At 69.0% G+C, this 54,140-nt stretch carries 57 protein-coding genes (2 of these 57 only partly in view); 20 read left to right on the forward strand and 37 right to left on the reverse strand.

What is annotated here, in order from left to right; translation table 11 throughout:
- From ASG30_RS08730 to ASG30_RS08755, 6 genes are all read right to left on the reverse strand, one after another.
- Positions 1-325 carry the 5' end (the start) of an MmgE/PrpD family protein gene (locus ASG30_RS08730; protein ID WP_055895008.1) on the reverse strand. Its footprint begins 1,058 nt before the window's first position, so the window shows 325 of its 1,383 coding nt (coding positions 1-325); the start codon lies at positions 323-325; its stop codon lies off the left edge, out of view.
- A gap of 26 nt (positions 326-351) precedes the next feature.
- A complete protein-coding gene (locus ASG30_RS08735; protein WP_055895010.1) occupies positions 352-1,755 on the reverse strand; it encodes an MmgE/PrpD family protein in 1,404 nt (467 codons plus the stop codon).
- 25 nt (positions 1,756-1,780) lie between these two features.
- Positions 1,781-2,770, reverse strand: coding sequence for a tripartite tricarboxylate transporter substrate binding protein (locus ASG30_RS08740; protein WP_055895012.1), 990 nt, complete (start codon positions 2,768-2,770; stop codon positions 1,781-1,783).
- 14 nt (positions 2,771-2,784) lie between these two features.
- Positions 2,785-3,750 carry a Bug family tripartite tricarboxylate transporter substrate binding protein gene (locus tag ASG30_RS08745; RefSeq protein ID WP_055895014.1) on the reverse strand — a complete coding sequence of 322 codons (966 nt, stop codon included), beginning with the start codon at positions 3,748-3,750 and terminating at the stop codon, positions 2,785-2,787.
- A 62-nt stretch (positions 3,751-3,812) separates the two neighbouring features.
- Positions 3,813-4,631, reverse strand: coding sequence for an N-acyl homoserine lactonase family protein (locus ASG30_RS08750; RefSeq protein WP_055895017.1), 819 nt, complete (start codon positions 4,629-4,631; stop codon positions 3,813-3,815).
- Positions 4,628-6,664, reverse strand: a complete 2,037-nt coding sequence (locus tag ASG30_RS08755) for an oxidoreductase (protein WP_055895019.1) — start codon at positions 6,662-6,664, stop codon at positions 4,628-4,630. Before ASG30_RS08755 ends, ASG30_RS08750 begins: the two co-directional genes overlap by 4 nt.
- 82 nt (positions 6,665-6,746) lie before the next feature.
- On the opposite strand from ASG30_RS08755, the gene ASG30_RS08760 reads away from it, so the two are divergent.
- On the forward strand, positions 6,747-7,664 hold the full coding sequence (locus ASG30_RS08760) for a LysR family transcriptional regulator (RefSeq protein ID WP_055895021.1): 918 nt from the start codon (positions 6,747-6,749) through the stop codon (positions 7,662-7,664).
- Between the two features lie 54 nt (positions 7,665-7,718).
- Here ASG30_RS08760 and ASG30_RS08765 read toward each other — a convergent pair whose 3' ends face one another.
- Genes ASG30_RS08765 through ASG30_RS08775 form a run of 3 tightly spaced genes read right to left on the reverse strand, consistent with a single transcriptional unit; the run spans position 7,719 to position 10,695 of the window.
- Positions 7,719-9,215: a tripartite tricarboxylate transporter permease gene (locus ASG30_RS08765; protein ID WP_055895022.1), complete on the reverse strand. Its 1,497-nt coding sequence runs from the start codon at positions 9,213-9,215 to the stop codon at positions 7,719-7,721.
- Positions 9,216-9,224: 9 nt separating this feature from the next.
- Positions 9,225-9,704: a tripartite tricarboxylate transporter TctB family protein gene (locus ASG30_RS08770; RefSeq protein WP_055895024.1), complete on the reverse strand. Its 480-nt coding sequence runs from the start codon at positions 9,702-9,704 to the stop codon at positions 9,225-9,227.
- A 7-nt stretch (positions 9,705-9,711) separates the two neighbouring features.
- The gene (locus ASG30_RS08775) at positions 9,712-10,695 is read right to left on the reverse strand and encodes a Bug family tripartite tricarboxylate transporter substrate binding protein (RefSeq protein ID WP_055895027.1); all 984 of its coding nucleotides are present in this window, start codon (positions 10,693-10,695) and stop codon (positions 9,712-9,714) included.
- A gap of 191 nt (positions 10,696-10,886) precedes the next feature.
- Between ASG30_RS08775 and ASG30_RS08780 the strand changes: the two genes are divergently transcribed.
- Positions 10,887-11,114 (forward strand): hypothetical protein, encoded by a 228-nt coding sequence (locus ASG30_RS08780; protein WP_055895029.1) that lies wholly within the window; start codon positions 10,887-10,889, stop codon positions 11,112-11,114.
- 46 nt (positions 11,115-11,160) lie between these two features.
- On the opposite strand, the gene ASG30_RS08785 is transcribed toward ASG30_RS08780, so the two are convergent.
- The 3 genes from ASG30_RS08785 to ASG30_RS08795 all read right to left on the reverse strand — a co-directional run bounded on the left by ASG30_RS08785 (position 11,161) and on the right by ASG30_RS08795 (position 14,252).
- Entirely contained in the window at positions 11,161-11,889 is a 729-nt protein-coding gene (locus tag ASG30_RS08785; protein ID WP_082521977.1) for an SCO family protein, read from the reverse strand.
- Positions 11,873-13,537, reverse strand: a complete 1,665-nt coding sequence (locus ASG30_RS08790; RefSeq protein ID WP_082521978.1) for a multicopper oxidase family protein — start codon at positions 13,535-13,537, stop codon at positions 11,873-11,875. Before ASG30_RS08790 ends, ASG30_RS08785 begins: the two co-directional genes overlap by 17 nt.
- 472 nt (positions 13,538-14,009) lie before the next feature.
- Positions 14,010-14,252 (reverse strand): hypothetical protein, encoded by a 243-nt coding sequence (locus ASG30_RS08795; protein WP_156385465.1) that lies wholly within the window; start codon positions 14,250-14,252, stop codon positions 14,010-14,012.
- A 125-nt stretch (positions 14,253-14,377) separates the two neighbouring features.
- On the opposite strand from ASG30_RS08795, the gene ASG30_RS08800 reads away from it, so the two are divergent.
- On the forward strand, positions 14,378-14,794 hold the full coding sequence (locus tag ASG30_RS08800; RefSeq protein ID WP_055895036.1) for a hypothetical protein: 417 nt from the start codon (positions 14,378-14,380) through the stop codon (positions 14,792-14,794).
- A 38-nt stretch (positions 14,795-14,832) separates the two neighbouring features.
- Here the strand turns inward: ASG30_RS08800 and ASG30_RS08805 are convergent, their stop codons facing one another.
- From ASG30_RS08805 to ASG30_RS08815, 3 genes are all read right to left on the reverse strand, one after another.
- Positions 14,833-15,543 (reverse strand): DnaJ domain-containing protein, encoded by a 711-nt coding sequence (locus tag ASG30_RS08805; protein ID WP_055895038.1) that lies wholly within the window; start codon positions 15,541-15,543, stop codon positions 14,833-14,835.
- Positions 15,540-16,175, reverse strand: a complete 636-nt coding sequence (locus ASG30_RS08810) for a hypothetical protein (RefSeq protein ID WP_055895040.1) — start codon at positions 16,173-16,175, stop codon at positions 15,540-15,542. Before ASG30_RS08810 ends, ASG30_RS08805 begins: the two co-directional genes overlap by 4 nt.
- A 128-nt stretch (positions 16,176-16,303) precedes the next feature.
- Positions 16,304-17,197, reverse strand: coding sequence for a YihY/virulence factor BrkB family protein (locus ASG30_RS08815; protein ID WP_055895042.1), 894 nt, complete (start codon positions 17,195-17,197; stop codon positions 16,304-16,306).
- Positions 17,198-17,277: 80 nt separating this feature from the next.
- Between ASG30_RS08815 and ASG30_RS08820 the strand changes: the two genes are divergently transcribed.
- From ASG30_RS08820 to ASG30_RS08830, 3 genes are all read left to right on the forward strand, one after another.
- Entirely contained in the window at positions 17,278-18,414 is a 1,137-nt protein-coding gene (locus ASG30_RS08820; protein ID WP_055895043.1) for a hypothetical protein, read from the forward strand.
- Positions 18,415-18,480: 66 nt separating this feature from the next.
- Positions 18,481-19,968: an ATPase domain-containing protein gene (locus ASG30_RS08825; RefSeq protein ID WP_055895045.1), complete on the forward strand. Its 1,488-nt coding sequence runs from the start codon at positions 18,481-18,483 to the stop codon at positions 19,966-19,968.
- A complete protein-coding gene (locus tag ASG30_RS08830) occupies positions 19,968-21,464 on the forward strand; it encodes a hybrid sensor histidine kinase/response regulator (RefSeq protein ID WP_082521981.1) in 1,497 nt (498 codons plus the stop codon). The genes ASG30_RS08825 and ASG30_RS08830 overlap by 1 nt, the downstream gene beginning before the upstream one ends.
- Positions 21,465-21,500: 36 nt before the next feature.
- On the opposite strand, the gene ASG30_RS08835 is transcribed toward ASG30_RS08830, so the two are convergent.
- From ASG30_RS08835 to ASG30_RS08845, 3 genes are all read right to left on the reverse strand, one after another.
- Positions 21,501-22,895, reverse strand: coding sequence for an NAD(P)-binding protein (locus ASG30_RS08835; protein WP_055895047.1), 1,395 nt, complete (start codon positions 22,893-22,895; stop codon positions 21,501-21,503).
- Positions 22,896-22,984: 89 nt separating this feature from the next.
- The gene (locus ASG30_RS08840) at positions 22,985-23,284 is read right to left on the reverse strand and encodes a hypothetical protein (RefSeq protein WP_055895049.1); all 300 of its coding nucleotides are present in this window, start codon (positions 23,282-23,284) and stop codon (positions 22,985-22,987) included.
- A gap of 107 nt (positions 23,285-23,391) precedes the next feature.
- Complete coding sequence (locus ASG30_RS08845; protein WP_055895051.1) at positions 23,392-24,135, reverse strand: substrate-binding domain-containing protein; 744 nt, start codon at positions 24,133-24,135, stop codon at positions 23,392-23,394.
- 129 nt (positions 24,136-24,264) lie between these two features.
- On the opposite strand from ASG30_RS08845, the gene ASG30_RS08850 reads away from it, so the two are divergent.
- Together ASG30_RS08850 and ASG30_RS08855 are read left to right on the forward strand one after the other, a co-directional pair.
- Positions 24,265-24,885: a DUF938 domain-containing protein gene (locus ASG30_RS08850; RefSeq protein ID WP_055895054.1), complete on the forward strand. Its 621-nt coding sequence runs from the start codon at positions 24,265-24,267 to the stop codon at positions 24,883-24,885.
- Between the two features lie 52 nt (positions 24,886-24,937).
- Positions 24,938-25,828, forward strand: coding sequence for an NAD(P)-dependent oxidoreductase (locus ASG30_RS08855; RefSeq protein WP_055895056.1), 891 nt, complete (start codon positions 24,938-24,940; stop codon positions 25,826-25,828).
- A 10-nt stretch (positions 25,829-25,838) separates the two neighbouring features.
- Here ASG30_RS08855 and ASG30_RS08860 read toward each other — a convergent pair whose 3' ends face one another.
- A complete protein-coding gene (locus ASG30_RS08860) occupies positions 25,839-26,822 on the reverse strand; it encodes a Bug family tripartite tricarboxylate transporter substrate binding protein (protein WP_055895057.1) in 984 nt (327 codons plus the stop codon).
- A 199-nt stretch (positions 26,823-27,021) separates the two neighbouring features.
- Between ASG30_RS08860 and ASG30_RS08865 the strand changes: the two genes are divergently transcribed.
- The gene (locus tag ASG30_RS08865; protein ID WP_082521983.1) at positions 27,022-28,269 is read left to right on the forward strand and encodes an amidohydrolase family protein; all 1,248 of its coding nucleotides are present in this window, start codon (positions 27,022-27,024) and stop codon (positions 28,267-28,269) included.
- Between the two features lie 39 nt (positions 28,270-28,308).
- Here the strand turns inward: ASG30_RS08865 and ASG30_RS08870 are convergent, their stop codons facing one another.
- Positions 28,309-28,947 (reverse strand): DUF502 domain-containing protein, encoded by a 639-nt coding sequence (locus ASG30_RS08870; RefSeq protein ID WP_055895058.1) that lies wholly within the window; start codon positions 28,945-28,947, stop codon positions 28,309-28,311.
- Positions 28,948-29,130: 183 nt separating this feature from the next.
- On the opposite strand from ASG30_RS08870, the gene ASG30_RS22090 reads away from it, so the two are divergent.
- Positions 29,131-29,646, forward strand: coding sequence for a hypothetical protein (locus tag ASG30_RS22090; RefSeq protein ID WP_082521984.1), 516 nt, complete (start codon positions 29,131-29,133; stop codon positions 29,644-29,646).
- Positions 29,647-29,678: 32 nt separating this feature from the next.
- Here the strand turns inward: ASG30_RS22090 and ASG30_RS08875 are convergent, their stop codons facing one another.
- From ASG30_RS08875 to ASG30_RS08920, 10 genes are all read right to left on the reverse strand, one after another.
- Entirely contained in the window at positions 29,679-31,196 is a 1,518-nt protein-coding gene (locus ASG30_RS08875) for a CoA-acylating methylmalonate-semialdehyde dehydrogenase (RefSeq protein WP_055895060.1), read from the reverse strand.
- 59 nt (positions 31,197-31,255) lie between these two features.
- On the reverse strand, positions 31,256-32,029 hold the full coding sequence (rutD, locus tag ASG30_RS08880; protein WP_055895062.1) for a pyrimidine utilization protein D: 774 nt from the start codon (positions 32,027-32,029) through the stop codon (positions 31,256-31,258).
- Positions 32,026-32,808 carry an ABC transporter ATP-binding protein gene (locus ASG30_RS08885; RefSeq protein ID WP_055895064.1) on the reverse strand — a complete coding sequence of 261 codons (783 nt, stop codon included), beginning with the start codon at positions 32,806-32,808 and terminating at the stop codon, positions 32,026-32,028. The genes rutD (ASG30_RS08880) and ASG30_RS08885 overlap by 4 nt, the downstream gene beginning before the upstream one ends.
- On the reverse strand, positions 32,805-33,617 hold the full coding sequence (gene rutD, locus ASG30_RS08890; RefSeq protein ID WP_055895066.1) for a pyrimidine utilization protein D: 813 nt from the start codon (positions 33,615-33,617) through the stop codon (positions 32,805-32,807). The genes ASG30_RS08885 and rutD (ASG30_RS08890) overlap by 4 nt, the downstream gene beginning before the upstream one ends.
- 10 nt (positions 33,618-33,627) lie before the next feature.
- Positions 33,628-34,488, reverse strand: a complete 861-nt coding sequence (locus ASG30_RS08895) for an ABC transporter permease (RefSeq protein WP_082521985.1) — start codon at positions 34,486-34,488, stop codon at positions 33,628-33,630.
- Positions 34,489-34,490: 2 nt separating this feature from the next.
- Entirely contained in the window at positions 34,491-34,880 is a 390-nt protein-coding gene (rutC, locus tag ASG30_RS08900; protein WP_055895068.1) for a pyrimidine utilization protein C, read from the reverse strand.
- A gap of 42 nt (positions 34,881-34,922) precedes the next feature.
- The gene (locus ASG30_RS08905; RefSeq protein ID WP_055895070.1) at positions 34,923-35,609 is read right to left on the reverse strand and encodes an isochorismatase family protein; all 687 of its coding nucleotides are present in this window, start codon (positions 35,607-35,609) and stop codon (positions 34,923-34,925) included.
- Positions 35,610-35,629: 20 nt separating this feature from the next.
- Positions 35,630-36,691 (reverse strand): ABC transporter substrate-binding protein, encoded by a 1,062-nt coding sequence (locus ASG30_RS08910; RefSeq protein ID WP_055895071.1) that lies wholly within the window; start codon positions 36,689-36,691, stop codon positions 35,630-35,632.
- Between the two features lie 155 nt (positions 36,692-36,846).
- On the reverse strand, positions 36,847-37,767 hold the full coding sequence (locus ASG30_RS08915) for a LysR family transcriptional regulator (RefSeq protein ID WP_055895072.1): 921 nt from the start codon (positions 37,765-37,767) through the stop codon (positions 36,847-36,849).
- Positions 37,768-37,855: 88 nt separating this feature from the next.
- A complete protein-coding gene (locus tag ASG30_RS08920; protein ID WP_200947281.1) occupies positions 37,856-38,749 on the reverse strand; it encodes a LysR family transcriptional regulator in 894 nt (297 codons plus the stop codon).
- Between the two features lie 77 nt (positions 38,750-38,826).
- Between ASG30_RS08920 and ASG30_RS08925 the strand changes: the two genes are divergently transcribed.
- The 3 genes from ASG30_RS08925 to ASG30_RS08935 all read left to right on the forward strand — a co-directional run bounded on the left by ASG30_RS08925 (position 38,827) and on the right by ASG30_RS08935 (position 42,157).
- Positions 38,827-39,924 carry an aldo/keto reductase gene (locus ASG30_RS08925; protein WP_082521986.1) on the forward strand — a complete coding sequence of 366 codons (1,098 nt, stop codon included), beginning with the start codon at positions 38,827-38,829 and terminating at the stop codon, positions 39,922-39,924.
- A gap of 138 nt (positions 39,925-40,062) precedes the next feature.
- Positions 40,063-41,253: an aldo/keto reductase gene (locus ASG30_RS08930; RefSeq protein ID WP_055895076.1), complete on the forward strand. Its 1,191-nt coding sequence runs from the start codon at positions 40,063-40,065 to the stop codon at positions 41,251-41,253.
- Between the two features lie 235 nt (positions 41,254-41,488).
- Entirely contained in the window at positions 41,489-42,157 is a 669-nt protein-coding gene (locus ASG30_RS08935; protein ID WP_055895078.1) for a hypothetical protein, read from the forward strand.
- A 13-nt stretch (positions 42,158-42,170) separates the two neighbouring features.
- Here the strand turns inward: ASG30_RS08935 and ASG30_RS08940 are convergent, their stop codons facing one another.
- Both ASG30_RS08940 and ASG30_RS08945 read right to left on the reverse strand, forming a co-directional pair.
- A complete protein-coding gene (locus tag ASG30_RS08940) occupies positions 42,171-42,695 on the reverse strand; it encodes an ABC transporter ATP-binding protein (protein WP_055895079.1) in 525 nt (174 codons plus the stop codon).
- Positions 42,692-43,321, reverse strand: coding sequence for a 3'-5' exonuclease (locus tag ASG30_RS08945; RefSeq protein ID WP_055895081.1), 630 nt, complete (start codon positions 43,319-43,321; stop codon positions 42,692-42,694). Before ASG30_RS08945 ends, ASG30_RS08940 begins: the two co-directional genes overlap by 4 nt.
- Positions 43,322-43,409: 88 nt before the next feature.
- Here ASG30_RS08945 and ASG30_RS08950 point away from each other — a divergent pair, with 88 nt between their 5' ends.
- A complete protein-coding gene (locus tag ASG30_RS08950) occupies positions 43,410-43,745 on the forward strand; it encodes a hypothetical protein (RefSeq protein WP_055895085.1) in 336 nt (111 codons plus the stop codon).
- Between the two features lie 12 nt (positions 43,746-43,757).
- On the opposite strand, the gene ASG30_RS08955 is transcribed toward ASG30_RS08950, so the two are convergent.
- The gene (locus ASG30_RS08955; RefSeq protein ID WP_162243722.1) at positions 43,758-44,219 is read right to left on the reverse strand and encodes a MarR family winged helix-turn-helix transcriptional regulator; all 462 of its coding nucleotides are present in this window, start codon (positions 44,217-44,219) and stop codon (positions 43,758-43,760) included.
- A 189-nt stretch (positions 44,220-44,408) separates the two neighbouring features.
- Between ASG30_RS08955 and ASG30_RS08960 the strand changes: the two genes are divergently transcribed.
- From ASG30_RS08960 to ASG30_RS08975, 4 genes are read left to right on the forward strand one after another with little or no spacing between them, the layout of a single operon-like run.
- Positions 44,409-45,626: a CaiB/BaiF CoA transferase family protein gene (locus ASG30_RS08960; RefSeq protein WP_055895088.1), complete on the forward strand. Its 1,218-nt coding sequence runs from the start codon at positions 44,409-44,411 to the stop codon at positions 45,624-45,626.
- Positions 45,617-46,459: an HpcH/HpaI aldolase/citrate lyase family protein gene (locus ASG30_RS08965; RefSeq protein WP_055895090.1), complete on the forward strand. Its 843-nt coding sequence runs from the start codon at positions 45,617-45,619 to the stop codon at positions 46,457-46,459. Before ASG30_RS08960 ends, ASG30_RS08965 begins: the two co-directional genes overlap by 10 nt.
- A 12-nt stretch (positions 46,460-46,471) precedes the next feature.
- Positions 46,472-47,506 (forward strand): phosphoglycerate dehydrogenase, encoded by a 1,035-nt coding sequence (locus tag ASG30_RS08970; RefSeq protein ID WP_055895092.1) that lies wholly within the window; start codon positions 46,472-46,474, stop codon positions 47,504-47,506.
- 57 nt (positions 47,507-47,563) lie between these two features.
- The gene (locus ASG30_RS08975; RefSeq protein WP_055895094.1) at positions 47,564-48,547 is read left to right on the forward strand and encodes a Bug family tripartite tricarboxylate transporter substrate binding protein; all 984 of its coding nucleotides are present in this window, start codon (positions 47,564-47,566) and stop codon (positions 48,545-48,547) included.
- A 63-nt stretch (positions 48,548-48,610) separates the two neighbouring features.
- Here the strand turns inward: ASG30_RS08975 and ASG30_RS08980 are convergent, their stop codons facing one another.
- Positions 48,611-50,050 (reverse strand): sulfite oxidase, encoded by a 1,440-nt coding sequence (locus tag ASG30_RS08980; RefSeq protein WP_082521988.1) that lies wholly within the window; start codon positions 50,048-50,050, stop codon positions 48,611-48,613.
- A 442-nt stretch (positions 50,051-50,492) separates the two neighbouring features.
- Between ASG30_RS08980 and ASG30_RS22475 the strand changes: the two genes are divergently transcribed.
- Positions 50,493-50,654, forward strand: a complete 162-nt coding sequence (locus tag ASG30_RS22475; RefSeq protein WP_156385466.1) for a hypothetical protein — start codon at positions 50,493-50,495, stop codon at positions 50,652-50,654.
- A gap of 27 nt (positions 50,655-50,681) precedes the next feature.
- On the opposite strand, the gene ASG30_RS08985 is transcribed toward ASG30_RS22475, so the two are convergent.
- From ASG30_RS08985 to ASG30_RS23090, 3 genes are all read right to left on the reverse strand, one after another.
- A complete protein-coding gene (locus tag ASG30_RS08985; RefSeq protein WP_055895096.1) occupies positions 50,682-51,047 on the reverse strand; it encodes a hypothetical protein in 366 nt (121 codons plus the stop codon).
- A gap of 156 nt (positions 51,048-51,203) precedes the next feature.
- Positions 51,204-52,499, reverse strand: coding sequence for an FAD-dependent oxidoreductase (locus ASG30_RS08990; protein WP_055895098.1), 1,296 nt, complete (start codon positions 52,497-52,499; stop codon positions 51,204-51,206).
- A gap of 215 nt (positions 52,500-52,714) precedes the next feature.
- A complete protein-coding gene (locus ASG30_RS23090; protein WP_200947283.1) occupies positions 52,715-53,719 on the reverse strand; it encodes a DUF1353 domain-containing protein in 1,005 nt (334 codons plus the stop codon).
- Positions 53,720-53,997: 278 nt separating this feature from the next.
- Here ASG30_RS23090 and ASG30_RS08995 point away from each other — a divergent pair, with 278 nt between their 5' ends.
- Positions 53,998-54,140: the 5' portion of a hypothetical protein gene (locus ASG30_RS08995; RefSeq protein WP_156385467.1), read on the forward strand. 1,156 nt of this gene lie beyond the right edge of the window; only the first 143 of its 1,299 coding nucleotides appear in the window; the start codon lies at positions 53,998-54,000; its stop codon lies off the right edge, out of view.

Raw genomic sequence — 54,140 nt, forward strand, 5'->3', positions numbered from 1 at the left:
GCGCCAGCACGTCGATGTCGTCCAGCTCCACGCTGTGCGAGGAGATCGCGTTGGCGAACGCCGCCTGCATGGCCGGCACGCGGCCGTCGCCGCCGACCAGCGTCGACTCGGCATGGCCGCCGGTGACGGCGGCGAACTTGCGGGCCACCTCGCCGCTCTCGGTCTGGCTGCCGGCGATGGCCACGCCCAGGTAGTCCAGCAGCAGGCGCTTGGTGGCGCGGCGCGAGGCGTCGGACAGGCGCGCGTGGTCGAAGTCGTGGAAGTGCGTGCCCAGGCGGTCCGCCAGGGTGGGCTTGTCGGTGGGGCTCTTGGCTGCTTGGCTCATGGGGTGCTGCTCGTAATAAAAGGGGGTCAGGCGGCCGCGGGCGCGGCCAGGAGGGCGGTGAGTTCGGACAGGTCGTCCAGCCGGTCGAGGCGGTCGACCAGGGACACGACGCGGTCGATGTCGCCCCTGGAGAGGCAGGACTCGACGACGTGGCGGAACTTGTATTCCACGTCCTGCGGCGACAGCGGGTTCTCGGGGCTGCCGCGCCGGTGCAGGATCTCGTGCGTGAGGCGCCGGCCGTTGCGCAGCGTGACCGCCACGCGGGCCGCATGGCGGAAGGGAGCGCCCATGGCCTGGATCTCGGGGTCCACGTGCGCCTCGATGCGGGTGATGAAGTCCAGGAGGCGCGGGTCGGCCAACCGGTCCTGCGCGTACTGCGCGACGAAGGCCACGCCGTCGTGGGCGATCACGGCCAGGCCGTAGAACAGGTTCATCTGAGCGGCCGTCACGCCCTGCGCCTTGTACTCCCAGGCGCAGTGGGTGTAGGTCATCTGGCTCATGCCCACTTCCACCTTGGCGACGTCGTTCGGCGTGAGGCCGTTCTCGCGCAGGAGGTGGGCGAAGGCGTCCAGCGCCGCGTGGATGCTGGTGACGCAGGCATGCGGCTTGTAGCCCACCTTGCCGGCCTCCCACACCGTGCCCAGCCCGTCGGTCAGGCGCGCGGCGTTCGGCTTGCCCGAGTAGGTGCTGAGGTAGCCGCCGTAGGCCGCCTCCAGCACGTCGCTGATGCCGGTGAAGTCGCGCCCGGCGAGCTGCGCCGCATACACGCCGCTCTGGGCCGCGCGGCCCGAGTGCAGGCGCTTGACCATCGCGCCTTCCTGCGCCGCCATCAGGCCGCCGGCCTGCGAGCCGACGATGCCCAGCGCGTGCTGCGTGCGCCGGGCGTCCAGGCCCAGCATGTGGGCGGCCGACGCCGCGGCCACGAAAACGCCGGAGCTGCCCTGCGGATGGAAGCCGCGGAAAAAGAGGTCCATGGTAGCGGCGTTGCCCACCCGCGTGCCGACCTCGTAGCCGGCCGTCATGGCGGCGAGCAGCGTCTGGCCGGACACGCGGCCCTGCTGCTCGGCCAGCGCGAACACCACCGGCACCGCGATGGAGCCGGCGTGCACGATCGATTCCTTGTGGATGTCGTCCAGCTCGAAGGCGTGGCCGGCGGTGGCGTTCACCAGCACGGCGCCCGCGACCGAGGTGCGCGTGCCGTGCCCGAAGATGGAGGCGACCGGCCGCGCGCCCTCCTCCTCCACCATGGCCTGCACCTTCTGCGTCCAGGGCAGCGTGGCGCCGAACAGGCAGCAGCCGATGCTGTCCAGCACGCTGGTCTTCATGCGGGCGATCACTTCGGGCGGGATGGCCGGGTAGCGGACCTGGGCCGAGAACTCGGCCAGGGTCCGGGTCGCGCCCTCCAGCAGGGGCGGCTGGTTGCTGCTCATGGCTCGTTGCTTTCCTTGGGGTTGCTCATTCGGCCTTCAGGCCGACGCGCTTGACGATCCCGCTCCACTTGGCGACTTCCGCGGCGATGTGGGCGCGCCATTGCTCGGGGGTGTTCTCGCCCTGCACCGCATCGAAGCCGGCATCGGTCATCTGCTTGCGGAAGGCGGGATCGCGCAGGATCGCGTTCACCTCGCGGTTGAGGCGGTCGATGATCGGCTGCGGCGTGCCGGCCGGGGCGAACATGCCGCTCCACTGCAGCGTCTGGAAGCCGGCGATGCCCGCTTCGGCGAGGGTGGGGAACTCCGGCAGCGTGGGCGAGCGCTGGCTGTCGCCGATGCCCAGCACGCGCAGCTTGCCCGCCCTCACGTGCGGCAGCGGGGCGGCGGCGCCGCTCATCGCCAGCTGCACCTGGCCGCTCAGCAGGTCGTTGAGCATGGGGCCGGAGCCGCGGTAAGGCACGTGCGCGATCTGCACGCCCGTCAGCACCTTCAGCAGCTCCATCGGCAGCGCGTTCGCGTTGGAGCTCGCCCCGTAGTTGAGCTTGTCCGGATGCGCCTTGCCGTACTCGACCAGTTCCTTCACGGTGGTCACCGGCAGGTTGGCGTTGACCACCAGCAGCACCTGCTGGTTGGCCGTCTGCGCGATGGGCGCGAGGTCGCGCACGGGGTCGTAGGGCAGCTTCTTGCCGAAGGCCACGTTGTAGGCCTGACTGGTGCCGTCGATCAGCAGCGTGTAGCCGTCCGGCGCGGCCTTGGCCACGACGTCGGTGCCGATGCTGCCGTCGGAGCCCGGCCGGTTCTCCACCACGAGGGGAACGCCGAGCACTTCCGACAGGCGCCGGGCCAGCAGGCGGCCCAGGATGTCGGTGCCGCCGGCCGGCGTGTACGGCACGACCAGCCGGATCGGCTTGTTCGGCCAGGGCGCCTGCGCCGCCGCCGGCTGCAACAGCGCGGCGAGCAGCGCGGCGCCGATCGCGAATGTGCGGGCGAGCGAGGGGAGACGGAACCCGGACACGGAACGCCTCGCGCTCATTCCAGGACGGTGCCGGACGCCTTGATCCGCTCGGCCCACTTCTTGTGCTCGGACTGCAGGAAGGCCTGGGCCTGTTCGGCATTGCCGTTGATCAGGGTGATGCCGGTCGCCTTGAGCTTTTCCTGCAGGTCGGGCGTGTTCAGCGCCGCGGAGATCTGGCCCTGCAGCTTCTTGACGACGTCGGCGGGCATGCCGGCCGGGCCGAGCAGCATGTACCAGGTGGTGGACGAGTAGCCCTTGATCCCGCCCTCCTCGATGGTGGGCATGTCCGGCGCCATCGGCGAGCGCTTCTCGCCGGTCTGGCCCAGGGCGCGCAGGCGCCCGTCGCGCACGTAGGGCAGGCTCTCGGCGATCGGCAGCATGGTCACGTCGACCCGCCCGGCGATCGCGTCCAGCATGGCCGGGCCGCCGCCGCGGTAGGGCACGTGCACGTACTGCATGCCGGAGGCGGCGCGCAGCACGTCCATGGCCAGGTGCGAGGAGCTGCCGTTGCCCGAACTGGCGAAGCGGATCGCGTCGGGCTTCTTCTTGGAGGCCTCGACCAGCTCGGTGACGGTCTTGAACGGCAGCGCGGGATTGGACAGCAGCACCAGCGGCGCCTCGCCCACCAGCGCGATCGGCGTGAAGTCCTCCAGCTTGTAGTTCACCTTCTTGTACAGGCTGGGGTTGATGGCGATGCCGGGCGTGCTGAACAGCAGCGTGTAGCCGTCCGGCTTGGCCTGCGAGACCGCGGAGAAGGCGATGTTGCCGCCGGCGCCGGTGCGGTTCTCCACCACGAAGCTCTGGCCCACCATGTCCGTGAGCTTCTGCATCACGTGGCGCCCCACGATGTCGGCGCTGCCGCCGGCCGGGAAGGCGATCACCACCTGCACGGGCCGGTTGGGGTAGTCCTGCGCCACGGCGGGCGCGCACAGCACGGCGGCGGTGCACGCGCACAGGGCGAGGAAGGAAGAGCGTCTCATGGCTTGTCTCCTGGAGTTGTGGGGCTTGGGCCCGGATGGAAAACGGGAAGCGGCGCCGCGCCCTATGCGGCGTCCGTCGGCGACTCGTGCAGGCTGACGGCGATCCCTTCCAGCGCGGGGCTCGCCGCCGGATAGCGCTTCATCACCAATGGGTCGTGGCCGGGCACGATGTGCGCCGGCGACCCGGCCAGCCGCTGCAGCGTGCCGTAGCCGTCGACCGCCTCGCCGACGTTGAACATGGTGGTGAACACGCGCTTCTTCTCGAAGTGCTCGTAGAAGTGGCTGGCGTCGGAGGCCAGCACCACCCAGCCGCGCTGGGTATGGACGCGCACGCACTGCAGCCCATGGGTGTGGCCGCCGATGCGGTGCAGGCTGATGCCGGGAGCGAGGTCGGCGTCGCCCCGGTGGAACTCGACGCGGTCCTTGTAGACCATGCGCACCATGCCGATCACCTCGTCCACCTCGTAGCCGTGGTTGAACTGCCGGTGGCGCATGTGGCGGCCGGTGGCATAGGCCATCTCGTCGTCCTGCAGGTGGAAGCGGGCCTGCGCGAAGCTGTCGAAGGTGCCCACGTGGTCGTAGTGCAGGTGCGTGATGACCACGTCCTTGACCGTCGCGGCCTCCACGTCCAGCAGCGCCAGCCCCTGCGCGGGCGTGCGCAGCAGGGTGCGGCCGCGCCGGGCGGCGACCTCCGCGGCGAAGCCGGTGTCCACCACGAGCGTGCGGCCCGCCCCGCGGACCAGCCAGAGGTAGTAGTCCATCGGCATGGGCGCGTCGTGCGCGTCGCCGCCGATGAAGTGGTTGGCACGGCGGCCGTCGCGCGTGGCGTAGCGGATGGCGAAGACCTGGTACTGCGGCAGGCCGGGCGTGGGGGTGCTCATGCAAGGCTCCGGATCGGTGGGGCGGTGGCGGCGCGGCTGGGGGTGTGCGGCGCGGCCGGCGAAGCGCGCTCGGCATCCAGCGCCAGGGCGGCCATCCAGGCGTCGCGGATCGCGGCCAGGAAGTCGCCGGGCGCCTGGCTGTCGCCGATGCGGGTGTAGGGCACGCCGGTGGCTTCCAGCGCGGGCAGCACCGAGAGGTCGGGCTCGGGGCCGGTGGCGAACACCAGCACCTGGCCGATCTCCAGTTCGGCGGGCGCGCCGTCGGCGACCTGCACGTGCAGGCGGTCGGCGATGGCCGACTCGATGCGGCAGCGCGAGATGAGGCGCACGCCGGCGGCCTCCAGCCGCTCCAGCAGTTCCAGGCGGTTGTTGCGCGCCATGCCGGAGGCGAACACCGACGTCATCTCCAGCAGCTGGATGCGGCAGTCCTGCAGGCGCAGCAGGTCGGCCAGCTCGGCGCCGACCATGCCGCCGCCCACGATGGTGACCAGGGCGCCGGCCGGGATCTTTTCGGTGTGCTCGAACAGCTCCCAGGCGTGGAACACCGGGATGCCGGAGGCCAGGCGCTGCAGCGACAGCGGCGGCTTGCGCGGCTTGGAGCCGGTGGCCACCATCACATGGTCGGGCGCGAAGCCGCGGATCGCGGCCTCGTCGGCGTCGATGCCGGTGCGCACGCGGACCCCGAGCTTCTCCAGTTGCTGCCAGCGGTCGGTCCACACCGGCCAGACCTCCTGCTTGTCGGGCGCGGCGACGGCCAGGTGGATCTGGCCGCCGGGGCGCTGCGCGCGCTCCCACACCTCGACCTGGTGGCCGCGGCCGGCGAGCACGCGCGCCGCTTCGATGCCGGCCACGCCGGCGCCCAGCACAAGCACCCTGGCCGGACGCGTGGTGGGCGCGGACAGCTGGGGCTCGGCATGTTCCAGCGTCTCGAACTCGGTGCCCACCATGGGGTTCTGCACGCAGGAGACGTCCTTCTCCAGCGTCAGGCGCTCGAAGCAGACGTTGCAGGCGATGCAGCGGCGGATCGGGGCGTCGACCTTGCCGAAGGCCTTGGCGCACCAGTGCGCATCGACGTACAGCGCGCGGCCCAGCGACACGAAGTCGGCGGCGCCCGACTGCAGCAGGTCCTCGGCATCCTGGGGCTCCACCACGCGGCCGGCCAGCAGCACGGGGATGGACACCGCCGCCTTGATCGGCTTGGCCACGGGGCCCAGGCAGCCGCGCGGGAACGAAGGCGGCTGGATGCAGAACTTGGACAGCTGCGGGCTCTCGTTGCTGCCGCCCGAAAGGTCGATCGCCGCCACGCCCGCGCGTTCGACGGCCTGGGCCAGCTGGACGATCTCCTCCTGCGTGTAGCCGGCGGGATGGAACTCGCTGGCGCTCAGGCGGACGATCAGGCGCAGCTGCGGCAGGGCCTCCTTGACGCGGTCTATCGTCTCCAGCAGCAGGCGCATGCGGTTCTCGATCGCGCCGCCGTACTGGTCGGTGCGCTGGTTGATGCGCCGCGTGAAGAACTGCTGGAACAGGTAGCCGTTGGCGGCATGGATCTCCACGCCGTCGTAGCCCGCGCGCCAGAGCCGGCGCGCGGCGTCGACGAACAGGCGCTGGATCTCGTGGATCTCGGCCACGCGCAGCGCGCGCACGGCGTCGCCGGTGTTGGGGTTGACCCAGTCGGACGGCCCGACCGGCTCCATGTTCAGCACGTGGCGCCGCAGCAGCGCGCCGCGGTGGTTGAGCTGGCCGAAGACGGCGCAGTCGTGTTCCTTGATGGCCTCGACGATGCTGGCCAGGCCGGGGATGAAGCGGTCGTGGTAGCAGCACAGCGAGTTGTGGTGCGGGCGCGCGTGCTGCGTCACCACCATCGCCTCGGTCATGATCGCGCCCACCCCGCCGCGGGCGCGCTCCGCGTAGTACGCGACGTCGCGTGCGGTCGAGAGGCCGTCGGTGGTGCTGTAGTTGGTGCCCATGGGCGCCATCACCACGCGGTTCTTCAGGCGCAGGCCGCCGATCGATCCAGGTTGTTCCAGAAGCATGGGGCGATGCTAGGAACCCTCATTACTTTGATCAACCACATAGAATTCCGTTGACTTGTGAATTGAATTCCGTAATCGGGCCATGGACAACCTCAACGCCCTCGTCGTGTTCGCCCGGGTCGCGGAAGCGCGCAGCTTCACCGCGGCCGCCCAGCGGCTGGGCCTGACCTCCTCCGCGGTGAGCAAGGCGGTGTCCCGCCTGGAGCATGAGCTCGGGGTCCGGCTGCTCAACCGCTCCACCCGCCTGGTCACGTTGACCAGCGATGGCGTCGGCTTCTTCGAGCACTGCCGCCAGATCCTGGCCGCGGTCGAGGAGGCGGAGCGCTCGGTCACCCAGTCCAGGGGCACGCCCCACGGGCGGCTGCGCCTGCAGATGCCGGTGGGCTTCGGCCGCAGGGTGGTGGTGCCTGCACTGCGCCGGCTCACGCAGACCCATCCGGGCCTGGTGGTGGACGCGGAGCTGATCGACCGCGTGGCCGACCTGGCCTACGAGGGCTTCGACGCCGCCATCCAGATCGGCCAGGTGAGCGACGAGCGGCTGGTCGCCCGGACCCTTTGCCGGCTGCGCTTCACGGCGCTCGCTTCACCGGATTACCTGGCGCGGCACGGCGAGCCGCGCACGCCCGACGACCTGGAGGGGCACGACTGCCTGGGCTACGTGTCGCCCCTCACCGGCGGCTACCGCCCCTGGGACTTCAGCAAGGACGGCCAGTCGTTCTCGCGGCGCGTGTCGGGCCGGCTGAACGTGAACAACGCCGACTCGCTGCTGGAGGCGGCCATCGCCGGGATGGGCATCGCCATGATCAGCAACTTCATCGCCGCGGAGGCGATCGGCGCGGGCCAGCTCAAGCCCATCCTGACCGACTACGTCGCGCCGGGCCCCAAGGTGTACATCGTCTATCCGCCCAGCCGCACCGTGTCGCTCAAGCTGCGCACGGTCATCGACTTCCTGGAGGAAGCGATCTTCGGGACCGAGCAGGTGTTCGAGCAGCAGCCGTGAGGGCGCGATTCGCGCGGCACGCCTGCGGGGCCAGCGTCGGCCGATCCCCTCGGATCAGAAAGCCACCTGCCGCCTGCCGCGCACCAGCCGCAGCAGCGGCAGGCCGACCCACACCAGGAACGTGAGGGCCGCCAGTGCGGCGGCGATGGGCCGGCCGACGAAGGCGGTCAGGTTGCCGTCCGACTTGATCATCGAAGTGATGAAGTTCTCCTCCAGCATGCCGCCCAGCACCACGCCCAGGATCGCGGGTGCGATCGGGAAGCGGTTGGCCTCCAGCAGGTAGGCGATCACGCCGGCCACCAGCATCACGGCGATGTCGAAGGGCGTGTTGTTGATGGCGAAGGTCCCCACGATGCAGAACAGCAGGATCAGCGGCATCAGCACGTTGCGCGGCACCCGCAGGATGCGCTTGGCCACCTTGATGCACAGCAGTCCCAGCGGGACCATGATGATGTTGGCGATGATGAAGAGCAGGAACACCGCATAGATGTTCTGCGGGTTCGTCGTGAAGAGCGTCGGCCCCGGGTTCATGTTCTTCATGTACAGCACGCCGATCACGATGGCCGTGATCGAGTCGCCGGGGATGCCGAACACCAGCGCCGGGATCCACGCGCCGGCCAGCGCGCTGTTGTTGGCGGCGCCCGACTCCACGATGCCTTCGGGGTGGCCGGTGCCGAACTTCTCCGGCTCCTTGGAGAACCGCTTGCTCATCGCATAGGACATCCAGGCGGCGATGTCCGCGCCGGCGCCGGGCAGCGCGCCCACCGCCGTGCCCAGGGTGCTGCCCCGCAGGATCTGCACCGGGTACTTCCTGGCCAGGTTCCACTGCCCCCGCATCACGTTGCCGACCTTGTCGACCACCAGCTGCGCCGGCGGGCTGGTGTCCACGACGTAGCGGATCACCTCGGAGATGGCGAACATGCCGATCATCATCGGGATCATCCCGATGCCACCGGTCAGCTCCGGGTTGCCGAAGGTGAAGCGCGGAAAGCCCGCCGGGTTGCCCAGGCCCACGCAGGCCACCAGCAGGCCGAGCATCAGCGTGACCAGGCCCTTGAGCGGCTGGTCGCCGGTGATGAACACGGCGCAGGTGAGGCCCAGCAGCACCAGCCAGAAATACTCGAACGAGCTGAAGTTGAGCGCGAAGTCGGCCAGCGCGGGCGCCGCGACGATCAGCACCACCGTCCCGAAGAGCCCGCCGATGGCGGAGAACACCAGGCCGGCGCCGAGCGCGAGTTCGGCCTCGCCCTTGCGGGTCATGGCGTACGCCTCGTCCGTGTAGGCGGCCGAGGCGGGCGTGCCCGGGATGCGCAGCAGGCAGCCGGGGATGTCGCCGGCGAAGATCGCCATGGCGGTGGCGGTCACCATCGCCGCGATGGCGGGGATGGGCGGCATGAAGAAGGTGACCGGCACCAGCAGCGCCGTGGCCATCGTCGCCGTGAGGCCGGGGACGGCGCCGACGAACAGCCCGAAGAGCGAGGCCCCCACCATCACCGCGATGGTGTAGGGCTCGAACACCATCGCGAAGGCTTGCGCCACGGCCTGGAACATGGGGGACCTCTACCAGGCCAGGGGCGTCAGCACGCCCCAGGGCAGGGGAACGCGCAGCAGCTTGTAGAACGCGAAGTGCACCACCAGCGCGGCGACGACGGCGATGAGGAGCGCGCGGCCGGTGGGCACGCGCAGCACCTTGAACAGGGCCACCAGGATGATGGTCGCCGTCGGCAGGAAGCCCAGCGCATTCACGCCGAAGATGTAGAGCAGCACCGAGCCGAGCAGCACCGCCAGCGCGGCCACGTGGCGCGGCGACCGCACCCACTCGTCCCACTCGAACCAGGGCTCGCCGCTCGACTGGCGGCGCCGCCACCCTTGCGCCAGCAGCACCACGCCGGCGACGCACAGGCCGGCGGCGATGATGCCGGGAAAGAGCGCCGGGCCGACCGGCTGGCCCGGGATCTTGGGGAACCCCTGGATCGAGAAGAGCACCACCGCGCCCAGCGCGAGGAACAGCGCGCCGAAGACGGCGTCGTTGAGTTTCACCGGCCGCTTACTTGGCCAGGCCCACGGCCTTCATCGTGGCGCCCAGTTCGGCGTCCGACTTGGCCATGAACTTGCCGAATTCGTCGGCGGGCGCGTAGATCACGCCGAAGCCCCGGCTGGCCATGAACTCGGTGTACTCCTTGCTGGCGGCGATCTTGCCGACGGCGGCGGCCAGCTTGTCCTGCACGTCCTTGGGGAGGCCCTTGGGCGCGACGATGCCGCGCCACGCGGCCATGGTCCAGTTGCTGCCCAGCGCCGATTTGACGGTGGGCACGTTGGGGTACAGCGACGCGGGCTTCTCGCTCATGATGGCCAGGCTCCTGACCTTGCCGGCATCGATCAGCGAACGGGCTTCCGGCAGCGACACCGGGGCGATCTCGATGCCGCCGGCCACCATGTCCTGCAGGCCGGGCGCCGCGCCGTTGCTGGGCACCCAGGGCACCGCGGCCGGGTCGATCTTCTGGTCACGCAGCAGCCCCGCCAGCGCCAGGTGCCAGATGCCGCCCTGGCCGGTGCCGGAGGCCTTGAATTTCCCGGGGTTGGCCTTCACGGCCGCCAGCAGGTCCTGGATGGTCTTGTATGGCGCATCCGCGCGCACCTGCACCCCGGCGGGGTCGGCGTTCACCAGGCCGATGGGCGTGTACGACGCGCCGGAGAGCTCGGTCAGGCCCTGCCAATGCATCATGCCGATCTCCACCGTCGCCATGCCGATGGTGTAGCCGTCGGGCGGGGCCGACGCGATGGCCGCGTGCCCGACCACGCCGCTGCCGCCGGTGCGGTTGACGACGTTGACGGGCTGGCCGAGTTCCTTTTCCAGCAGCGATCCGATGATGCGGGCCGTGGCGTCGGTGCCTCCGCCCGCGCCCCAGGGCACGATGAGCGTCACCGGCCGGCTCGGATAGGCCTGGGCGAAAGCCGGCGCGGTCCATGCGAATCCCAGGCCGATGACGGCGGCGGAGACAAGGGCGCGGCGAATCCTGCTGGCGGTCATGGAGGCTCCTTCTGTCGTCGACCTGACGAAGGTCCTGAATCTAGAGCCATCCCGACCGGGGGGAATCAGGGTGAACCATAGCGGCGACCCGGGCCGGCCTGCGGCCCGCGCGCGAACGGCACAGTTGCTTACCGCGTCGCTACAGCCGGGTTACAGCCCATCCCTAGAATCCGCGGGCTTCCACCCCATCGATGCCCTTGATCCTCCACGCCCCCCGCCGCGCCGCCCGCGCCCTTCTTCTCGCCGCCTGCGCCGTGCCGCTGGGCGGCTGCGCCGTCGTGACGGCGGTGGACACCGCGGCCAGCCTCGCGATCTCGGCCACCGGCCTGGCCGCCGACGCCGCCATCGGCACCGTCCGGTTGACCGGCAAGGCGATCGGCGCCGCCGACCTGGCGATCCCGGACCGCGAGGAGCCGTAAGCGGCTCCTGGCCGGTCGCAGGCGCTGCGACGGTTCTCTTTCGGATTCAGCCTTCCGCGGGCACGGCCCAGGTGCGTCCGCGCGCGCGGCTGACCGGGTCCACCCCCAGGAAGGTTTCCAGGATCAGGTGCGTGTCGGTCAGGATCGGCGCCATGCTCCAGCGGTCCAGGGCGTCGTTGCCGATGCGCACCATGCCGATGTGCTGGCCGATGTCGGCGTCGATGCGCGGGTCCACGTCGTAGAAGCCCAGCGCAAAACGCAGCCGCTCCACGTCCGCCTTCTCGCCGGTCAGGAAGGTCCAGCCGGGGCCGACGCGGTGCAGCGAACGGTAGGCCTTCAGGTCCGCCGGCCGGTCGTACTCGGGCTGCAGCGAGATCGAGTACATGAACACGTCGCGCCCGACGCGGTCGCCCAGCGCTTCCTGCACCTCCCGCAGCTTCTGCGTCATGGGCGGACAGCGCTCGTTGCACTGCGCGTACATCATGCTGACGAACACGGTGCGGCCGCGCACCAGGTCGGAATAGAACCGCACCTGCCGTCCCTCGTGCGTCACCAGGGGCAGGTCGGGGAAGCGGCCGGTGGCGGCGCTGCTCGCAGGAACCCGCCCCATGGCCGAGGGTGCACCCGGCGCGGCATCGAGCAGGAAGGCCAGGCCCACGCCGCCCGTGGCGGCCAGGCCGCCGGCGCAGGCGGTGAGCCAGTCGCGCCGGCCAGGAGGCGGCACGGCTTTCTGGGCCGCGCCGGCTTCGTCTCGGGGATCAGGGGAGGATGTCATAGCGACCCATCATTGCGTGGTCTTCGTGGATGGTGTTGTGGCAGTGCATGAGGTACTTGCCGGGGAAGTCGCGAAAGCGCAGGAACACCTGCACGTTCTCGTTGGGACCGAGGTAGAAGATGTCCTTGCGCCCGCGTTCCCACGCGGGCGGCGCGACGCCGTTGCGCTGCAGGATCCGGCCCTCCTCGAAGTGGATGTGCACCGGATGCGCCCAGCCGCCGCTGGTGTTGCGCAGGTTCCAGATCTCCGCGGTGCCCATCTTCGGGCTGACGATGGGCCGGTTGTTGAACAGCCTGTCGTTGATGGTCCAGCCGCTGCTGGAGCGGCCGAAGTTGAAGTTGCGCGTGGCCACCACCTCGGACATGTTGATCGGCGGCTGCTCGCGCAGGCGGCCCAGGACCCGGCTGTTGTCCGGACCGGGCAGGGCCCGGTCCACCACGAACTTGAGCACCTGCACCGGCGTCGTGAGGAAATCCGGCTCCGGCCGCCGGCCGTCCACGTGCTTGAGGCGGTTGGTCAGGAACAGCTCAGAGCCCACCGGGAACTTGGAGAAGTCCACCACGATGTCGGCGCGTTCGGCCGCCCCCAGCGTGACGTTGCTGCGCAGGATCGGGGCCGCGAACAGGTTGCCGTCGCTGGAGATCTGGATGAAGCTCTGGACCAGGTTCTGGCGCCGCAGCTGCAGGTCCCACACGCGCGCCGTGCCCGCCGCCAGCAGCCGCAGGCGGTACTTGCGCGGCGCGACGTGGAACACCGGCTGGATCTTGCCGTTGACCAGGAACTTGTCGCCGATGAAGCCGTCCTGGTTGAACTGGTCGAACATCAGGTAGCCACCGGTGTCGAAGTGCCGGTCGGCCAGCATCAGGGGCACGTCGAACTCGCCGCTGGGCAGCCGCAGGGCATTGGTGTTGGGGTCGTTCTCGTTGCCCGAATCGAGGTCGTCGAAGGCCAGGAAGAAGCCGGCCATGCCGCGGTAGACGTTGGGCGCGGTGAAGTCGGCGCGGTGGTCGTGGTACCACATCGTGCCCAGGGCCTCGCGCGGATCGCCGATGCCGCCGTACTGGTCCACGCCGGCGTACACCATCGGGTAGTGGTGGTCCTTGTACTCGCCCGGCCGGGTCAGCGTCGAGCCGTATGCGGTCTTGCTGAACCAGTCGACCGGGTAGCCGTCGCTCTCCGAAGGCGTGTGCAGGTTGTGCAGGTGCACCGAGATGTCGGGCGAGCCGTAGCCCTGCAGGGCGTTGGGCAACTGGTTGCGGAAGCGCACCAGGATCGGCTTGCCGTAGCGGGCGTGGAACAGCGGGCCGGGCACCTGCCCTTCATAGCCCCACACCTCCTGCGTCGGCAACTCCTGATGGAACCGGTGCGAGCCCACCTTGACGTCGACGCGGTACAGCAGCTGCGGCGGAAATCGGGTCCAGGCCTGGTGGTCGGCGCGGCCGCATTCGGTGGCGTCGGCGATGGCAGCGCCCACCGGGCTGAGCGACGATTGCGGCTGGATCGGCTGCTGGATCGGCAGCTCCTCCACCCAGGGCGTGGTGGGCGGGCTGGGCGGGCGCGGCGGCGGAAGCGCGGTTTGTCCGCCGGCCCGCTGCGGCGCCGCCACGAGACCCGCGGCCGCCGACGCACCGACCGTCTTGAGCAGCATGCGCCGTGTGCCGCTGCGGGGCCCCCCGGCACCGGTTCCAGGACTTGAATCGTTTCGATCGCTCATACCACCTCCGCTGCGCGGCACCCCGGATGCAAGACCGCCCCTTGCTTCGAGGCTCAAGGTGCGGCGCGTCGTCGATTCAATTTAGGTGGTTGCGCATCGCGGCGACAGGGGCCCCGACAGCAAGTTCTGGGGAGGGGCGGCGGGCCAGCGCTGAGCCGCGCCTGGAGGCCCGCGGGCGAGTCACGGTGGCGGCGACGCCAGGGCGGGGCCTGCCGATCCATGGCGGATCGTTCCGCAAGGCCGCATCGGGCCCGCCTCGCGGGCCGTGGCGGCACCGCGATGAACGCCGCACCGGGTGCCGGCGGCGGCTTGCATCCCGTCACGATTGATCAAGCTTGGAGCAAAAAAACCGGTTGACCCGGGGCGCCCCGTGGCGAGCCGGCCGCATCGCGGCCGAGGGCGGGCGTCAGCGCGGTGGCAGCACCGACTGCTGGAACTTCGATTCCGGCGGGAAGACGAGCGTCGACACCGCAGGATCGTGCAGGGTGTCGTCCCGACCCCTGCCCGCCTTCATCCACAGGAAGAGGCCTCCGCAGAGCAGCGCCAGCAGGGCGCCGGCCAGCAGCATGGCGCGGCCCTCGTACGCGGCCCAGGCGACGGCAGCGGCGGCGGCGACGGTGGCAAGGAGCCTCAGATGACTGGAAACCATGGCCCCAGCATACGGCAGGGCACCCGAGGCCACGCAAGTAGGGGATTTCAGGGATAGGCGAAGCCCGTCGACAACCGTGCGCCTGCCAAGGACGGCGCGGCAGAATACGGCGGCTCCTGCCGCCCATGCTCACCACCATCGCGCCCTTCGCCACCCTCGTCCTCCTGCTGGTGTGGATGGGCTTCTTCATGCTGGGCTCGCTGCCGCTGATGATCCTGAAGCACGACACGCCGATGGACGCGCGCTTCATCCGCGGCCTGTTCGACGTGTACTACAAGGCCGTGATGGTCGCCGCCGCGGCCGGAACGCTGGCCCACGCCCTGGCCCATCGCCCGGCCACCACGGCGGTGATGGCGGCGGTGGGCGCCATCGCCTTCTGGAGCCGGCGCGGCATCCTGAGCCGCATGGACCGCCTGCGGACGACGATGACGGCGCACGACGCGGCGGGCATCCGCCGGTTCCGCCGCCTGCACGTGCTGGGCATGGTCCTGAACGTCGCGCAGCTGGTCGTGATCTGCGCCAGCCTTCCGGTCGTTCTCTGAGCATCAGGCGCCAGGCGGACCCCGCCTGCGTCTGCGGGTCAGCAGGTCGGCCGGCCGTAGTTCTGCCAGCACAGGTCGCGGATGCGGCGCTTGTCCGCTTCGATGCGCTGCTGCGCCTCGACCTGCTGGCGGCGCTCGGCCGTCGCCACGCGGGCTTCGCGGGCGAGTTCCTCCTGCCGCCGCTGGCGCGCGGCCGATTCCTCCGTCCGCTCGTTGTGCCAGCGTTGCTGCGCCGAGATGGCGGCGCTGGTCGCCTGGAGGTTGCGCTCGGCGGCTTCGGCCTGCGCGTCGCGGATGCGCCTTTGCTCGGCGGCTTTCGCTTCCGCTTCCTGGCGCTCCTTTTCTTCCCGGGCCTGCGTCTCGGCCGCGATCTTCTGGGCCCGCTCGCTGGCCGCCCGCTGTTCGGCATTGCGCCAGGAGAGGAACCCGCCCGCGACGAACAGCAGGACGACGACCACCAGGCCGGCCCGCAGGAGCCGGGCGGCCGCCGACGGCTCGTCGGCCGGGGGCGGAGGCACGTAGGTGGTGCGGGGGCGCGCCTGCGCCAGCTTGCGGTCGTGCGCCGCGCGCAGGTCGGGCTTGCGCAGGATCTCGTATGCGGTGGTCGCCTGGTCCAGGCGCTCGCGCGCGCTCTCGGATTCCGCCAGCCGCTGCGGCGTGTAGAAGGTGCGGGCGCGCTGGAAAGCCTGCTCGATCTCCTCGGCCGAGGCGTTGGCCGGCACGCCGAGCGTGACGTAGGCGGACTTCATCGCGCCGCCGCTTCCGCGCGCCGCGCCGCCGCCACCGCCGCCGCACGATCGGCGGCCCGCCGCTGGCGCTCGAGCGACTGTTCGTACAGGAAGCGCTCCCTGCGCTCGCGGTGGTAGTCCGGCGTCTGGGCCGGCACGTGCACCCGCGACTGCGCGGCCACGCGGGTCTGCTCGAGCTCGCGTTCCGTCGGCACGCCCTTCTTCTGCTTCTCGGCCATGCACAGGCCTTCGAGCCGGCCGCGCGCCTGGAGGGGCGGTCCCTGGACGTTCTTGAGGGTGATCAGCTGGTCGCGCAGGCGGCTCTTCTCCGCCACGCCCACGCGCTTGCGCTCATGGTCGGCCAGGATCGCTTCCATGCTCTCGCCGCCGTGCAGGCGCGTCCAGTAGGGCATCAGGTCGGCCGCCGAGCGCGCGCAGTCCTTGTCGGTGCCCTGGTTGACCTGGTCCACGTCGAAGCGGCCGGACGCGTAGCGCTTCTGGATCACCTGGTCCTCGCAGGGACGGTCCTGGTAGGTCCCGCCGCACCGGTACATCTGCTGCGACCAGGACGGGAGCGCCCAGGCGGACAGCGCCAGGCCCAGCACGAGCGGCAAGGCGCCGCCCTTGTGCGACGTACGCGAAATGGTGGACACCGTCCCGACTCCTCTGGCTTCTTATTACTTTGATCATGTCAGCCGACGGTGGTGTTTGGCAATCGCGGCCCCCGGCCGGCCCGCAGGCCGACGCGAGAAAGCGACACGCGGTGGTGGCGTGCTCGCTTCTATCCGTGCGGCGCCTTCCCCGGCGGTGCCGACTTCTCCCGCAGGACCCCGTTGATCTCGGCGCCGAAGATCAGGGTCGTGGCGCTGATGTACATGAACACCAGCGTGGCGACCACGCCCGCGAAGCTGCCATAGAGCAGCGCCAGCTTTCCGGCCGTGCGCAGGGTGTACGACAGCGTGGCGGCGGCTGCCACCCACAGTGCGGCACCGACGAACGCGCCTGGCAGCACGGTATAGAGCCGCTGGCGGATGTCGGGCAGCCAGCCGTACATCAAGGCGTACAGCCCGACCAGCACCAGGAAGGCCGAGCCGTAGCGCACGCCGTTGTGGAGCCAGATGGCATCGCGCTGCGTGTCTGCACTCGCCTCCAGCAGTTGCCACACGTACGGCATGACGACCACCGAGCTGAAGGCCGCCAGCACCCCCGCCCCGACGACGACCGTGAACAGCGTGACCTTGAGGCGGGCCCTCCAGAACGAAAGCCCCCGCTCGAGGCCGTAGGCGCGGTTCAGCGCCGAGCGGATGGCCTGCATGCCCGACGACGCGGTCCACAGCGTCGCCAGCACGCCGATGGCCAGCAACGCCTGGTTGCGCCGGGCCAGCACCTGCTCGATGACCGGCTGCATCGCGTCCCGCACCACCTGCGGCGCATAGCCCATGACGCGGTCGACCAGGGCCGCCGCGTCGCCCGGCTGCCCCACATAGGCGGCGGATGCGGACACCAGGATCAGCAGCGGGAACATGGCCAGCACCCAGGAGAACGCCAGACTGCCGGCCTGGTTGGCACTCTGGTGCAGGACGTAGTTGCGGATGGCCAGCAGCGTCACGCCCAGGACTGGCGTGGCCAGCGCGGCGTTCCGCACACGGCGCCAGCCTTCGCGAAGTCGGTTCATGGGCGCGGATTCCTTGTCATGAAGCGTGAGAGCCTTTCGTTTTCGGGGTCGTGCGGTGGATTTGCTGCCAACATCTTTCCATGGCCACCGCATTCGCAGTTTCGATCATCGACGCACTCCTGGGTTCGACGCTGGGGTCCGCCGGCCAGGACCCGGGCAATCGGGTCGCGCTCGAGGGCCTCACGTCGGCCCCCCGGGACGACGGCGCCCTCGAGGTCAGGATCCGAAGGCTGGAGGCGGCTTCGCTGCGCGTGGCCTCGGGGCCGCTCGTGCTGGAGGTCGGCCAGCTGGCCTTGGACGAACTGGTCGCGCTGGTGCGCTTCGAAGGGGGCCGGCCGCGCCTGTCCATGCTGGAGGCGGCCGGCGCCGAATGCTCGGGTGTGAAGCTGGCGGGTCCGCTGATCCTCCCGCCGTACCCGGGGGGCGGCAACGCGACAGGCCCTGCGGCCGCCGCGTCCTGGTCGCTCGGCCCGCTCGCTGCCGCGGACGGCACGATCCGCGCGGAGATCGTCGATGCGCACCTGCTGTTCGATGCGGACGTGACGGTGCCGGTCCGCCAGGGGCGCATCGACTTCAAGGACGCCACCGTCGAGCACGTGGGACCGGATTCGCGCATGGGGGCGAGCCGCCTCGGGCTCTATGTCGATGCGCCCAACGGGCGCAGCTACCTCTACCAGTTCTCGGTGCCGCCGGTCGCGGGCGTGGAGTACGAGCAGAGCGGCGCCTTGCTGGGACCGTGGGTCACGGACCGCGGCAGCCTGCAGCTGCAGCCCTTCGGTGAATGGCTGCTGCGCCAGCCCCTGGGCGGACAGGCCCAGGGCGTCACCGAGCAGGCGCGCCTGCTGTTCGACCGCACCGCGGTGTCGGGCGACCTGCAACTCAGCGACGGAAGGTTCGCGGCGCCTGGCGTGCAGGCCGACTTCGTGGGCCGGGCCCATGGCGACAACGCGGTTCGCCTCCACTCGCAAGCCGTGGGGCGGGGGCTCACCGTCGAGTTGGCGTCACTGTCGGTGCGCAACGCGGTCCTGGGCCCGGGGGACCTGCGGATCGGGTGCGACCAGGTGGCGGGTGCGCTCGCGCTGCGGCTTTCCGTCGAGGGCGCGCAACTGCGCTTTTCATTCGATCTCACGCAGATGAAGGCCGCCGGCGTGCGTCTCCTCGTGGGTGCGCAGCCCCCCTCCCCTTCGAGCTCTACAACGACCGGGCTGTTAGCATGAGGAAGACCTGAAGGGCTGCAAGTGTGACGGCCCAAGCACGCGTGCGCGGGTTCTTGAAAGACACCAATGAACCCTGCCGGCCCAGCCGCACTCCTTTCCACCGGCATCCCAGGGCTGGACGTGATCCTTGGCGGTGGCCTCACGCCGCATCGCATCTACCTGGTCGAGGGTGAGCCCGGCACGGGCAAGACCACCACCGGCCTGCAGTTCCTCAACGAAGGCGTGCTTCGCGGCGAAACGGTGGTCTACATCACCCTGGCCGAGAACCGTGAGGAGCTCACCGCCGTCGCGCTGTCGCACGGCATCGGCGTGGAGGGCATCCACATCCACGAGGTGCTGCCGACCGAAGACCTGCTGGCCGCCGAGCAGCAGTACACCACCTTCCACCCGTCCGAGGTGGAGATGGCCAGCACGCTCAAGCTGATCCTGAGCATCGTGGAGGAACTCAAGCCCAGCCGCATCGTGCTGGACTCGCTGTCCGAGTTGCAGCTGCTGGCCGATTCGCCGCTGCGCTACCGGCGCCAGGTGCTGGCGCTCAAGCAGTTCTTCTCCAATCGCCAGTGCACCGTGCTGCTGCTGGACGACCGCACGGCTTCGGCCTCGGGCGACCTGCAGGTGCGAAGCATCGCCCACGGTGTCATCCAGCTCGATCACCTGGTGAAGGACTACGGCGCGGAGCGCAGGCGCATCCGCATCGTGAAGTTCCGCGGCCGCAGCTTCCTGGGCGGCATGCACGACTACAACCTGGTGCGGGGCGGGTTGTCCGTCCACCCTCGCCTGGTCGCGGCGAAGTCGCGCGGCATCACCGACCGCCGGCAGATGAGCACCGGCCTGCCCAAGCTCGACCTGCTGCTCGGGGGCGGCATCGAGCAAGGCACCAGCACCCTCATCGTCGGCCCCCCGGGCACGGGCAAGTCCTCGCTCGCCTCGCAGTTCGTGGCGGCCGCCATCGACCGCGGCGAACGCGCCGCCATGTTCCTGTTCGAGGAATCGGCCAGCAACATGCTCCACCGCAGCGACGGAATGAACCTGCGCATCCGCGAGGCGATGGACTCGGGCGCCCTCAGTGTCCAGCAGGTGGATCCCGCCGAACTCTCGCCGGGGCAGTTCTCCGCGGCCGTGTGCAAGTCGGTGGAAGCGGGCACCAAGGTGGTGGTGATCGACAGCCTCAACGGCTTCCTCAATGCCGTGCCCGACGAGCGCTTCCTGACCACGCACCTGCACGAGCTGCTGACCTACCTGGGCCAGCACCAGGTGCTGACGGTGCTGGTCGCCGTGCAGCAGGGGATGCTGGGCGGGCAGATGTCCTCCGCGATGGACGCGAGCTACATCGCCGACAACGTGCTGATGCTGCGCTACTTCGAGGACAACGGCGAGATCCGCCAGGCGGTGTCGGTCTTCAAGAAGCGCGGCAGCGTCCATGAACGCACCATCCGCGAGTTCTCGATGTCCGCCGGGGGCATCGAGGTGGGCGAGATCCTGCGCGGCTACCGCGGGCTGCTGACGGGCATTCCCCTGCCGCTTTCCGGCGCCGTCCCGGACGCCAAGTCCTGATGGAACGTCGCGTCCTCGTGTACGGCCCGCCTGGCCGGGATGCCCTGCTCGTCGAGAAAGTCTTCCGCACGGCGGCCCTCGAGGTGAGCCACTGCGACACCCCCGCGAAGCTGGCGGAGCAACTGCAGCTCGGGGCCGGTTCGCTCATGCTGGGCGAGGAAGTCCTGAGCCCCGCGACGATGGCCGTGGTCTCGGAGTACCTGGAGCAGCAGCCCGCGTGGTCCGACCTGCCGATCCTGCTGCTGGCCAAGCACGGGGCCGACTCCCTGGTGGCGCAGCGCGCGATCGAGAAGCTGGGCAACGTCACGCTGCTGGAGCGCCCGGTGCGCACCATGGCCCTGGTCAGCGCCGCCCGTTCGGCCCTGCGTGCGCGCGATCGCCAGTACGAGATGCGCGCCCTCAGCCGGCGCAAGGACGAATTCCTGGCCGCGCTGGCGCACGAGCTGCGCAATCCGCTTGCGCCGATCAGCAACGCGATGGCCATCCTGCAGCGCCAGCACCCTTCCCCGCAGACCGAAAAGCTCACCGGCATCGTCGAGCGCCAGGTCAGCCACCTCAAGCGCCTGGTGGACGACCTGCTGGACATCGCGCGCATCACCAACGGCAAGCTGGAGTTGCAGCGCTCGGTGACCAGCGTCGAGAAGATCGTCCAGCACGCGACCGAGATCGCGCAGGAGGGCATCACGGCGAAGGCGCACCGGCTCACGGTGCATCCGCTGCAAGGCCCGGTGGACCTGTACGCCGACCACGTGCGCCTGGTGCAGTGCGTCGCCAACCTGCTGGTGAACGCCGCCAAGTTCACGCCGCCCTCGGGCGACATCAGCCTGTCGGTGAACGTGGCGCCGCCGTGGGTCGAGTTCGTGGTGCGGGACAGCGGCAAGGGCCTGGAGCCGGAGTTCCTCGGCCGGATCTTCAACATCTTCTCGCAGTCGCGCACCGTGGGCGAGCCGACGTCGGGACTGGGGCTGGGCCTGCACCTCACCCGCGCCTTCGCCCAGCTGCACGGCGGCACGATCACGGCCCGCAGCGACGGGCCGGGCCACGGGAGCGAGTTCGTGCTCAGCGTCCCCGTCGTGGTGAACGCGACGGGCGAGCAGGAGGCCAACCCGCGTCCGAGCGGCGGCCATCTCCATCGCAGCATCCTGGTGGTGGACGACAACGTGGATGCGGCCAGCACCCTGGGCGCCCTGCTCACGCTGCAAGGCGCTTCGGTGGAGGTCGTCCACGACGGCGCGCAAGCGGTGGCGGTCGTCCAGCAGCACCGGCCGGAGGCCGTCGTCATGGACATCGGCATGCCGGTGATGAACGGCTATGACGCCGCGCGGGCCATCCGGGCCGCGATGCCCGACGACGCGCCGACGCTCATCGCCCTGACCGGCTGGGGCCAGTACGCGGACAAGGCGCGCGCCCTGGAAGCAGGCTTCGACTACCACTTCGTCAAGCCGCTGGACATCGAGGACCTGATCGGCTGCCTGCACACGATCCGCTGCGACTGAGCGCAGCGGCGCGGCTGGACGGGACGTCTTGCGCCGTCAGCCGACCAGCTTCACCAGGTTGCCGGCGGCCGCGGCACCGAACTGCCTCACCCGGTCCCGCGCCGCGACCACCCCCGGATGGTCGCGGTAGCTTCCGCCGATCCGGCCCAGGGGATTCAGCCGCGTCCCCTTGGCCCAGGCCGCCAAGGCGGGAGAGGCCGCGCGGGCCCGCTCGCTGGCCAGGAGCGCCAGGTACGCGCGCAGGTAGTCGGCGCTCGTGTCCCAGTACTTGATGGCGGGACACAGGCGGTTCTTCTCCTCGTCGCTTTCGACCGTGGCCTCGACGACGCCCAGCAGGGCGAACTGGAAACTGGAGAAGCTCCAGAAGCAGGGTTGCACGGTGATCCGGTCGGGCTCGAAGATCGGCCGCGGGGTGCGGTACGCGAGGCCGCTCGCGGCGCAGTGCACGTGCAGGGTGTCGGCATCGGTGGGCACCACGCCCCCGTCCAGCAGGATGCGATCGCGCTCGATCCGGCGCACCCGCCCCAGGCGCACCACGTCCTCGATCTGGCGCAACAGCTTCTGTTCCGCCTCGCTGAGGATGGCGCCATGCAGCATCGTGGGCGCCACGTTGGGGTCCACGCGCAGGAGGAAGCCGTCCGCTTCGAGCCGCAGCATCGCGTCGTCCACCGAGCCGGCCTGCGCGAAAGCCTGCATCTGCAGGGCCACGCCGTCCAGGAAGGCGGGAAGTCCGTCGTGCGGCTGGTGGAAGCGGCGATTGAGCCACCACCCTTCCCGCGACTTGATCCAGGTGATGTCGGCCGGCGGCACGCCCTGCTCCAGCAACCAGACGCAGGTGTCCATCGCCGTCTTGCCCGCGCCGACGATGACGTACCGCCCTGCTCTCCCGTCGATGCGTGCCACTGCGCCTGCGGGGCACCAGCGCACCCCCTCGGCCACCTCGAAGGGCGGCGCCCCGACGGCGGGGATGGCGCCTTCCAGGTAGCTGGTGTCCACGAGCTTGCGCCGCACGCGCACCTCATGCGCGGCGCCGGTCAGGCGCGAGACGAACGTGTGCCGGCCGTTCTCGCCGCCGGTGTGGTCGCTGCACGGGAAGTAGCGCACCCGCCCGGTCGGCAGGAAAGACTGCTGCATCACCCGGGCGAAATACGCGCGCAGTTCATCGGCGCCGGCGACCTCGTAGAAGCCGGCATTCACCCCCGAGCGGTCGATCGCATCCTGCCCCAGCGCGGTGGAACTGACGCCGTAGAAGGCGGACGGCTGGTGAAGCCGCACGAAGGGATAGGCATCGATCCAGTGCCCGCCGGGCGCATGGCGCCGGTCGACGATGGCCAGCGTGGCATCCGAGTGCGCAAGAAGCTCGTCGGCGATGGCCATGCCCGCCGCGCCGGCTCCGACCACGAGGTAGTCGACATCGAAAGCATTGCCCATGAACAATCCCTTTCAGCTCGGTCGGGTTCGCAGCAGGCCACCCTGCTGCCAGCCCCTGCGCGTGAACGGACCCGCGGCGCGACGCCCGGCTAGCCTGCGTCCGCCAGGAGCGCCGCGATGGCGGCGAGGTGCGCCTCTTTCAGGACCTGGGGCTTGACCTCGTCTTCCGCGGCCGTCTCGTTCTCATGCTCCTGCAGCGCGGAGCGCATCTCCTCCTGGCTGACCCAGACGATGGTCTCCGACCGCGGGCACATGTGCCGCATCGTGTGGTACCAGTAGTAGCCATCCGCCCCTCCGAACAACCTGTCGATGCCCGCCAGGTCGTTGGGTTTGACTTTGTGTTTCTGCAGGACTTCGTCGAGTACTTTGTGGGACAGGGTGAAAGGCATGGGGCTGGCGCGCAGGAGATGCGTCGAAGGTACTCGGTGTGGCTGCCGATTCTACGAGCCGCGCCGGACCGGGTCCTTCACGGATGGGCTCGCATGGCCGGGAACGCCTAGCGCGGCTCCATGCCGTCCTGCCGCAGGTCCGCCTGCGCCTCGGGCGTCCTCAGGGCCGCCAGGAAAGCCTTGGCGGCCTCGGCCTGCGAGGCCGCCGCGTGAAGCCCACCGGCCCACACGGTGTAGTTCTGGACTTCGGCGGGCAGCGGGCCGAGGTACTGGATCCCCTTGGCGTGAATGAGCTCGGTCACCTGCTGGAAGCCCAGGTCCGCTTCGCCGCGGGCCAGCATCTCGCCGATCTGCGCGCCCGAGGGGGGCTGCACCAGTTTTGCACGCACCTGCTCCGCGACGCCGAGCTTCTCGAACAGACTCTCGAGGTAGCGCCCGCTCGCGCCGGACGAGATGGCGACCTTGCGGGCATCGACCAGGGCCTTCTTCAGGCCCTCCACGCTGCCGATGTCGGGCTTCGGTGCGTCGGCCCGCACCGCCGCGGCGACCGCCGTGCGCCCGAGGTCCACGCGCGAAGCGTCCACCACCTTCCCGTCCCGTGCCAGCCGCTCGAGCGCGGGCGCCGTCGTCAGGACGAGATCGGCCACCTCGCCCTCCGTCATCCTCTTGCTGATCGCCTCCGACCCGCCCCAGGTCAGCGCCACCTTGTGCCCGCTGGCGCCCTCGAAGCGCTGGGCGATCCGGATCACGGCGTCCTTCATGACATTGGGGGCGACCACCTTGATCTCCGCTGCCGGCGTTCCGGTCCAGGTCCCGGCGAGGATGAGAAAGGATGCGAACGGCTTCCACATAAGGGCTTCCTGTCGCGGGTGGATCCCGCGGGCAGGGTTGTACCGCGCCATTTGTGTGCGCCAACACGCGCAGCGTGACGCCTTGTGAACGAGACCGGGCGATGGCGATCCCCGTTCGAGAATGCCGGGATGACCGACCTGCCCTACAGCGCCGCCGCGGATCGCAACAAGGAGCCCATCCTCGCCGAACTTGCGCGGATCCTCGGGCCGCGGGGCACGGCCCTGGAGATCGCTTCCGGCACCGGCCAGCACGTCGCCTTCTTCGCGGGCGTGCTGAAGGGCTGGGAGTGGCAGCCCACCGAAGCGGAACCCGGCTTGCTGCCTGTGATCGCCCGACGCAGCGCGCCGGCCGGCCTCGCCAACGTGCGCGCACCGCTGGTGCTCGACGTGATGGCCTCGCCATGGCCTTCCCCGTCCGCGCCGTTCCCGCATCCCTTCGATGCCATCTATTGCGCGAACATGCTGCACATCTCGCCGTGGAGCACCTGTGCCGCGCTCATGGGTGGCGCCGCGCGGCACCTGGCCGAAGGCGGGCTGCTGATCACCTATGGCCCGTACTTCGAGGCCGATCGTCCGGCCGCGCCCAGCAACATCGCCTTCGACGAGAGCCTGCGGGCGCGCGATCCGTCCTGGGGCATCCGGCAGGTGTCGGACGTCTCGGCGCAAGCGCAGCGGGCCGGCCTGGTGCTGCGCGAGCGGCATGCGATGCCCGCGAACAACCTGCTCCTGGTCTTCGCCAAGGGCGGGTGAGCCGGCAGGGCGACATGCGTCGCTATCATCGAACGCGCTTCAAGGAGATCGCATGAAGGTCGGCATCGCCGGAACCGGCAAGATGGGCAGCGTCGTGGCCGCACGGCTGCAATCGCTGGGGCACGAAGTCAGCGTCTGGAACCGCACGCGAGCACGGGCCCAGCCGCTGCTGGACAGCGGCATCGGGTGGGCGGCAACCCCTCGCGAGCTGCTGGCCGCGTCGGACGCCGTCATCACCTTCCTCACCTACGAAGCCGCGCTGGACGAGGTCTATCTCGCTCCTGCCGGCCTGCTGTCCTCTCCTTGCGGCGGCAAGCTGCTGGTCGAGATGAGCACGGTCGCGCCGGCCAAGCAGCAGCAGCTCGCTTCCCGCGCAGCGGAGGCCGGCGCCGCCTACGTCGAATGCCCGGTGGGCGGCAGCGTCGGCCCCGCCAAGGAGGGCAAGCTGATCGGTTTCGCCGGCGGCGCGGCCGCGGACGTGGAGCGCGCGCGCGAACTGCTGGCGCAGCTGTGCCGGCGCGTGGAGCACGTCGGCCCCCACGGGGCGGGCGCCACCATGAAGCTGGCCGTCAACCTGCCGCTGATGGTGTACTGGCAGACGCTGGGCGAGGCGCTCTCGCTGGTCGAGCCGTTGAAGCTGGACCCGGCCCGCGTGATCGACATCCTGTCCGACTCGTCCGGCGGGCCCAACATGCTCAAGGTGCGCGGCGGCATGATCGCCAAGGCGCTCGCCGGCGATGCGGGTGGCGCGGTCACGGTGGACATCGCCACCATGCACAAGGACGTGCAGAAGATGCTGCAGCTGGCCGGCAGCCTGCAGCGGCAGCTGCCCCTGACCGCACGGACGGCCCAGAGCCTGCGCGAGGCCATGGACGAGGGGCTGGCGCAGGCCGACTGCGCGCAGCTGCCGGTCTGGTGGCTGAAGGAAGCGGGCCGCGCCTAGGGGCCCGCTCCTAGTCGATCTTCATGTCGCGGATGATGGAGCGGAACTGGTCCATCTGGCGGCGGTAGATCGCGTCCTGCTCGGCGGCGGTGGAGCCGACCGCTTCGGCCCCCATGTCGGCCAGGCGCTTCTGCACCTCGGGATGCTTCACCGCCGCCACCACCTCGCGGTTAAGGCGGTCCAGCACGTCCTTGGGGGTCTTGGCCGGCGCGAAGACGCCGTTCCAGCCTTCCAGCTCGAGATTGGCGAAGCCGAGTTCCCGCACCGTGGGCACGTCGGGCAGCCCGGGGATCCGCTTGGATGCGGTCGTGGCCAGCGCCTTGAGCGTGCCGGCCTTGATCTCCGCCAGCGACGAGGACAGCTGGTCGCCGCCGACCTGGAGGCGACCGGCCAGCAGCTCCTGCTTGAGCGGCGCGGCGCCCTTGAAGGCCACGTGCTCCATCTGCACCTTGGTCTCGCGCTTGAAGCCCTCGCCCTGCACGTGCATCGTCGAGCCCGGGCCGGTGGAGCCGTAGTTGTATTGCAGGCTGGGGTTGCCGCGCAGCAGGTTGCCCAGTTCGCGCAGGTCCTTGGCCGGCACGCTGGGGTGCGCGGTCCACACGAAGGGCACGTAGACGGCGATCGAGACGCCGGCGAAATCCGTGTCGGGATTGAACGGCGAGCGCTTGGACAAGGTCTGCGCCACCGACGAGAGCGGGAACGTCAGGTTGTGCATCATGATCGTGTAGCCGTCGGCCGGCGCCTTGGCGACCACGTCCGCCCCGATGGCGCCGCCCGCGCCGCCGCGGTTCTCCACCAGCACCGGCTGGCCCATCGATTCCGTCATGCGCTGCGCCACGAGGCGCGCCACGATGTCGGTGGTGCCGCCGGCCGGGAAGGGAACGATCATCCTGATCGGCTTGGTCGGGTAGGCCTGGGCATGGGCCGTCGTCCCCATCAGCAGGCAGCTGGCCGAAACGGCCACGCCCAGCAGTGCTTTCACGGTCTTTCGCATCTGTTCTTCCCCTATGTGCATGTGCCGCGATGCGACCCGTCGGACCGATGGGTTCGCATGGCAGGTTGGAAGCATGCTAACTGCGGCCCGGCAGGCGGCGGATGCGGAGAATCCCTTGCGGCCCGCAGTTCAGGCAAGTCGCTGGCCCCTGTGCTTGGGCAACCTCTGCCAGCCAGTGCCGTCGCGCGCCAGAACTGCCATGCTCACCGACATGCACACGAACCGTTCCCCCCAAGTGGCCGGGCAGGACTGCCTTCTGATCCGCAACGTGCGCCCCCCGGAGGCCGATGCCCTCGACGTCTGGATCCAGGCCGGGCGCTTCGCCGCCTTCGGCCGGGACTTGGCCGTGCCCACCGGCTGCGCAGTGGAAGATGGCGGCGACGCCTTGCTGCTGCCCGGCCTCGTCGAAGGCCACACCCACCTCGACAAGACAATGTGGGGCCTGCCGTGGTATCGCAATGAGGTCGGTCCCCTGTTGACCGACAAGATCCACAACGAGCGCAGTTTCCGCGCAGCCAGCGGCCACGACGCCGGCACCCAGTCCCTCGGGCTGGCCCGGGCGTTTCTGGCGCACGGCACGACACGGCTGCGGACCCACGTGGACATCGACACCCAAGGCGGTCTCGCTCACCTCGACGGCGTGCTTCGCACGCGCGCAATGATGGGTCCGCTGCAGGAGATCCAGGTGGTCGCTTTCCCCCAGTCGGGCCTGTTGTGCCGACCCGGAACCGCGGACCTGCTCGATCGCGCCATGGTGCAGGGCGCCGACGTCCTGGGCGGCCTCGACCCCTGCGCGATCGACGGCGACCCGGTGGCATCGCTCGACGCCCTGTTCGCGATCGCGGACCGTCGCGGCTGTCCCGTGGACATCCACCTGCATGAGCCCGGCGCCATGGGTGCATTTTCGCTGGGCCTGATCCTCGACCGGACGCAGGCCCTGGGCTTGCGCGGGAAGGTGGCGATCAGCCACGCCTTCTGCCTGGGCGAAGTGCCCGATCGCGAGCGGGATGCGCTGCTCGCGCGCATGGCCGATCTCGGCGTCGTCGTCATCACCACGGCTGCGCCTTCACGTGTCGTTCCGTCCCTGATGGCCTGCCGGGCAGCGGGCGTGACCGTGGTCGGCGGCAATGACGGCATCCGGGACACCTGGACGCCGTACGGTCTGCCCGACATGCTGGAGCGGGCGATGCTGATCGGCCTGAAATACAACCTGCGCCGCGACGACGAACTGGCACTCGCCCTGGATTGCGTCACCGGCGCGGCCGCGCGCGGCCTCGGGTTCGCGGACCATGGACTGGCGGTCGGGTGCCGGGCCGACGCCGTGCTGGTCGACGCACGCACCGTTGCGGAAGCCGTGGTTGCGCGACCGCCGCGGCGCTGCGTACTGGCGGCAGGCCGCATCGTCGCGCGCGGCGGCGTCTTGCTGTCGCAGGCCGTGGCCGCGTGAGCGAAGCCGGCGCGGCCGGCGCGTCGACCGCGACTCGGATCAGAGGCCCGGTCGCGGGCTCGCCGGCTCGCCACCCGGGCGCTGCGGCGTGGCGGTGGGCCTGGGCTCCATCCACGCGATCAGCGAGGACCGCATCGCCTCCTCGACGGACAAGCCGACGGGCGTGACCCAGCTCGCGGGCACGAAGACGGTATAGCCGCCGATCATGTAGCCCATCGGCAGGTACACCGCCACCCGGTCGCCCGCCAGAAATCCGGGCGGCAAGTCGGCAAAGCTGCGCCGGGTGACCAACCCGACAATCTCGAGCTCGGTGCCGGGCACGCGCAGGATGACGACCTGCTGGCCGCCGGACTTGCCGGTCGGCGAGAAGTAGTCGGAGAAACTCTTGAGGGAAGAGTAGATGCTCTTCACGACCGGCAGCGTCGTGAAGGGGACCTCGATGAACGCCAGTGCCTCCCGCACCTTCGCCTTGGACAGGAGGGCCCCGATGCCCACGATGAACAAGACGCCGAACAACAGGCCCATCCCGGGCACGTAGAAGCGGCCGATCAGCGGACTGAACAGCCACAGCGCCAGCGACTCGACCCAGCCCAGGAAGAGGGCCAGCACGTAGACGGTCAGCGCAAGGGGAAGTACGGTGAGCAGGCCTCGGAGAAAGTACTTGTAGAAGCGCTTCATCGGGGCAATCTAGCACGCGCCCGAAGCAGCCCCGATGCCGCAAGCGCGCTGCCGATCGACGTCAGGCAGGGCCCGATGTTCTCGCTTCCGGGACGCCTTTGAGCGATACCTCTTGAAGCACATCCGGCGGGAAGCTCGACAGTGGATCCTTAAAATCGTTGCATTCGCTACGAAGCTCAAACCATGAAGCACGCCATCAAAGTTGTCCCGGTTGCATCCACCTTCCTTTGCCTTCTGTTGGCAACGCATGGTGTTGCGGCCGGGGATGTGGGGACTGCACTCGGCGGAGGAGTCGGAGGCGCCGCGGGTGCGCTGATCGGCAACCAGGTCGGCGGCAAGAACGGAGCCGTGATCGGAGGTGCGTTGGGCGGCGGCGTCGGCGCGGCCACGACGACTTCGGGATCGGGCAAGAGTGGCGCGATCGTGGGCGGCGCCGTGGGCGGCGGCGCTGGGGCCGCGGTCGGGCAAAAGGTAGGCGGCAGCACGGGAGCCGTGGTTGGCGCCGGCGCCGGCGGGGCGGTGGGAGCTGGAATCGGCAAGTCGCTTACCAGGAAGGATTCAGTGCAGACGCACGTCGCGCATCCCGCCCCGGCAGCCGTTGTCGTGCAGGCTGATGGCGACAAGCGGCACAAGGGCAAGCACAAGGGCAAGGGCCACCCCCCGGGTCGCGCGGTCGGCTGGCACAAGAACCACGACTAAGAGCGCGGGCCCCGCCGAGTTTTTCGTCCGGCTTACCGATTGCTCGGGAAGCTGAACATGACCCCTTCTCGAATGCCAGCCGAGGGCCAGCGCTGCGTGATGGTCTTGCGCTTCGTGTAGAAGCGCACGGAGTCCGGCCCGTAGGCATGCAGATCCCCGAACAAGGATCGCTTCCACCCGCCGAACGAGTGATAGGCCACCGGCACCGGCAGTGGAACATTCACTCCGACCATGCCGACCTGGATGTTGTCGCTGAAGAACCGCGCCGCTTCGCCGTCGCGAGTGAAGATGCAAGTGCCGTTGCCGTACTCGTGCGCGTCGATCATCTGCATCGCCTCCTCCAGCGACGCGGCGCGTATCACGCCCAGGACGGGGCCGAAGATTTCATCCTTGTAGATCGACATCTCCGGCGTGACGTGATCGAACAGGCAGGGGCCCAGGTAGTAGCCCCCCTCATGGCCCTCGACCTTCACGTTCCGGCCATCGACCACCAGTTTCGCACCCGACGCCACGCCGGCGTCCACATACGATCTGACCTTCTCGAAATGCGGCCTCGTGACCAGCGGTCCCATGTCGTTGGTGTCGTCGCTGCCGGGCCCGACCTTCATCTTGGCGATCTCCGCCTTCAGGCCTTCAACCACCGCGTCGCCTGCCTCGTTGCCGATCGCGACCACGAGCGGGATGGCCATGCAGCGCTCGCCGCAGGAGCCGTAGGCCGCGCCCATCAACGCGCTCACCGCGTTGGGGATGTCCGCGTCCGGCATCACCACGGCAAAGTTCTTGGCGCCACCAAGAGCCTGCACGCGCTTGCCGTGGGCACAGCCGGTGCTGTAGATGTACTCGGCGATGGCCGTGGAGCCGACGAAGCTGATCGCCTTCACGCGGGAATCGGTCAGCAGCGTGTCCACGGCTTCCTTGTCTCCGTTCACCACGTTCAGCACGCCCGGCGGCAGGCCCGCTTCCAGCGCCAGTTCCGCGACGAAAAGCGTCGAGGAAGGCGTGCGTTCGGCGGGCTTGAGCACGAAGGTGTTTCCGCAGGCGACGGCCATCGGCCACATCCACAGGGACACCATCACCGGAAAATTGAACGGGGTGATGCCGCTGCACACGCCCAATGCCTGGAACTCGCTCCAGGAGTCGATGGCCGGTCCGACGTTCTTCGAGTGTTCGCCCTTGAGGAGCTGGGGTGCATAGCTGGCGAACTCGACGTTCTCGATGCCGCGGATGATCTCGCCCATGGCGTCGGACTGCACCTTGCCATGCTCGGCCGTGATGAGTGCGCACAGCTTGTCGGCGTTTTCTTCCAGCAGGGTCTTCATGCGACTCAGGACGCGCGCACGCTTGAGGGGCGGTGTGTTCCGCCACGCGGGAAAAGCCGCCTGGGCCGAGGCGATGGCCTGTTCGACGGTCAGCTTGTCGGCCAGGGCGACACTCTTGCTGGACAGGCCGGTGGCCGGATCGAAGATCGGCTGGAAGCGGTCGCCGCCGGCGACGTGTCTACCGTCGATGAAATGACCCAACACGGTGGTCACGCTTTTGTCGCGATGCATGGGAAACCTCTGAATCTGATGGGGATGAAGCAGTGCCGGATCGTGTCGCCGCGAGCGGCTCACAAGTACAGGAAGTCCGTCACCACCGAGTTGAAGGCCGCGGGGTCCGTGATGTTGGACGCGTGCCCCCCGTGGTCGAACAGGTGAAGGTGGGCGTTCGGCAACCCTTGCGCCAGGCGCTGCGAAGCGGTCCATGGCACGAGCACATCGTCACGGGTCGCCACCACCAGCGTCGACGTCTGGATGTCGCCCAGCTGGGACGACACGTCGAAGGCCCTCAGCGCCGCAATGCGCTTGAGCAAGGTGTCGCGGCCCTGGAAGTGCCGGACACCGTGCGCTTCCTCCTGCGCCACCCATTCCGCGTGCTCCGACAGCCAGGCAGCGGGGTACAGGAAGAGAGGCTGCGCCTGCACATAGGCCTCGGCCCCGCCGGCGTCGAGCAAGCGCTGGCGGACTGCGAAGCAACGCGCGGTATGAGTGTCCAGCCGGTCCCATGCGTTGACCAGCACGAGACGGTCCAGACGCTCTGGACAACGCCGTGCCAGCTCGAGCCCGACCAGGCCGCCGAGCGCATGCCCCATGAAATGGCAGCGGCCGATTTCGGCTTCGTCGAGGATGCCGATGACGTCGTCCACCATATGGGCGATGGAATAGCCCTCCGGCAACGGCTCCCGGTTGCGGCCGGTCCCGCGCTGGTCGTACAGCACGACGCGAAGCTGCGGAGCCAGCGCGTCGAGCTGCGGCTGCCAGTAAGACCCGGCGCCGCCCAAACCCGCGGAAAGCAGGATGGTCGGCGCACCGGCCTCGGTGCGACCCCGGATCTCGTATTTCACGCGGCCACCTCGATGCCGAGTTCACCCCAGATCTGGTCGTACAACAGGTTGAAGGCGGGCAGCTTGCGGATCCGCAGCGGGTGGCGGAACTCCGCGGGAATGTCGATGTCGTGCACGGCATGCACGCGCCCCGGCCGGTGGGTGATCACGACGATCCGGTCGGCCATCGTGATGGCCTCGCCCACGTCGTGCGTCACGAGCACGACGCTGCACTGCCGCTCGCGAATGATCCGCAGCATGTCGCCCTGCAGGATCAGCCGGGTCTGGCTGTCCAGTGCGGAGAACGGCTCGTCGAGCAGGATCACGTCCGGATTGAAGGCGAGCGTCCGCATGAACGCCACCCGCTGGCGCATGCCGCCGGACAGTGCGGACGGCAGGCTGTTCTCGAAATCTTTCAAGCCATAGGCCGAGATGAGCTCCCGCGCGATGCGGTCCGCTTCCTTGCGGGGGACGTGCCGCACTTCCAGCCCGATGATGACGTTCTCCAATACCGTGCGCCACGGCAGGAGCAGGTCCTTCTGCAGCATGTAGCCGACGTGGCCGGTGGCATCGTGCACTGGCACGCCGTCGATCAGGATCGAGCCCCGCGTGGGCTCCAGCAGCCCGGAGATGATGTTGAACAGCGTCGTCTTGCCGCAGCCGGAGGGACCGACGATGGCCACCACTTCTCCGCGCCGCAAATCGAAGCTGATGTCCTCGATGGCGGTCACCGCCTTGGGCGTGCCTTCGTTGAACGTCATGCCGACGTTGCGGGCATTGAGTACGACGTCGCGCTTCATGGCTGCGCTCCTTGTTTCATCCGGTGTTGCTCCAGGAAGGCGAGCACCGTTTCGTTGAAAAGATCCGGTTCGGTCCGCGACATCGCGTGGGCGCCGTGCGGCATGCGGGCGAGCTGCGCCCCGGGGATGCGTCGCGCCAGCAGTTCCGAGGAATGAGGCGGCGTGAGGATGTCGTCGTCGGCCACCAGGACGAGGCTGGGACAGCGGATCCGCTCAAGGTAAGGCAGGCCGTCGAACGCCATGATGCCGTTCAGGCGCGCCTCCAGGATCGAGGCGGAGGGCGATGCCCCGGTGGCCGTGGCCACCTCCCGTTCCAGCGCCTCGTCGTTCGCGCAGATGTAGTCCGGCGGATAGAGGAACAGCGGCGTGGCCCGGTGGTATTCGCCGGGACCCGCCTTCTGCAGCACCAGTCGGCGCAACCGCAGGCACCGGGCCATCTGCGCGTCCAGCGTCGCCCAGGTGGCGTACAGGACCAGGCTCGCGATGCGCGACGGCTGCGTGGCGGCCAGTACCTGCCCGATCGCGCCGCCCGTGGAGTGGCCCACCAGGTGGGCGCGCCTGATGTCCAGCGCGTCCATGAGCTTCAGCAGGTCCGCGGCCATCAGCTCCACGGAGTACGGCATCTCGCAGCGCGTGCTGCGGCCAGTTCCGCGGTGGTCGTGGAGCACGACCTGGTAGCGCGCGGCGAGGGCTTCGACGTTCGGCTGCCAGTAGCTGGCCGCGCCGCCCAGCCCGGCGACCAGCAGCAAGGGTTCGCCCGTGCCGACGACCTCGTAGTGGATCTCGGCATCGCCGATGTTCACGTGCATGGCGGCTCCCTCAACGCCAGGTGAGGCGACGCTCGATCCAGCCGACGATCGCGTCCAGGACCAGGGCGAGCGCCATCAGGGCGAAGATGCCGACCCACACGCCATTCAGGTTGTAGAGCGTGCCGGCGTAGTACACCAGGTAGCCCAGCCCCTTTTCGGCCGAGATGTACTCGCCGACGACGGCGCCGATCATGGCGAAGCCGATGTTGAGCCGGAAGGCCGACGCGATCCATGGCACGGACCCGGGCACGATGACCATGCGGAAGATTTGCAGCCGCTTGGCGCCGAGCGCCCGCAGCATGCGCACGTAGTCCTGATCGACCTCCTGGCTGCCGGTGTAGCTGGTGAGCAGCGCGACGATGAACGTGATGGCCGCCGCCACGGCGATCTTCGACTCGATGCCCACGCCGAACCACACGATGATGAGCGGCGCCAGGGCGATCTTGGGCAGGCCGTTGAGTGCCACCATCAGAGGCCGCAGGATGGCCGCGGCGGTCGGCGACAGCCACAGGAGCAATCCCGCGGCCGAACCGAGCACGCTGCCGATCAGGAAGCCGATGATGGCCTCCTGGGCGGTGACCCAGGTGTCGGCCAGCAGTTGCCCGGACGCGAGCCGGAGCACGAACTCGCGCCACACGCCGCTGGGCTGGCCATAGGAATAGACCGGGAGCCACTGGGCGCGCACCGCGACCTCCCATGCCAGGAAGATGCATGCGAGCAGCAGCACCTGACCGATCAGGACACGCAGCGCGGTCTTGCCGGTCCGCGGCCTGGGCCTGGCCTCGCGCGCCGGCTTTTCTGGTACTTGCGCGCCAGCTTGGGCGTCGGGTGGGCTGAAGGGCACGGCGGATACGGCGTTGGTGTGTGCCATCGTCACTTCTCGCCGACGTACGCCGTCGTGGCGATCTCGACCAGGAACTCAGGGCGCACGAGGTCGGCCCTGATGCAGTAGCGAGCGGGCGGACTCTCGGGAAAGTATTCCTTGTAGACGACGTTCATGGCCGCGTAGTCGCCCAGGTCCTTCAGGAAGATCTGGTTGAACACCACGTCCTTCATCGTGCCACCGGCCGTCTCGATGACGGACTTGATGGTGTCCAGGACGATGCGTGTCTGCTCCTTGGCATCGCCCACGGCGAGGGTCTCACCCTTGCTGCCGATGGCGAGCGTGCCGGAAACGTAGACGAAACCGCCTGCCTTGACGCCGGGGCTGTAGGGCGCCAGCGGCGGAGCGGAACCGGGAGGGATGAGGACGGTGAAGGACATGGGGTGGCTCCTGTCGTGAACGGGGAAAGGGCGGGCCGGCCTTCAGGCCGTGGCCGGCTCGACACAGGCTTCGACGAACTGGTCGACGGTGGTGGTCCAGCCGAAGAATCGTTCGACGTTGTAGACCGTCGCGTCCTGGATGTAGGCCGGGCCAGCCTGGAAGCAGGCGTCGCGGATCAGCACCGGGAAGTACTCGTGGAAGAAGGCGTCGCGGATGGTCGACTCGACACAGACGTTGGTCGCCGTGCCGCACACGAGCATCGTGTCGATGCCGCGGCTGCGCAGGAGACTGTCCAGTGCGGTGCTCGTGAAGCCGCTGTAGCGCGGCTTGGGGATGACGATGTCCCCTGGACGCGGCTGGAGGGCATCCACGAAGGCGTAGTCCCAGGTGCCCTTCGTGAGCAGCATCCCGGCAAGCTCCGGGCGCTCGCGCATCAGCTTCAGCGAGTTGCCCTTGCGCTGGTTGACCGACCCCGGCCCACCGGCCTCCTTTTGTTCCCTGTCCCAGCCGTTCTGCAGCCAGAAGACCTGGATGCCAGACCTGTAGGCGGCATCCAGCGCGCGCTGGATCGCCGGGACGACGGAGGCGGTGGCCGAGAGATCGACCCCCAGGTGGCTGAAGTAGCCACCGGGCGAGCAGTAGCCGTTCTGCATGTCGACCACCACCAGGGCGCTGCGCGCGGGATCGATTTCGAATGCTTCGGGACGGGCGGAAAGATGGAAAGGCATGGGAGAAGACGGATCGGTGTTCAAGCTTTCTTCACGGCCTTGGTCGCGCGCTCGGCGAACCGGTTGTCGACCATGTCCTCGTAGGGGCGGGGAGACTTCACGGAACCTCCAGCCAGCTCCAGGGCCATGTTGGTGTCCCATTCCTGCTTGGAGATCGTCGGGTTCACGGGGATGGCCGTCGACTTGGTCAGGAGGTTCTCGCCCGCTGCGCGGATGACCGCGGGTTCCACCTGCGGGAACTCGGCGATCGAGGTCTTCACGAACAGCTCGCGGTCGGCGTGCAATGCGGCCTGGGACTCGGCGATGGCATTGCAGAAAGCCTGCACCAGCGCCGGGTCCTTCTCGACCAGGCTCTTCTGGGCGATCGCGGTCGTCCACGACAGCGGGCCGATGACGTCGGCGAAGGCGAACACGGGCTCGAGGCCGAACTTCTGCTTGGCCAGGCTCACGTCCCACTCGAACATGGTCGCGACGTCCGCACGCCCGTCGAGCACCGCTTGCGCCTGGGCGCCGGCCGGCAACTGCAGGAACTTGACCCCCGCGCCTTCGGGGTCGAAGCCGCCTCGCTCCTTCATGGCGAAGGTCGGCATCTGGATGGTGGAGGACGGGAACCGCAGCGTCGCGATCGTCTTGCCGCGGAAATCCTCGATCTTCTTGATGCTGGAGCCCGGCTTGGCGACGGCCCACATCGCCACTCCGCCAACGATCTTCGCGATGTTGGTCAGCTGGGCCCCTTCGTTGGTGGCGTTCACGGACATGCCCGCGCCGGTCACGGCGAAGCTCGCCTTGCCCGAGAGCACGACGGGCACGGCCAGCGCGATGCCGCCGGCCGAGCTCACCGCCACGTCGAGCCCATGCTTGCGGAAGTAGCCGCCGTGCTTGGCGGCATAGAGCGACACGTACATGCCAAGGTGGATGGCCTCCGAGACGGAGATGCTCTTGAGGCCCTGGGCAATGGCTGGCGCGCCGACACTGCCAAGCAAGGCGCCGAAGCTGGCGGCACCTGCGCCGATCAGTACTTCTCTGCGGGTGCGGGTGATCACGGCCGGGGCCGTGATGGCTGGGATGGGGGGCTTGGTCATCGGAACTCCTGTGAAGCGCACTCAGAGTACGGCGGGAGTTCGTGTTCTGTAAATTGCCGTCTCTGTCATGCCGTATTGCAGAAAAGGCAACACTCCGAGGAGAGAACGGCGCCGCCGCCATGGCGGCTCCGGGAAAACACGGGGGGAAGGCAGCTTCAGGCCCGACGCTTCTTCACGTTCTTGCCGGCGACCGCAATCTCATCCGTGAGAAGGCTCAGGAAGGCGCGGGCAGCATGCGGCAGCGGCCGGTCACGATGCACGCACACGGCGGAGCGGGCCGCAGCGAAGTCCGGCTCGTCCACCGGCACCAGGAGAAGAGCACCCATCTCGACTTCGTGCGTGACGTTCAGCGCAGGCATGAAAGCGATGACCTGTCCCGTGACGGCCATCGTCTTCGTCAGCTCGAGCGAGTTGGTCGTGACGACTACCTTGGGCTCGTAGCCGTACTTGCGAACGGCCCGATCGAAGACCTGGCGCAAGCCGAAGCTGTGCTCGGGCAGCGCCAGCGGTTGCTTGCAGATATCCACCATGCGCAGGCTCTTGCGCCGGGCGTAGGGATGGCTCTTGGCCACCAGGCAGGAAATCGGCTCGATGAACTCGCCCACCACTTCGATTTCGGCCCGCGGCGCCGCATTGAAGGTGACGCCAATATCCGTCCAGTCCTCGAGCAGCGCCTCGACTATGCGGTCCGTCGGCGCCGTCTGCACGTTGAAGGAGACGTCGGGGTAGCGCCGGTTGAACTCGGCAATGATGCGCGGCAAGAAGTCCGAGACCAGGCCTTCCAACACCCAGATCGTGATCTCGCCGCGTCGCAGCCCCCGCAGGTCGTCCAGTGCCACGCGTGCCCGCTCCAGGTCCTGGAAGATCCGCCGCGTTTCGCGATGCAGCACCTCGCCGGCGGCGGTGAGCTGGACACCGAGCTTGGAGCGCTCGAACAGCACCGCGTCGAACTCGTCCTCGAGCTGCGCGATCTGCCGGCTGACCGCGGAAGGCGCTACATGCAGTCGATCGGCGGCCCGCCGGACCGAACCGAGCTTGGCGACCTCGTGGAAGTACCGGATCGTCAGGAATCGCATGCCGAGGCGAGGGGCGGTTGCGAAGGGGACGGCTATGGTACGGCATGCCGCGCGTGCGCCAGCAATTCGCACGCCCATTCCCAGGGCCTCACTTGCGACGGCTCGCGTACTCGACAAGCGCGCGCAGCTTCGTCGATTGGTTGCGCCTGCTCGGGTAGTACAGGTAGAAGCCCGGGAAGGTTGGTGAGAAGGAGGCGAGGACCCGCTTGAGGCGCTTGTCCCGCAGGTGCTGCCGCACCAGGGGCTCGAAGGTGTACGCGAGGCCGACCCCTTCGAGCGCGGCATCCACGCTGAACAGCGTGTCGCTGATGGTGAGGTTGCCGCCGATCTCGTAGTCCACGACGCGGTCGTCCACCTGGAACTCCCACTTGTAGATGGCACCGGTTCCCGCGAACCGGAAGCGCACGCAGTTGTGCCGCGCCAGGTCGTCCGGGTGCCGGGGCGCGGGAAAGCGCTGCAGGTACCCGGGTGAGGCGACGACCGCGACGGTGACCGGCCCTCCCAGAGGCACGGCCACCATGTCCTTGTGCACGCTTTCCCCCATGCGGACACCTGCATCGAAGCCGCGTTCGACGATGTCGACGAAGCCTTCGTCGTTCGTCAGCTCCAGGTGAACGTGCGGGTTCTCCTGGAGGAACCCCGCCAGCAGGGGCTGCAGGACCATCGCCGTGGAGATGCGCGCCGCGTTCAGTCGAAGCGTGCCCGCCGGCCTGCCCTGGAGTGCATTGAGGTCCTCGCCCGCCTCCACGACCTGGCCGAGGGCAGGCCCCACGCGGGCGAGATACGCCTCACCGGCCTCGGTCAGGCTGACGCTGCGCGTGGTGCGGTGCAGGAGCTGCACGCCCAGCCGGGACTCCAGCTGGCGTATCGCCTGGCTCAGCGCCGAGGCCGAGACCTCCAGTTCCGCTGCGGCCCTGGTGAAGCCACGATGCTCCGCCACCTTCCAGAAGGCCATCAGTCCGTCGAGCTGGTTCAGCTTCACACCATGAAGCTTACCTTCACAAGGCATGGAGCATCAGGTGGTTTTTCTTTCCATCGCCGGTCCCTACATTCGCGTTCATGGAACACCAGAACCGCCGCCGATTCCTCGCCGGCACCACCCTGGCGGGTGCCGCACTCGCCCTGTCGTCCCCCTCGTGGGCCGCCCCATCCACCCGCAAAGGAAGCAGCATGAAGACACGCCAGCTCGGAAAGCTCCAGGTCTCGGAACTCGGGGCGGGTTGCATGAGCATCAGCGCCAACTACGGGCCGCCTGCCGACCGCCACCAAGGCATCAAGGTCATCCGCACGGCGCATGACAACGGCGTCACCTTCTTCGACACGGCCGAGGTCTATGGTCCCTACACCAACGAAGACCTGGTCGGCGAAGCGCTCGCACCGATCCGCGACAAGGTGGTGATCGCCACCAAGTTCGGCTTCGACATGGACAACGGCGGCGCGCTGAACAGCCGCCCGGCCCACATCCGGAAAGTGGTCGAGGGATCGCTCAAGCGCCTGCGCACCGACCGCATCGACCTGTACTACCAGCACCGCGTGGACCCGGCCGTGCCGATCGAGGACGTGGCCGGCACGATCAGGGACCTGGTCCGCGAAGGCAAGGTGCTCCACTTCGGCCTGTCGGAGGCGAGCGCGCGCACCATCCGCCGCGCCCACGCCGTGCACCCGGTGGCCGCCGTGCAGACGGAGTACTCGGTGATGAACCGGGACCCGGAGCACAACGGTGTGCTGCAGGCCTGCGAGGAGTTGGGCATCGGCTTCGTGCCGTGGGGCCCGCTCGGGATGGGCTACCTGCCCGGGACGCTGGATGCGCGCACGAAGCTCGACCCCAAGGCCGACCTGCGGGCCGGCTTCGACCGCTTCTCGCCCGCCAGCCTGGCGGCGAACCGGCCCTTCGTGGAGCTGCTCGGGCGCGTGGGGCAGAAGGAGAACGCGACGCCGGCGCAGGTCGCCCTGGCCTGGCTGCTGGCGCGCAAGCCGTGGATCGTGCCGATCCCGGGCACGCGCAACCTGGGCCATCTCCAGGAGAACCACGGTTCCCTGGACGTGCGGCTGTCCCCCGAGGACCTGCGCGAGATCGATGCCGCTCTGGCGGGCCTCAAGGTGCACGGTGGCCGGATGAACAGGGAGCAGATGCGGGTGGTGGACGACTCCGTTTGACGGGCAGCTCCAGCGCCGGCCGCAACCGCTGAGGTGCGGCCATCAAGCAGCGCTTGCGGATCCAGCAAGGAGTTCACGGCTAGTTCTCTCCAGGGCCAACAACTAGAGTGCGGGTCCTGCACCAAGGAGGACCGACACATGGAGCGACCCCCACGCGAACAGATCGATCGACGCCAACTGCTGACCGCGGCCTCCGCGCTCGGCGTGGCCCCCTGGCTGCTGTCGGCCTGTGCAGCGCCGTCGGGCGCCACCCGCGCAAGCGCAAGCGTTTCAGGCCAGGCCGGGGCCGCAGGCTCCACGATCCGGCGCCGCCTCGGACCCCTGCAGGTGTTCCCCATCGGGCTGGGCGTCCAGTGGCATCCGGGCCGCGGCCCGCAAGGGGTGAACGACTTGTACGCCAGCAGCACCGACCGCAGCGCGGCCATCGCCCTCCTCCGGCGCGCCGTGGATCTCGGTGTCACGCTGTTCGACACCGCCGAGGTCTACGGCCCCTTCATGTCCGAGGAAATCCTCGGGGAAGCCCTGCAAGGCGTTCGCAACCGGGTCACCGTGTCCACCAAGTTCGGCTTCGACGTCGATCCCAGGACCGGTGAGCGTCGCGGGGCCCAGAACAGCCGGCCGGAACACATCCGGCAGGTGGTGGACGGCCAGCTGCGGCGCCTGCGAACCGACCGCATCGACCTGCTCTACCAGCATCGCGTGGATCCGCAGGTGCCCATCGAAGACGTGGCCGGGACCCTCAAGGACCTGGCGGTTCAGGGCAAGGTGCTTCACTACGGCTTGTCCGAACCCGGCCTGCAGACGGTGCGCCGCGCCCATGCCGTGCACCCCGTGGCGGTGATCCAGAACGAGTACTCGATGCTGTGGCGCGGTCCCGAGGCGCAGGTCCTGCCGCTGTGCGAGGAGCTGGGCATCGGCTTTGTCCCCTGGAGCCCGCTCGGCATGGGTTTCCTGGCGGGAACCGTCAGCGCCAGGACGCGCTTCGGGGAGGGCGACTTCCGCGCCACCGTGCCGCGCTTCGCGCCCGACGCCCTGCCGGCCAACATGGCCCTGGTGCGCCTGGTCCAGGCCTGGGCGCGCCGCAAGAACGCGACGCCCGCGCAGCTCGCACTGGCCTGGTTGACGGCTCGCAAGCCCTGGATCGTGCCGATCCCGGGCACGACGAACCTGGCCCACCTGGAGGAAAACGTCGCCGCCGCGTCGATCTCCTTCAGCGCGGCGGAGTTGACGGAACTCGATGCGTCGCTGGCGGCCATTCCGATCCGCGGCGAACGCCTCTCGCCACCCGTTCTGGCGGCCACGGGGGTCGAGGCGCCCCCGAAGCGGTAGATGCCAAAGATGCCACGCTCGCGCGGCCCGGCTGTGACCTGGACCCGACGGTCGTACTAGAAACCGTAACAATCCCATTCACGATCGTTGTTTTGTCGAGCAACCCCTTGGTTCCCCCTCGGCACGCCCCTTAAATTGAGGGATCGACGGAGGCAGAGCAGTGGGTCTGGCGGCAGCGTGGTTCGTTCCCGGGGCGATCGCCCTGCTTGGTGTGCTCGTGGGTGTTCTCGGGAGCGTGGGGTGGGCTCGCCGCCAGGCGAAGGCCCGGCGGCGGATACCGAAGGACTGGCCGCTCGATCCGCGGGTCATCGCCAACTCGCAGGAGCGGCAGGTCTGGAACTACCTGCTGCGCACCTTCCGCGGCCAGCACGTCATGGTCAAGCTCCCCATCACGCGTTTCACCCTGCCCAGGAGCGGCGAGAACCGCGCGCACTGGTACCAGATGCTCAGCGGCGTGTACTGCACGTTCACCGTCTGCGGCCCCGATGGCCGGGTGATCGGCTGCGTCGACGTTCCCGGCCCCGGCGGCATCTCCAGGAGCAACCGGCTCCTCAAGCTCAGCCTGCTGTCCCAGTGCGGCATCTGCTACCGGATCGTCAGGCCCGACGAACTGCCGCAAGCCGCGGACATCCTGGAGGAATTCCTCGGGGATGAACTGGCGCTCGCCCGGGTGGGTGACGGCATCGATGCGGCCGCCTTGGCGAAGGCCCGCCAGAAGCTGCGTGCGGCGGTCGATCGCCAGCGCCAGCAGCGGACCGGCACGTCGACCTCCCCACCCAGCGAGTTCCCCTCGCAGCCCGCGGCTTCCGGCCCCTTCGTGGACAGCGGTTCCACCTCGGGCCCGTGGCAGCAGCCGGACTCGTTCATCGCGCCGCTGGACAGCCGTCTCGCCGCGCTGGCGTGAGGCCTGGAGCGGTTCAGGGCAGCACGACGTGGCGCCGCCAGGGCAGCCGCGGGTCCGCGTCGTAGTCGGCCACCACCCAGGCGCGGGTGGCGTGACCGGCCGCCTCGGCGAGGAAGTCCCGCACGACGCCGGCGGAGGCCGCATCCAGGGCGGCGAAGGGCTGGTCCAGGCAGGTGACGGTGGCGCCGCTGGCCAGCAGGCCCACGAGGGCGACCTTGCGGCGGCTGCCGGTGGACAGCATCGACAGCTTCTTGTCCAGGTGGGGCGCGAGCCGAAGCGCCTGCGCGAGGTCCTCCTGCAGCGCCGGGTCCCAGCGCGGGCAGCGCGGTCGCAAGGCGTCCCACACCTGGCGAGGCGTCAGGTCGTCCTGCCCCGGCAAGGCGAGGTCGAGCCAGAGCGCATCGAGCAGCTGCGCGGGCCCCGGCGGGCGTTCCAGGTCGCCCGCCAGGCGCCGCAGCAGGCGGGTCTTCCCCGCGCCCTCCTCGCCCGTCACCGCCACCAGGCCCGGGGGAAGTGGCAGCAGGTCGCCGGCGTTCATTGCTCGCGCAGGGACCGGAAGTAGCCCTCGATCGCCTTGGGCAAGGCCTTGCGAGGACAACGCTGCAGCTTCACCAGCAGGTCGTGCGGCGCGTCCTCCACCTCGTACCGCTCACGGATGTCGGACTGGATGCGCGAGAGCAGCGCCGCCGCGACCTCGGCGTCCGCCATCGCGCGGTGGGCCCGCCCCGCCGGGGCAATGGAGTGGAAAGCCGCCAGCGAGCCGAGGCGCCAGCTGCCCGCCTGCGGATAGAGCCGGCGGGACAGCAGCAACGTGCACGCCATCGGCGGATCGGTGCGCTCGGGGCGGCCCAGCCGGGCCGTCTCCGCCGCCCAGAAGCGCTGGTCGAAGGAAGCGTTGTGCGCGACCAGCGGCATGCCGGCGACGAAACGCGCAGCCTCGGACATGACCTCCTCGGCCGGCGGCGCCGTGCGGATCATCTCGTTGCTGATGCCGGTGTAGGACTCGATGAAAGGGGAGATGCGCACGCCCGCGTTCATCAGGGACTGGAAGCGGCCGACGACCTGCGTTCCCTCCAGCACCACGATGGCGATCTCGGTGGCGCGGTCGCCCTGGGCGGGAGAAAGGCCGGTGGTTTCGAAGTCGATGACGGCAAAGGGCTTCAACGCGGGCCTTGGGGTGACGAACGCCTGAGTATGCCAAGCGGCGACGACGTCCTAGACTCCGATTCCTCCCCAACACGCCAAGGCCCGCATGAAAGTCCCGCGCTCCACCGCGGCCGCCGCCGTCGCATGGCTCCTGGTGCACGCCCCGGGCGCGCAGTCCGCGTCGCCCGCGCCGCCTTTCGACGTTGCGTACAGGGCGTGGGAGGTGGTGACGGAACTTGCGCGGCACTACGGCGACCCGACGGTCAGCGGCGAGTGCGGCAAGACGTTCCGGCCCTTCGTCATTCCCGGCTTGCGCAGGCAGACCCCGCAGGAGCAGGACGTGGCCGCAGCGGCATGCTTGCAGGCCGCCCGGTCGGCCTGCACGAACGCAAAGTTGCGGACGCCGGCGGAGATCGCGAAGAAGTGCGAGGAGTTCAGGTAGTGGCCGCGGCCGTCACTCCACGCCCCGGATTTCTTCCAGCATGGTCTGCGCCTCTTCCTCCAGGGCCCCCAGCGCACGGATGAAGGTGTCGTAATCCGCCGGGCTCAGGCGTGATCGCAGCCTCGCCTCCCGCTCGAGCGACACCGGGACCCCGTCGCGCAGGCATTCGACCGCAGCAGGGGTCAGCGCCAGGATCTGCTTGCGTCGATCCACCGGGTCGCTGGCCTGGGTGATCAAGCCCTTCTCCGCCAGTTCGAACGCCACCCGGCTGACCTGGCTGTGGTCGAAGTTCGCCATGCGCGCCACTTCGCCCGATGGAGAAGTCCCGAGCCGGTTCAGGATCACCAGCACCCGCCACTGACGGCTCGTGAGCCCCAGGTTCTGCCGCACGGACGCATCCACCAGCCGGGAGATCGCCTGCGCCAGCACCGAGACACGGTAGGTGATCAGCCTCTCCGGGGCGTGGGCCGTCACCTGAGCCGCCGAGGCACGACGCGGACGCGGCCCCGCCCCCTTCTTTGCTATCGCACTATTTGCCATGGCACATATTTTCCAGTAGGATCAAGTCCGTTTTCCGGGCACCGCCCTCATTTTCGATGCCGCTCCCGAGCCGCGCGCCGGGACGTCGCGGAATCCGTCGCCGCCCCCGAGCAATCCCATTCCATGGAATCACTCGTGAACTGTAGTGCTCCCCCCAGCGTGCTCCACGGTGTGCGCGTGATCGACCTGTCGCGGCTGGTGGCGGGCAACATGCTCTCGCTCCAGCTGGCCGACTTCGGCGCCGACGTCATCAAGGTGGAGTCGCCCCGCGAGGGCGACACGCTGCGTCACTGGCGCGAAGACGTGGGAAGTGGCGAGGGCCTGGACGCATGGTGGCGCGTCTACGGCCGCAACAAGCGCAGCCTGGGCATGGACCTGCGCGACGCGCAAGGCATGGAAGTCCTTCGCAGTCTCCTCGCCACTGCCCAGGTGCTGATCGAGAGCTTCCGGCCCGGGACGCTGGAGGCCATGGGGCTGGCGCCCGAGACACTGCATCGCGCCAACCCGAAGCTCGTCATCGTCCGGGTGTCGGGCTGGGGTCAGAGCGGTCCTTACCGCGACCTGCCGGGATTCGGCAGCCTGCTGGAGGGATTCAGTGGCTTCGCCTACAAGCACTCGACGCAAGGCGTGCCGCGGCTGCCGAACATGGCCCTGGCCGACATGGTGGCCGGCCTGACCGGAGCGTTCGCCACCCTGGCGGCCTTGCGGGAAGTCGAGGTCAACGGCGGCCACGGACAGGTTGTCGACCTGTCGCTGCTCGAACCCATGCTGGCCATCATGGGGCCGGACGTGACGGCGTTCGCCGCCACGGGTCGCGTGCAGGATGCCTCGGTGAAGATCGCATCACCACGGGGCGTCTACCGCTGCAGGGATGGCACCTGGGTGGCGATGTCGGGTTCGACCGATGCCATGGCCCGGCGCGTCCTGGAGGCGATCGGCAAGAGCGAACTCGCCAGCGACCCGCGCTTCGCCACCAACTCCGCGCGGCTGGCAAACGACGCGGAGCTGGACGGCCTGATCGCGGCCGCCATCGCGCAGCTGGATCAGGCCGAATGCCTGGCCTTGTTCCGGTCCCGGGGCGTCACCGTCGGCCCCATCTACGACGCTGGACAACTGCTCGCCGACGAGCACGTGGCCGGGCGGGGCTGCTATGTCAGCGCGGACGATGCGGACCGTACCGTGATGCACAACGTCACGCCGCGCCTCAGCCGCACGCCTGGGAGCATCCGGCACAGGGCGCCTTCCATCGGCGAAAACACCGTCGAACTGCTGCGCGAGGTCGGCGTCCAGGAAGCCGCCATCGCGGCGATGTCCGCCCGGGGAGCCATCCGATGCGGCTGAGCGAGGCACGGTCCCTGCTGTTCGTGCCCGCGACGTCCCCCGACCTGCTGGCCAAGGCGGCACAGCGCGGCGCCGATGCCCTGGTCGTGGACCTGGAGGATTCGGTTGCGCAGGAGCGCAAGGCCGAAGCCCGCCAGATGGCCGCGCAGGCCATCGGGCAGCTGTCGGCCCAGGCGCCGGTCCTGGTACGGGTCAATGCAGCACCGGATCTCCTCCAAGCCGACGTGCAGGCCTTGCCGCTCGGACAGCTGCGCGGCGTGCTGCTGCCCAAGGTGGAATCCGCCGCGCAGGTCCAGGCGCTGGCGCAAGGGCTGGCGGCGCGGCAGCCCACCGGTGCGAAGCCGCTGCCGATCGCTGCGCTCATCGAAACGCCGCTGGGCGTCCTTCGCGCGGAAAGCATCGCCACGGCGCACGCCAGCGTCTGCGCGCTCGGCTTCGGGGCGGAAGACTATGCCGCCGAGATGCAGGTGCAGGCCCAGCCGCAGTCGCTGCTCTGGGCCGCCCAGTCCGTGACGAACTGCGCCCGCGCTTTCCAGCTGGCCTGCTGGGGCCTGCCCGGCAGCGTGGCCGAGATCAACGACATGGCCGCTTTTGCCGGGCTGGTGAAACTGGCCCGCGGCATCGGCTTCACGGGAACCGTTTGCATCCACCCGCGCCAGGTGCCGGTGGCGAATGCCGGATTCGGACCGACCGAAGAGGAACTCGCCTGGGCTCGCAAGGTCCTGGCGGCCGACCAGGAAGCGCGCGCCAAGGGACTCGGCGCCGCGACCCTCGACGGCCGGATGATCGACCGCCCCATCGTGGAGCGCGCCCGGCGCTGGCTCCAGAGCTGAACCCTGCAGGCCATGACCGACAACCCAGGACAAACAACGGCCGGGTCCCGGCCTCGCCGGGAGGTGCTGGTCACCGCCCGCTTCTTCGACGCGCAAGCGATGGATGCACTGCGCGCCCGGGGCTTCGAAATCCACACTGGCGGCGTCGCATTCGACGCGGTGGATTCGATGATCACCGGCGACATGCACGCGGCGCTGGAGCGCTGCAGCGCCTGGATCATGGGGATCCCGCCGGTCACGCGGGCGCTGCTCGAACGCTACCCCCACCTGCGGGCGCTGGCCCGGCGGGGTGTCGGCTACGACACCATCGATGCCCAGGCGGTGAAGGACCTCGGACGCCTCCTCACCATCACCCCGGGCGCCAACGAGCCGACCGTGGCCGATCACACGGTGGGCCTGATGCTCGCCGTCGGCAAGCGCTTCTTCGAGTCGCACCGCCGCATGCAGGCCGGCACCCGGGCCGTGGTCGTCGGCAACGAACTATTCGGCAAGACGGTCGGCCTGGTCGGATTCGGCCGGATCGCCCGCCTCGTGGCCCGGCGGCTGCGAGGCTTCGACGTGCGCCTGATCGCGCACGACCCTTACGCCGACGAGCCCACTGCCCGCGAGGCCGGCGTCGAACTGGCCAGCCTCCAGGACGTGCTGGCGCTGAGCGACTATCTCAGCCTGCACGCTCCCCTGACCGACGGTACGCACCACCTGGTCAACCCGAGCACGCTCGCAGCCATGAAGCCGGGGGCCATCCTCGTGAACACGGCCCGCGGCGAACTCGTCGACGACGCGGCCCTGCTGGCGGCGCTGAAATCCGGAAAGCTGGCGGGTGCCGGGCTGGACGTGCTCGGGTCCGAACGAGACCCGTCACTCGAAAGCGTCACGCGTGAGTTGCTCGCGCTGCCGAACGTGGTGTGCACGCAGCACACCGGCGGGTCGAGCCATGAAGGCCTGGCCCGCGCCAACATGCTCGCCGCCCGGTGCGTGATCTCCGCGCTGGACGACGCCACCCCCCTTCCGCCGGGCTGCGTCGTGGCCGACGGACGCTTGCGCTGACCGGCGCCCGGCCGGCGACCCGCTCACACCATTGATCCACCCAGGAGAGAGACACCCATGAACGCCAAGTTCACCCCCCGCCGGCGACAGATCTGCATGGCTCTGGCCGCGGTTGCAGCGTTGCACGCCCCCGCCTTTGCCCAAGGAGCGTTCCCGGAGCGGCCGATCACCCTCATCGTGGGCTGGCCCGCCGGCGGCTCCGCCGATGCGCTGGCGCGGATGGTCGCCAACGACATGGCGGGAGCCCTGGGCCAGCCCATCGTCGTCGAGAACAAGGCGGGTGCAGGCAGCAACATCGGCTCCGAGTTCGTGGCCAAGGCCAGGCCGGATGGCTACACGATCATGCTGGCGACGTCGGCGTCGCACGGCTTCAACTCGGTCCTCTTCTCCAGGCTCCCCTACAAGCCGCTGGAAGACTTCGCGCCCATCGGGATGATCAACACCTCGCCCGGCACGATGCTGGTGCCGCTGGATTCGCCCTTCAAGTCGGTCCAGGACATCGTCAAGGCCGCCAAGGCCCAGCCCGGGAAGCTGAACTACGCCTCCGCCGGCATCGGCTCCTCGCAGCACCTGGCCGGCGCGATGTTCAGGAAGCTCGAGGACATCGACGTCACGCACATCCCGTTCAAGGGCGCGGGCCCCGCCATGACCGACCTGATGGCCGGACGGGTGGACTACATCATCACCACCGGCCCCCTGCCCTTCGTTCGGGGCGGCAAGGTTCGTCCGCTGGCGGTGGCCGCGCGCCAGCGCCACCCGGCCATGCCCGATGTCCCCACCTTCGAGCAGGCTGGCGTGAAGCTCTACACGGACAACTGGTACGGCCTGGTGGCGCCTGCCGCCACGCCGCGCCCGGTGCTGGACACGCTGAATGCGGCGCTGAACAAGGCGCTGGTCAAGCCCGAGATCCAGAAGCAGTTCATCGAGCAGGGCGCCTTCCCGGGCAAGCCGATGACGCCTGACGCGTTCTGGACGTTCGTCAGGAACCAGATGCCCGAGGCCGGCGAGCTGGTGCGGGTGTCCGGCGCCAAGGTGGAGTGAGCGCCGCGGCGGAACCCGGGATGGCGTTCCGCCGACGGGCTCCGTGCCACGCCGCGCCCTCGCTCAGGGCGGGCCACCACTTCCCGCCAGCGAATTGACCGTCTGCGGAACCTCCACCGGGTCCGCGCCCTGCACCACCACCTGTGCCACGGAAGGCACCCGGGCCCGCGAGGCGCCGATGCCCTCCATCACGGTGACGTGCACGCGCTGCACGCCGTTCACGCCCATGCCCTGGCGGTTCCAGCGGTTCTCGGGGTTGACCGGTTGCACGTCGCCGGCTTCGTCGGTCGCGCGGCAGGCCAGGATGTGCTCGCCCGGCGTGGCAGTCCAGTCGAACCGCCATTGCGTCCAGGCGAAGCGATCCTCGGAGACGGGAACCAGCCGGGCCTCGCCCCAGGTCGCCGCACCGTCGGTGCTGACCTCCACGCGGGTGATGCGGCCGGCCCCCGACCACGCAACGCCCTGCAGGACGACGCGGCCGGGCGCGAGGAAGCGCTGGCGCGTGATCAGGTCCGGCATCCCAGGTGGCATGAGGAGCGAGTGCACCCGCTTGAAGGTGACCGGTTCGCCCGGCTCGCCCTTCACCTGCTGGTACCGGTAGACCTTCGACTGCTCGACACCCCGGAAGGGCTGGTTCAGCACCGTGATGGCACGCAGCCACTTCACGCTCGCCATGCCGTACCAGCTGGGCACCACCAGCCGCAGCGGGAACCCGTGCTGCGGCAGCAGCGGCACGCCGTTGTGCTCCCAGGCCAGCATCACCTCGTCGCGAAGGGCTTCCTTGATCGGAAGGCTGCGCTCGAAGGCATGCTCGACGCCGAGGTCGATGCCCGTGTCCCATCCGGTGAACACGACTTCGACGGCATCGTCCAGCAATCCCGCCTGCTCCAGGATCGGCCGCAGCGGCGTGCCCGTCCACTGGTACTGGCCCATCGCTTCCTTGAACCACGGCACGTAGACGGCGCGGGGATGCAGCGTCGAGCGGCCCGTGCCGGCGCATTCGAGCGTGACCACCTGCTTGATGGTGGGCCGGCGCTTCAGGTCGTCGAGGCTGATCCGGGTCGGGTTGCGCACCCTGCCGTCCAGGGCCACGGAATAGCCCGCCGCGCTCAGCTGCGGAACGTCGAAGTGGATCAGCAGGTAGTGGGCGCCCAGGGGCGTGAGCGGCTCGCGCAGGAACTCGGCCTGCATCCCGTGGTTGCGGAAGGCCAGCACGGTCTCGGCCGCGCTGTACACGCGCGATGCGTTCTGCGGGTCGGGGCGGGCGGGGGTCGGCGTGTCCGGGACGGTCGTGCAGTTGCCCGGAGACACCTGGAGGGGGTTGCCGGTGGTCAGCTGCGAGGCGACCTTGGGGGCGGTGAGGGCGGCTGCTGTTGCCGCTGCGCCGGTGGCCAGGAAGTGGCGCCTGCCCGACCGGGAGACGCCGGGTTCGTCGGGATGGCTGCGGCCGGCCAGCCATCGATCTCCGGCATGGCTGCGGAATGGCTTGAAAGGAAATCTCATCGGTTCGCTCCTTGGATCTGACCTCCCTCCAGGGCTGAGCCCGGCTACCCGCGGGGCGCGAGTGCCGGTGCCTGCACGCGTGGGGCATGACGCGTGCCAAGCCGCGAAAGAGGCCTCCCCGTCGGGCACCGGTTCACGCTGGCTGCTGCAAACCGGCGGCGGCGAACGTTCCGCACGGCCGTTGCCGCGGCCGCGAACATTGGGGCAAGGGCCCCAGCTGGTCGGGTGAGGACACCCACCGCCGTGCGCGTCGTCAGGCGACTCGACGCGGGCTGCCAGTGAGAACCGCCGCGCCCGGCCGTAGTGGCGGCCACAACAGGGCTAGACTGCACCCGTGTCAACCTCACCCCCGAATACGCCCAGTCCCCTGAATACCGAGCACCGTGGCTGGAAGCTCCAGGCCCGCTGGCTCCAGTCCCTCTCGGCCGCCAGCGGCGGATGGGTGTGCTACGCCACCCGGCCTGCGTCGTCCCAGGAATTGAACCTCGGCCGCTGGCGCACCAGCGACGACGCCCTCGAGCATGGCCGCGCCTACGTCGACAGCAAGGTCGAGGCCCCGGCCCAGGTCGGCCAAAGGCCGAACGTCCAGAAGCGCCGCCTGTAGGCCGGCGGCTCGCCCTTCGCGACGGCGTTACTTGGCCGGCTTCTTCGGCGACCTGCGTGCCGCCTCCAGGGCCGCGGCCTTCTCCGCGTGCTTCTCGGAGCGTGTCTTGCGCGCCTTGGGCTTCTTGGTTTCGTGGTCGCCCTTGGCTTCCTTGGTGGCCTTGGGCTTGTCCTTGGCCTGCGGGTGGTGCGTGCGCACCAGCCGGTCGAGGGCGCTGGGCCTGGGCAGCAGCGCCTGCGCCTTGCGCTTGTCCCGCTCCTCCTTGAGCAGCCGGCGCTCCTCGATCAGGGCGGCCTCGGCTTCGGACGGCTCCTTGTCCGCCCCGCCCTGTTCCATCCGGCTCATCATCGCGCGGTGAAGCGCCTGGCCGTTCGCCGAGATTTTCTTGGTCATGGATGCGATACGAGTCGGCATGTGGCAGTCCTGTTGGTGCGGGAGGGCCACTGTAGGCCAGCCCCGCGCTCGGCGCCAGCCTGTCGGCGTCACTGCGCGGGCCCATGCATGAGCAGGGTGCTCAGCAGGTCCTGACGCGTCCGCTGCGGTCGCCTGTCAGGGGATCGGGAACGGCTGCCCGTCAGGCGTCTGCGCCAGCGCGCGGTACTCGGCCATCCAGGTCGCCTCGGGAAAATTGACCGGGTCCCGTGGTGCGAGGTACCGGACGATGTCGAAGTGGTTGAGCCGGTGGCCGACGGACTCGTTGTCCAGCCGGGCATCCCCCCGGATGTGCGCCATCAGCGAACGCATCGCGATGGCATACAACCAGGTGGCGGTTCCTACCCCATCGAGGCCGACCGCCGGAAAGTAGAGGTTCGGATGCCTGCGGCTGAGACAGAGCCCGCCACACCGCTCGTTCAGGTCCTCGACCGTGCGCACGGCCGCCAGGTCGGCATCGTCGAAGTACGACAGATCGACCTCGTAGCCCGTTCCCCAGAGCACCAGGTCCGCTTCGAGCGAAGAGCCGTCCGACAGCATCACGGTGTCGCCGACGATGGCCTCCACGCTCGCCTGCACCCTGCGGATGGCGTCGAACTGGGCCACCATTCGCGGCCTTCCCGGCACCAGCTGCTGTCGCTGCAGATCGACGGGCGCCCGCGGCAGGATGGCCTGCAGCCCGAACTTCTCGTAGCGTCCACGCAGGTCCGCGTCCAGCCCTGCGTTGATCTGGTGCGGCTTGGCCCCGGACATCTGCATGCGGCCGTACTCGCGCACGCTGCCCACGACGTGCTTGGGTTTGCGGGCGGGGGTGAACCAGCGCACTTCCCCGTGGTGCACCCAGGCCAACGACTGCGCTCCGTGCTCCAGCGCAAGGTCCAGCAGGTCGAAAGCCGACGCGCCACCGCCGACGACCAGCACGCGCCGGCCTTTCAGCTCGGACGGATCGCGCAAGGTCGAAGAGTGGTATTCGCGCAGCGTCACCGAGTCCCGCCGCACCGGGGGCACACGCGGGCGGTTGTGCGCGCCGGTGGCAGCGATCAGGTGCCTGGCCAGGACGGTGCGGCCCGGCGTGACGACCTTCCATGCGCCATCCACCGGGCTCACCGAGTGCACCGGGCAATCCAGGCTGATGCCGTCGGACAGGTCGAAGCGGCGGACCCAGGCCTCGATGTTCTTCAGGATGTCGGGCTGGAAGGGACTCTCGACGGCCAGATCGCCCAACGCCCAGTCGCTCGTGCCGATCTGGATGTCCTGCCAGGGCGGCAGCTGGCGCCACAGGCCCCCGACGCCGGACTGCCTCTCGAACACATGCGCTTTCAGGCCGGCCTGCCGCGCGTAATGCAGCGCGATGACGCCGCAGATCCCGCCGCCGACGATGGCGACGTCGAGTGGTTCATGCTGCTCAGCCATGGGGCCTCCGGGTGGGGGCGGTGACTATAGCGGCACCCGCTGGCCGCGGCCATTCCGTTTCTGGTCCGGAGCGGGATTGAAGCCGACGGACTCGCAATCCGCCGCAGCTTCGCCGCGTCTACCGAGGGGGGGCCGTCCTGTGTTCTGACCTCACCTCCGACGGTGTCTCAGTTCGCAGGCAGTTGTGCAAGAGATCGCCGCGCGCAGAAAGGAGCTTACTGCCTGTACCGAAGTTCAAACTTGGACTGACCGGAGAGCGACTTGAGATCGATTCGTTGCTGCAAGATATCCGAAGCCCCGGTGCCTGCCCTCACTCCAACGTTGCGAAACTGAACATTCGGATTTTCAGTGGTGAGAACGGCAGCCTCTTCGAATCTGGGCAATCTGTTGCCTGCCCAAGGCTCAATCTTGCTGAGACCTTCGGAATCGACAGAAAGCACACCCAATCGATTCGGTGCGATAGCGAACTCTTTGTTCGCGAAGACTCTACGATAGGTCTCCGCACTCGCTGCGATCGTGTTTAGATCTGCGGGCACGGTGCCTCCACTAACCACATCCAAGATGGCCCCATCGGAAGTCAAGAGCGTCTTTGCAACTGCGTTCGTCTTGCTGACAGCAGCAGCCAAAATCTCCGGATCGGACAGGTCTACGCCAGGTGAACTTACGAGAATATTCTCGAGAGAAGACGTGCTGGTACAAGTCGGCGCCAATCCGGCAGAGCCGGGTGTGCACGTTTGCTTTGAGACGACACGTTTTTCAAGCTTCCAGCTTGGCCCGAACGTCGCCACGGCCCAGTACATCAAGTTCGCTCTCCATGTTGGCACTCCAGTAGCTCGCATACCGTAATAGAAGTTCCTGTGAGTGTCGTGGGCTGTGCGCTCCCTCGTTCGGCAGTAGTGGTCGTGGATTACAGAGGCGTTGATGTACTGCCCCTCGAAAGGCCCCCCGATCACAGACCAAAATGGCTGTGGAATCGACGCCCCGTCTACTTCGACGTCTGCCGGTGTACTCCAGAGAAGTCCATTTGGATCTCGGAACCGAAAGGTCTGCCGCAGCTTGAATGTTGGCCGCGGCTGCGCGGATATGTTGAAAGTCCCTTGCAATTGATCGAGAAACGTTCCGAAGTGTTCTTGAGACGCAGCGGGACAGACGCTGAGGATCATAGCCACCGAAACGGCAACAGTACGTACTTGAGAGCCCATATCTCTCCTCTCGTTCATTTCGCGTCAGCGTATGCCATCTTGATCATGTTGCGCAAGCGTGACGTCAGCGCCGGAAGGCCTATCAAACGTGTCTTACAGAGTGTCATTTTCCAGTACGTCCGTTCCGACTTACACCTGACACTTAGCACAGATCGTCCCTGCGCGAAGGATTGTCGGCCCTAACGTCGGGATGTCCGTCGGCGACCGGGTGGCGCATTCGCTCTCTACCGCAAACTCACAGCAGCTCAGCAGCGCAAGGATGTTCCGCGTACCATTGCGTCAGAAAAGGAGGGGGTATGCACCCGACGTTTGAGGCGCTTTGCACTGCACTTGATCAACTTGCCGACAAGGTCACCGCCAACTGGTCTGACGATCGAACGGTGCGCGAGGTTTACGGCTGGCATCACCCGGCCGTGAACAGACACGACCTCGCCCAGCT

The organism is Ramlibacter sp. Leaf400 (assembly GCF_001424545.1).
Lineage (GTDB): Bacteria > Pseudomonadota > Gammaproteobacteria > Burkholderiales > Burkholderiaceae_C > Ramlibacter.

Excerpts from the sequence above, each read along its gene's own strand:
- ASG30_RS08735 (WP_055895010.1), bottom strand. The coding sequence starts at position 1,755 with ATGAGCAGCAACCAGCCGCCCCTGCTGGAGGGCGCGACCCGGACCCTG.
- ASG30_RS08745 (WP_055895014.1), bottom strand. The coding sequence starts at position 3,750 with ATGAGACGCTCTTCCTTCCTCGCCCTGTGCGCGTGCACCGCCGCCGTG.
- ASG30_RS08750 (WP_055895017.1), bottom strand. The coding sequence starts at position 4,631 with ATGAGCACCCCCACGCCCGGCCTGCCGCAGTACCAGGTCTTCGCCATC.
- ASG30_RS08755 (WP_055895019.1), bottom strand. The coding sequence starts at position 6,664 with ATGCTTCTGGAACAACCTGGATCGATCGGCGGCCTGCGCCTGAAGAAC.
- ASG30_RS08760 (WP_055895021.1), top strand. The coding sequence starts at position 6,747 with ATGGACAACCTCAACGCCCTCGTCGTGTTCGCCCGGGTCGCGGAAGCG.
- ASG30_RS08765 (WP_055895022.1), bottom strand. The coding sequence starts at position 9,215 with ATGTTCCAGGCCGTGGCGCAAGCCTTCGCGATGGTGTTCGAGCCCTAC.
- ASG30_RS08775 (WP_055895027.1), bottom strand. The coding sequence starts at position 10,695 with ATGACCGCCAGCAGGATTCGCCGCGCCCTTGTCTCCGCCGCCGTCATC.
- ASG30_RS08780 (WP_055895029.1), top strand. The coding sequence starts at position 10,887 with ATGCCCTTGATCCTCCACGCCCCCCGCCGCGCCGCCCGCGCCCTTCTT.
- ASG30_RS08785 (WP_082521977.1), bottom strand. The coding sequence starts at position 11,889 with ATGACATCCTCCCCTGATCCCCGAGACGAAGCCGGCGCGGCCCAGAAA.
- ASG30_RS08790 (WP_082521978.1), bottom strand. The coding sequence starts at position 13,537 with ATGCTGCTCAAGACGGTCGGTGCGTCGGCGGCCGCGGGTCTCGTGGCG.
- ASG30_RS08795 (WP_156385465.1), bottom strand. The coding sequence starts at position 14,252 with ATGGTTTCCAGTCATCTGAGGCTCCTTGCCACCGTCGCCGCCGCCGCT.
- ASG30_RS08800 (WP_055895036.1), top strand. The coding sequence starts at position 14,378 with ATGCTCACCACCATCGCGCCCTTCGCCACCCTCGTCCTCCTGCTGGTG.
- ASG30_RS08805 (WP_055895038.1), bottom strand. The coding sequence starts at position 15,543 with ATGAAGTCCGCCTACGTCACGCTCGGCGTGCCGGCCAACGCCTCGGCC.
- ASG30_RS08815 (WP_055895042.1), bottom strand. The coding sequence starts at position 17,197 with ATGAACCGACTTCGCGAAGGCTGGCGCCGTGTGCGGAACGCCGCGCTG.
- ASG30_RS08820 (WP_055895043.1), top strand. The coding sequence starts at position 17,278 with ATGGCCACCGCATTCGCAGTTTCGATCATCGACGCACTCCTGGGTTCG.
- ASG30_RS08825 (WP_055895045.1), top strand. The coding sequence starts at position 18,481 with ATGAACCCTGCCGGCCCAGCCGCACTCCTTTCCACCGGCATCCCAGGG.
- ASG30_RS08830 (WP_082521981.1), top strand. The coding sequence starts at position 19,968 with ATGGAACGTCGCGTCCTCGTGTACGGCCCGCCTGGCCGGGATGCCCTG.
- ASG30_RS08835 (WP_055895047.1), bottom strand. The coding sequence starts at position 22,895 with ATGGGCAATGCTTTCGATGTCGACTACCTCGTGGTCGGAGCCGGCGCG.
- ASG30_RS08840 (WP_055895049.1), bottom strand. The coding sequence starts at position 23,284 with ATGCCTTTCACCCTGTCCCACAAAGTACTCGACGAAGTCCTGCAGAAA.
- ASG30_RS08845 (WP_055895051.1), bottom strand. The coding sequence starts at position 24,135 with ATGTGGAAGCCGTTCGCATCCTTTCTCATCCTCGCCGGGACCTGGACC.
- ASG30_RS08850 (WP_055895054.1), top strand. The coding sequence starts at position 24,265 with ATGACCGACCTGCCCTACAGCGCCGCCGCGGATCGCAACAAGGAGCCC.
- ASG30_RS08855 (WP_055895056.1), top strand. The coding sequence starts at position 24,938 with ATGAAGGTCGGCATCGCCGGAACCGGCAAGATGGGCAGCGTCGTGGCC.
- ASG30_RS08860 (WP_055895057.1), bottom strand. The coding sequence starts at position 26,822 with ATGCGAAAGACCGTGAAAGCACTGCTGGGCGTGGCCGTTTCGGCCAGC.
- ASG30_RS08865 (WP_082521983.1), top strand. The coding sequence starts at position 27,022 with ATGCTCACCGACATGCACACGAACCGTTCCCCCCAAGTGGCCGGGCAG.
- ASG30_RS08870 (WP_055895058.1), bottom strand. The coding sequence starts at position 28,947 with ATGAAGCGCTTCTACAAGTACTTTCTCCGAGGCCTGCTCACCGTACTT.
- ASG30_RS22090 (WP_082521984.1), top strand. The coding sequence starts at position 29,131 with ATGAAGCACGCCATCAAAGTTGTCCCGGTTGCATCCACCTTCCTTTGC.
- ASG30_RS08875 (WP_055895060.1), bottom strand. The coding sequence starts at position 31,196 with ATGCATCGCGACAAAAGCGTGACCACCGTGTTGGGTCATTTCATCGAC.
- ASG30_RS08885 (WP_055895064.1), bottom strand. The coding sequence starts at position 32,808 with ATGAAGCGCGACGTCGTACTCAATGCCCGCAACGTCGGCATGACGTTC.
- rutD (WP_055895066.1), bottom strand. The coding sequence starts at position 33,617 with ATGCACGTGAACATCGGCGATGCCGAGATCCACTACGAGGTCGTCGGC.
- ASG30_RS08895 (WP_082521985.1), bottom strand. The coding sequence starts at position 34,488 with ATGGCACACACCAACGCCGTATCCGCCGTGCCCTTCAGCCCACCCGAC.
- rutC (WP_055895068.1), bottom strand. The coding sequence starts at position 34,880 with ATGTCCTTCACCGTCCTCATCCCTCCCGGTTCCGCTCCGCCGCTGGCG.
- ASG30_RS08905 (WP_055895070.1), bottom strand. The coding sequence starts at position 35,609 with ATGCCTTTCCATCTTTCCGCCCGTCCCGAAGCATTCGAAATCGATCCC.
- ASG30_RS08910 (WP_055895071.1), bottom strand. The coding sequence starts at position 36,691 with ATGACCAAGCCCCCCATCCCAGCCATCACGGCCCCGGCCGTGATCACC.
- ASG30_RS08915 (WP_055895072.1), bottom strand. The coding sequence starts at position 37,767 with ATGCGATTCCTGACGATCCGGTACTTCCACGAGGTCGCCAAGCTCGGT.
- ASG30_RS08925 (WP_082521986.1), top strand. The coding sequence starts at position 38,827 with ATGGAACACCAGAACCGCCGCCGATTCCTCGCCGGCACCACCCTGGCG.
- ASG30_RS08930 (WP_055895076.1), top strand. The coding sequence starts at position 40,063 with ATGGAGCGACCCCCACGCGAACAGATCGATCGACGCCAACTGCTGACC.
- ASG30_RS08940 (WP_055895079.1), bottom strand. The coding sequence starts at position 42,695 with ATGAACGCCGGCGACCTGCTGCCACTTCCCCCGGGCCTGGTGGCGGTG.
- ASG30_RS08950 (WP_055895085.1), top strand. The coding sequence starts at position 43,410 with ATGAAAGTCCCGCGCTCCACCGCGGCCGCCGCCGTCGCATGGCTCCTG.
- ASG30_RS08960 (WP_055895088.1), top strand. The coding sequence starts at position 44,409 with ATGGAATCACTCGTGAACTGTAGTGCTCCCCCCAGCGTGCTCCACGGT.
- ASG30_RS08965 (WP_055895090.1), top strand. The coding sequence starts at position 45,617 with ATGCGGCTGAGCGAGGCACGGTCCCTGCTGTTCGTGCCCGCGACGTCC.
- ASG30_RS08970 (WP_055895092.1), top strand. The coding sequence starts at position 46,472 with ATGACCGACAACCCAGGACAAACAACGGCCGGGTCCCGGCCTCGCCGG.
- ASG30_RS08975 (WP_055895094.1), top strand. The coding sequence starts at position 47,564 with ATGAACGCCAAGTTCACCCCCCGCCGGCGACAGATCTGCATGGCTCTG.
- ASG30_RS08980 (WP_082521988.1), bottom strand. The coding sequence starts at position 50,050 with ATGAGATTTCCTTTCAAGCCATTCCGCAGCCATGCCGGAGATCGATGG.
- ASG30_RS08985 (WP_055895096.1), bottom strand. The coding sequence starts at position 51,047 with ATGACCAAGAAAATCTCGGCGAACGGCCAGGCGCTTCACCGCGCGATG.
- ASG30_RS08990 (WP_055895098.1), bottom strand. The coding sequence starts at position 52,499 with ATGGCTGAGCAGCATGAACCACTCGACGTCGCCATCGTCGGCGGCGGG.
- ASG30_RS23090 (WP_200947283.1), bottom strand. The coding sequence starts at position 53,719 with ATGAACGAGAGGAGAGATATGGGCTCTCAAGTACGTACTGTTGCCGTT.